This is a genomic window from Arthrobacter wenxiniae, assembly GCF_013376105.1.
In the GTDB taxonomy this organism is placed as follows: Bacteria; Actinomycetota; Actinomycetes; order Actinomycetales; family Micrococcaceae; genus Specibacter; species Specibacter wenxiniae.
This window is the reverse complement of sequence record NZ_JAAMFM010000013.1, coordinates 57672-101955: the sequence shown is the minus strand read 5'-3', so window position 1 is coordinate 101955 and position 44284 is coordinate 57672. Positions and strand designations below refer to the sequence as shown.

At 68.3% G+C, this 44284-nt stretch carries 46 protein-coding genes; 24 read left to right on the top strand and 22 right to left on the bottom strand.

The window, feature by feature from the left end:
• Nucleotides 1-46: 46 nt before the first annotated feature.
• Nucleotides 47-949, bottom strand: coding sequence for a glutamate ABC transporter substrate-binding protein (locus tag G6034_RS10560; protein ID WP_176635070.1), 903 nt, complete (start codon nt 947-949; stop codon nt 47-49).
• Between the two features lie 82 nt (nt 950-1031).
• Nucleotides 1032-1790 carry an amino acid ABC transporter ATP-binding protein gene (locus G6034_RS10555; RefSeq protein ID WP_176635069.1) on the bottom strand — a complete coding sequence of 253 codons (759 nt, stop codon included), beginning with the start codon at nt 1788-1790 and terminating at the stop codon, nt 1032-1034.
• 133 nt (nt 1791-1923) lie between these two features.
• On the opposite strand from G6034_RS10555, the gene G6034_RS10550 reads away from it, so the two are divergent.
• From G6034_RS10550 to G6034_RS10530, 5 genes are all read left to right on the top strand, one after another.
• The gene (locus G6034_RS10550) at nt 1924-2703 is read left to right on the top strand and encodes an LOG family protein (RefSeq protein ID WP_176635068.1); all 780 of its coding nucleotides are present in this window, start codon (nt 1924-1926) and stop codon (nt 2701-2703) included.
• 17 nt (nt 2704-2720) lie between these two features.
• Nucleotides 2721-3164, top strand: a complete 444-nt coding sequence (locus G6034_RS10545; protein ID WP_176635067.1) for a DivIVA domain-containing protein — start codon at nt 2721-2723, stop codon at nt 3162-3164.
• A gap of 2 nt (nt 3165-3166) precedes the next feature.
• On the top strand, nt 3167-3754 hold the full coding sequence (locus tag G6034_RS10540; RefSeq protein ID WP_176635066.1) for a DNA-3-methyladenine glycosylase I: 588 nt from the start codon (nt 3167-3169) through the stop codon (nt 3752-3754).
• A 47-nt stretch (nt 3755-3801) separates the two neighbouring features.
• Nucleotides 3802-5007, top strand: a complete 1206-nt coding sequence (locus tag G6034_RS10535) for a hypothetical protein (RefSeq protein ID WP_343038011.1) — start codon at nt 3802-3804, stop codon at nt 5005-5007.
• Between the two features lie 156 nt (nt 5008-5163).
• Nucleotides 5164-5331, top strand: a complete 168-nt coding sequence (locus G6034_RS10530; protein ID WP_082369385.1) for a DUF3117 domain-containing protein — start codon at nt 5164-5166, stop codon at nt 5329-5331.
• A 103-nt stretch (nt 5332-5434) separates the two neighbouring features.
• Here the strand turns inward: G6034_RS10530 and G6034_RS10525 are convergent, their stop codons facing one another.
• Entirely contained in the window at nt 5435-6067 is a 633-nt protein-coding gene (locus G6034_RS10525; protein ID WP_176635065.1) for an O-methyltransferase, read from the bottom strand.
• 171 nt (nt 6068-6238) lie between these two features.
• On the opposite strand from G6034_RS10525, the gene sigE reads away from it, so the two are divergent.
• Entirely contained in the window at nt 6239-6871 is a 633-nt protein-coding gene (sigE, locus tag G6034_RS10520; RefSeq protein ID WP_176635064.1) for an RNA polymerase sigma factor SigE, read from the top strand.
• Nucleotides 6872-6940: 69 nt separating this feature from the next.
• Nucleotides 6941-7360: a twin-arginine translocase TatA/TatE family subunit gene (locus tag G6034_RS10515; protein WP_176635063.1), complete on the top strand. Its 420-nt coding sequence runs from the start codon at nt 6941-6943 to the stop codon at nt 7358-7360.
• Nucleotides 7361-7405: 45 nt separating this feature from the next.
• Here the strand turns inward: G6034_RS10515 and G6034_RS10510 are convergent, their stop codons facing one another.
• Genes G6034_RS10510 through G6034_RS10500 form a run of 3 tightly spaced genes read right to left on the bottom strand, consistent with a single transcriptional unit; the run spans nt 7406 to nt 10412 of the window.
• Nucleotides 7406-8533, bottom strand: a complete 1128-nt coding sequence (locus tag G6034_RS10510; protein WP_176635062.1) for an Mrp/NBP35 family ATP-binding protein — start codon at nt 8531-8533, stop codon at nt 7406-7408.
• Nucleotides 8534-8545: 12 nt separating this feature from the next.
• Nucleotides 8546-9133: a DUF1003 domain-containing protein gene (locus G6034_RS10505; protein WP_246295630.1), complete on the bottom strand. Its 588-nt coding sequence runs from the start codon at nt 9131-9133 to the stop codon at nt 8546-8548.
• Nucleotides 9126-10412: a magnesium transporter MgtE N-terminal domain-containing protein gene (locus tag G6034_RS10500; RefSeq protein WP_176635061.1), complete on the bottom strand. Its 1287-nt coding sequence runs from the start codon at nt 10410-10412 to the stop codon at nt 9126-9128. The genes G6034_RS10505 and G6034_RS10500 overlap by 8 nt, the downstream gene beginning before the upstream one ends.
• Before the next feature lie 122 nt (nt 10413-10534).
• On the opposite strand from G6034_RS10500, the gene G6034_RS10495 reads away from it, so the two are divergent.
• Entirely contained in the window at nt 10535-11401 is an 867-nt protein-coding gene (locus G6034_RS10495; protein WP_176635060.1) for a YflT domain-containing protein, read from the top strand.
• Nucleotides 11402-11940: 539 nt separating this feature from the next.
• On the opposite strand, the gene G6034_RS10490 is transcribed toward G6034_RS10495, so the two are convergent.
• Nucleotides 11941-13512: an aminopeptidase P family protein gene (locus G6034_RS10490; RefSeq protein WP_176635059.1), complete on the bottom strand. Its 1572-nt coding sequence runs from the start codon at nt 13510-13512 to the stop codon at nt 11941-11943.
• Between the two features lie 81 nt (nt 13513-13593).
• Here G6034_RS10490 and G6034_RS10485 point away from each other — a divergent pair, with 81 nt between their 5' ends.
• Nucleotides 13594-14442 (top strand): PHP domain-containing protein, encoded by an 849-nt coding sequence (locus G6034_RS10485; RefSeq protein WP_176635058.1) that lies wholly within the window; start codon nt 13594-13596, stop codon nt 14440-14442.
• On the opposite strand, the gene G6034_RS10480 is transcribed toward G6034_RS10485, so the two are convergent.
• The 3 genes from G6034_RS10480 to G6034_RS10470 all read right to left on the bottom strand — a co-directional run bounded on the left by G6034_RS10480 (nt 14439) and on the right by G6034_RS10470 (nt 18893).
• On the bottom strand, nt 14439-15365 hold the full coding sequence (locus G6034_RS10480; RefSeq protein ID WP_176635057.1) for a DNA-methyltransferase: 927 nt from the start codon (nt 15363-15365) through the stop codon (nt 14439-14441). The genes G6034_RS10485 and G6034_RS10480 overlap by 4 nt on opposite strands.
• Nucleotides 15366-15377: 12 nt before the next feature.
• Nucleotides 15378-16991: a DEAD/DEAH box helicase gene (locus G6034_RS10475; protein ID WP_425485507.1), complete on the bottom strand. Its 1614-nt coding sequence runs from the start codon at nt 16989-16991 to the stop codon at nt 15378-15380.
• A gap of 315 nt (nt 16992-17306) precedes the next feature.
• Nucleotides 17307-18893, bottom strand: coding sequence for an RNB domain-containing ribonuclease (locus tag G6034_RS10470; protein ID WP_343038010.1), 1587 nt, complete (start codon nt 18891-18893; stop codon nt 17307-17309).
• A gap of 66 nt (nt 18894-18959) precedes the next feature.
• On the opposite strand from G6034_RS10470, the gene G6034_RS10465 reads away from it, so the two are divergent.
• Nucleotides 18960-19664 (top strand): ferritin-like fold-containing protein, encoded by a 705-nt coding sequence (locus G6034_RS10465; protein ID WP_176635055.1) that lies wholly within the window; start codon nt 18960-18962, stop codon nt 19662-19664.
• Between the two features lie 70 nt (nt 19665-19734).
• Here G6034_RS10465 and G6034_RS10460 read toward each other — a convergent pair whose 3' ends face one another.
• Entirely contained in the window at nt 19735-20229 is a 495-nt protein-coding gene (locus tag G6034_RS10460) for an AAA family ATPase (protein WP_176635054.1), read from the bottom strand.
• A gap of 217 nt (nt 20230-20446) precedes the next feature.
• On the opposite strand from G6034_RS10460, the gene G6034_RS10455 reads away from it, so the two are divergent.
• Nucleotides 20447-20653: a hypothetical protein gene (locus tag G6034_RS10455; RefSeq protein ID WP_176635053.1), complete on the top strand. Its 207-nt coding sequence runs from the start codon at nt 20447-20449 to the stop codon at nt 20651-20653.
• Here G6034_RS10455 and G6034_RS10450 read toward each other — a convergent pair.
• The 4 genes from G6034_RS10450 to G6034_RS10435 all read right to left on the bottom strand — a co-directional run bounded on the left by G6034_RS10450 (nt 20650) and on the right by G6034_RS10435 (nt 24480).
• Nucleotides 20650-21003: an iron chaperone gene (locus G6034_RS10450; RefSeq protein WP_176635052.1), complete on the bottom strand. Its 354-nt coding sequence runs from the start codon at nt 21001-21003 to the stop codon at nt 20650-20652. The genes G6034_RS10455 and G6034_RS10450 overlap by 4 nt on opposite strands.
• Before the next feature lie 68 nt (nt 21004-21071).
• Nucleotides 21072-21821, bottom strand: a complete 750-nt coding sequence (locus G6034_RS10445) for a succinate dehydrogenase/fumarate reductase iron-sulfur subunit (RefSeq protein WP_176635051.1) — start codon at nt 21819-21821, stop codon at nt 21072-21074.
• Complete coding sequence (locus G6034_RS10440) at nt 21818-23761, bottom strand: fumarate reductase/succinate dehydrogenase flavoprotein subunit (protein ID WP_176635050.1); 1944 nt, start codon at nt 23759-23761, stop codon at nt 21818-21820. Before G6034_RS10440 ends, G6034_RS10445 begins: the two co-directional genes overlap by 4 nt.
• On the bottom strand, nt 23761-24480 hold the full coding sequence (locus G6034_RS10435; RefSeq protein ID WP_176635049.1) for a succinate dehydrogenase cytochrome b subunit: 720 nt from the start codon (nt 24478-24480) through the stop codon (nt 23761-23763). Before G6034_RS10435 ends, G6034_RS10440 begins: the two co-directional genes overlap by 1 nt.
• Nucleotides 24481-25035: 555 nt before the next feature.
• On the opposite strand from G6034_RS10435, the gene G6034_RS10430 reads away from it, so the two are divergent.
• The 4 genes from G6034_RS10430 (at nt 25036) to G6034_RS10415 (ending at nt 30096) form a co-directional block, all read left to right on the top strand.
• Nucleotides 25036-25293 carry an SHOCT domain-containing protein gene (locus G6034_RS10430; protein ID WP_176635048.1) on the top strand — a complete coding sequence of 86 codons (258 nt, stop codon included), beginning with the start codon at nt 25036-25038 and terminating at the stop codon, nt 25291-25293.
• Between the two features lie 477 nt (nt 25294-25770).
• Nucleotides 25771-26928, top strand: coding sequence for a beta-phosphoglucomutase family hydrolase (locus G6034_RS10425; protein ID WP_176635047.1), 1158 nt, complete (start codon nt 25771-25773; stop codon nt 26926-26928).
• Nucleotides 26925-29285: a glycoside hydrolase family 65 protein gene (locus tag G6034_RS10420; protein WP_176635046.1), complete on the top strand. Its 2361-nt coding sequence runs from the start codon at nt 26925-26927 to the stop codon at nt 29283-29285. Before G6034_RS10425 ends, G6034_RS10420 begins: the two co-directional genes overlap by 4 nt.
• A gap of 673 nt (nt 29286-29958) precedes the next feature.
• The gene (locus G6034_RS10415; protein WP_218063802.1) at nt 29959-30096 is read left to right on the top strand and encodes a hypothetical protein; all 138 of its coding nucleotides are present in this window, start codon (nt 29959-29961) and stop codon (nt 30094-30096) included.
• On the opposite strand, the gene G6034_RS10410 is transcribed toward G6034_RS10415, so the two are convergent.
• Nucleotides 30090-31349: an NAD(P)/FAD-dependent oxidoreductase gene (locus tag G6034_RS10410; RefSeq protein ID WP_176635044.1), complete on the bottom strand. Its 1260-nt coding sequence runs from the start codon at nt 31347-31349 to the stop codon at nt 30090-30092. The two genes, G6034_RS10415 and G6034_RS10410, sit on opposite strands and share 7 nt — an antisense overlap.
• 1048 nt (nt 31350-32397) lie before the next feature.
• On the opposite strand from G6034_RS10410, the gene G6034_RS10405 reads away from it, so the two are divergent.
• The 3 genes from G6034_RS10405 (at nt 32398) to G6034_RS10395 (ending at nt 35165) form a co-directional block, all read left to right on the top strand.
• Entirely contained in the window at nt 32398-33489 is a 1092-nt protein-coding gene (locus G6034_RS10405) for an FAD-dependent oxidoreductase (protein WP_176635043.1), read from the top strand.
• Between the two features lie 158 nt (nt 33490-33647).
• Nucleotides 33648-34625 (top strand): LLM class flavin-dependent oxidoreductase, encoded by a 978-nt coding sequence (locus G6034_RS10400; protein WP_176635042.1) that lies wholly within the window; start codon nt 33648-33650, stop codon nt 34623-34625.
• 180 nt (nt 34626-34805) lie between these two features.
• Nucleotides 34806-35165, top strand: a complete 360-nt coding sequence (locus tag G6034_RS10395) for a VOC family protein (protein WP_176635041.1) — start codon at nt 34806-34808, stop codon at nt 35163-35165.
• Here G6034_RS10395 and G6034_RS10390 read toward each other — a convergent pair.
• Nucleotides 35096-36634 (bottom strand): FUSC family protein, encoded by a 1539-nt coding sequence (locus tag G6034_RS10390; protein ID WP_218063801.1) that lies wholly within the window; start codon nt 36632-36634, stop codon nt 35096-35098. The two genes, G6034_RS10395 and G6034_RS10390, sit on opposite strands and share 70 nt — an antisense overlap.
• Nucleotides 36635-36705: 71 nt before the next feature.
• Here G6034_RS10390 and G6034_RS10385 point away from each other — a divergent pair, with 71 nt between their 5' ends.
• On the top strand, nt 36706-37209 hold the full coding sequence (locus tag G6034_RS10385; protein WP_176635040.1) for a MarR family winged helix-turn-helix transcriptional regulator: 504 nt from the start codon (nt 36706-36708) through the stop codon (nt 37207-37209).
• On the opposite strand, the gene G6034_RS10380 is transcribed toward G6034_RS10385, so the two are convergent.
• Entirely contained in the window at nt 37206-38135 is a 930-nt protein-coding gene (locus tag G6034_RS10380; protein ID WP_176635039.1) for an NAD-dependent epimerase/dehydratase family protein, read from the bottom strand. The genes G6034_RS10385 and G6034_RS10380 overlap by 4 nt on opposite strands.
• A 143-nt stretch (nt 38136-38278) precedes the next feature.
• Here G6034_RS10380 and G6034_RS10375 point away from each other — a divergent pair, with 143 nt between their 5' ends.
• Entirely contained in the window at nt 38279-39001 is a 723-nt protein-coding gene (locus tag G6034_RS10375; protein ID WP_176635038.1) for a TetR/AcrR family transcriptional regulator, read from the top strand.
• Here G6034_RS10375 and thiE read toward each other — a convergent pair.
• Entirely contained in the window at nt 38998-39690 is a 693-nt protein-coding gene (gene thiE / locus G6034_RS10370; RefSeq protein WP_176635037.1) for a thiamine phosphate synthase, read from the bottom strand. The two genes, G6034_RS10375 and thiE, sit on opposite strands and share 4 nt — an antisense overlap.
• Nucleotides 39691-39822: 132 nt before the next feature.
• Between thiE and thiO the strand changes: the two genes are divergently transcribed.
• The 4 genes from thiO to G6034_RS10350 all read left to right on the top strand — a co-directional run bounded on the left by thiO (nt 39823) and on the right by G6034_RS10350 (nt 42930).
• Nucleotides 39823-41118, top strand: a complete 1296-nt coding sequence (gene thiO, locus G6034_RS10365) for a glycine oxidase ThiO (RefSeq protein ID WP_176635036.1) — start codon at nt 39823-39825, stop codon at nt 41116-41118.
• Complete coding sequence (gene thiS, locus G6034_RS10360; RefSeq protein ID WP_176635035.1) at nt 41115-41354, top strand: sulfur carrier protein ThiS; 240 nt, start codon at nt 41115-41117, stop codon at nt 41352-41354. The genes thiO and thiS overlap by 4 nt, the downstream gene beginning before the upstream one ends.
• Before the next feature lie 82 nt (nt 41355-41436).
• Nucleotides 41437-42249: a thiazole synthase gene (locus G6034_RS10355; protein ID WP_176635034.1), complete on the top strand. Its 813-nt coding sequence runs from the start codon at nt 41437-41439 to the stop codon at nt 42247-42249.
• Nucleotides 42250-42273: 24 nt separating this feature from the next.
• Nucleotides 42274-42930 carry a 4a-hydroxytetrahydrobiopterin dehydratase gene (locus tag G6034_RS10350; protein WP_176635033.1) on the top strand — a complete coding sequence of 219 codons (657 nt, stop codon included), beginning with the start codon at nt 42274-42276 and terminating at the stop codon, nt 42928-42930.
• A 40-nt stretch (nt 42931-42970) separates the two neighbouring features.
• On the opposite strand, the gene G6034_RS10345 is transcribed toward G6034_RS10350, so the two are convergent.
• The 3 genes from G6034_RS10345 to G6034_RS10335 all read right to left on the bottom strand — a co-directional run bounded on the left by G6034_RS10345 (nt 42971) and on the right by G6034_RS10335 (nt 44283).
• A complete protein-coding gene (locus tag G6034_RS10345) occupies nt 42971-43276 on the bottom strand; it encodes a hypothetical protein (protein ID WP_176635032.1) in 306 nt (101 codons plus the stop codon).
• An 82-nt stretch (nt 43277-43358) separates the two neighbouring features.
• Nucleotides 43359-43583 (bottom strand): DUF3107 family protein, encoded by a 225-nt coding sequence (locus tag G6034_RS10340; RefSeq protein WP_176635031.1) that lies wholly within the window; start codon nt 43581-43583, stop codon nt 43359-43361.
• A 46-nt stretch (nt 43584-43629) separates the two neighbouring features.
• Nucleotides 43630-44283 (bottom strand): TetR/AcrR family transcriptional regulator, encoded by a 654-nt coding sequence (locus G6034_RS10335; RefSeq protein WP_176635030.1) that lies wholly within the window; start codon nt 44281-44283, stop codon nt 43630-43632.
• Nucleotide 44284 lies beyond the last annotated feature (1 nt).

Here is a 44284-nt window from a genome sequence, read left to right as displayed (position 1 = left end):
GGGCCCCCCCCCCCCCCCCCCCCCCGCCACCTGCAGTCATGGACTGTTAGTACTGGTCAACCTTCGGCTGTTCAACCTTGGTGCCGGACTTGCCCAGCGTGTCGTCGTAGATCTTGGTCCAGGTGGCGCCGCCGTCGGTGAGCGTCTTGTTCAGGAAGGTGCGCAGGGCGGTGTCGCCCTTGGCAACGCCGATGCCGTACTTCTCAACCGTGAACGGCTGGCCCACGACCTTCAGCTTGTCCGGATCCTGCGAAGCAAAGCCGAGCAGGATCGCCTGGTCCGTGGTCACGGCGTCGACCGTGCCGCTCTTGAGGGCCTCCACGCACTTGGAGTACAGGTCAAACTCCTGCGTCTTGACCTTCGGGAAGTTGTCCTTGATGTTCTGGATGGGCGTGGAGCCCGTGGCCGAGCAAACAGTCTTGCCGTCCAGGTCCTTCTCGCTGTTGATGGAGGTGTTGGACTTCTGTACCAGCAGGCCCTGTCCGGTGATGAAGTAGGGGCCGGCGAAGTCCACAATCTTCTTGCGCTTGTCCGTGATGGAGTAGGTGCCCACGTAGAGGTCCACGTCCCCGTTGGCGAGCGCCGTCTCACGGTTGGCGGACGGGATTGCCTTGAATTCGATCTTGTCCTTGGCGATGCCGAGGGAGGCCGCCATCCAGGTGGCAATCTCGATGTCGAAGCCCGTGCGCTCGCCCGTGGCGGCATCGAGGTAGCCAAGGCCGGGCTGGTCTTCCTTGACACCGATGCGGACGGCCCCGGCGGACTTGATCTTGTCATACGTGGGGCTGCCTGTCAGGGCAACGTCCTTGGCCACTTCAAAGTTGGGGCCCGCGGCGTTGTCGCTGGCGGTGCCGGATGTTCCGCCGCCGCCGCAGCCGGAGAGGGCAAGGGCGGCAGCTGCGGCGATCGCCGCAACGCTGAGGCTCTTTCGAATGAAGAGGTTCTTCATGGGGTTCCTTTCATAAACGGCCGGGTGGCCGCTGGTGCGAGTGAAAAAATTTGAGCGTGATGGGACTCAAATATGGTCAAGGCTAGCCGTTGGTCAGGATCTTGGAGAGGAAGTCCTTGGCCCGGGCGCTTTGGGGATTGGTGAAAAATTCGTCCGGGGTCGCTTCCTCCACGATCTGCCCGTCGGCCATGAAAACGACCCTGTCGGCGGCCTTGCGGGCAAATCCCATCTCGTGGGTCACCACCACCATCGTCATGCCGTCCTTGGCCAGTTCCACCATGACGTCCAGGACCTCGTTGATCATTTCCGGGTCCAGGGCGCTGGTGGGCTCGTCAAAGAGCATCACCTTGGGCTTCATGGCCAGGGCGCGGGCAATGGCCACGCGCTGCTGCTGCCCGCCGGAAAGCTGGGCCGGCAGTTTGGCCGCCTGGTGGCCCACGCCAACGCGTTCCAACAGCGCAAGTGCCAGTTTGTCGGCGTCGGCCTTGGAAGCGCCCTTGACCTTGATGGGCCCCAGGGTCACGTTTTCCAGGATGGTCTTGTGGGCAAACAGGTTGAAGGACTGGAAGACCATGCCGACGTCGGCCCGCAACGCTGCGAGGCCCTTGCCTTCCTTGGGCAGGACCTTGCCTTCAATGGTGATGGTCCCGTCGTCGATGGTCTCGAGGCGGTTGATGGTTCGGCAGAGCGTGGACTTTCCCGAGCCGGAGGGCCCGATAACCACCACAACCTCACCCTTTTTGACCTGCAAGTTGATGTCCTGCAAAACGTGGAGGGGGCCGTAATGCTTGTTGACGGCCTTAAGTTCCACGAGGGCAGGTGCCTGTACGGGATTAGTCATGAAGCGAATCTATCCAACAATCCGCGGCCAAGTGAAACTCCTTCACGGTTCCGCGGTGATCGTAACGCGTTCGATACCTCGCCCGCACTTTTCCGGCCCGCGCGCACTGGGGGATTCACGTAGCCTTAGTGGCATGAGTGCACCCACAGGATCCAGCAGGCCCTCCCGTCCCCTGACGAAGCGCTTCGGCAGCTGGACGACAGGTGTGCCGGCAGGGTCCACGGCGGATTCGCGGCTGTTGGACACCCCTCCAAGCAGCGACTTTACGCACACCGATCCGTGGCGCGTGATGCGGATCCAAAGCGAATTTGTCCAGGGCTTCGACTCGCTGGCCGAGATCGGCCCGGCCATCAGCGTGTTCGGCTCCGCCCGCACCAAGCCGGACAGCCCGCACTACCAGACAGGCGTGGACGTGGGCCGGCTTCTGGTGGAGGCCGGCGTCGCCGTGATCACCGGCGGCGGGCCCGGCTCCATGGAGGCCGCCAACCGCGGCGCGAGCGAGGCCGGCGGCCTGTCCATCGGCCTGGGGATCGAGCTGCCGTTCGAGCAGGGCATGAACCAGTGGGTGGCGCTGGGCGTGGGCTTCCGCTACTTCTTTGCCCGCAAGACCATGTTCGTCAAGTACGCGCAGGGCTTCGTGGTGCTCCCCGGCGGCCTGGGCACCCTTGACGAACTGTTTGAGGCCATGGTGCTGGTGCAGACCAGCAAGGTCACCCAATTCCCGATCGTGCTGGTGGACACGGCTTTTTGGTCCCCGCTGCTGGACTGGATCCGGGACACCATGGTGGCGGAAGGCCTGGTCTCCCCGGGCGACATGGACATTGTCCAGCTGGCCGACACCCCGGAGGAGGCCGTGTCCCTGGTCATGGCCGGGGAGGCCGGCACCAAGGTTGGGGCCGTGCCGCGGGCATGATCTGGCACCATTGAGGGGTGAGCTACTTCCTGATCTTCCTCGCCGTCATGCTCGCGGCCGCGGTGGCCGTGTACGTGGTGGGTCTCAGGCGGCCGGACGGCGACGTTTACGCCGACGGGCTCCAGGCGCCAGTCGCCAGCCTGCCGCCCGTGTTGCTGCCTCCGGCCCCGGCGCCGGACGACGTCGACAAGGTACGGTTCGGGCTGGGCCTGCGCGGCTACCGCATGGACCAGGTGGATCAGGTCCTTGACCGGCTCCGTGACGAACTGTCCGCCAGGGACGCGAGGATTGCCGAGCTGGAAGCCCCCGCCGCCGGGCTTAAGCACGACGGCGCCACCCCCGACCGCGGGCACCTTGCCAAGGCGTCTTCCGGTACAGCCGCTGAACGCGGCTGTACCGCCCAGGGCGGCGGGACCGCCCAGGGGGACACGTCCGGCGTCGAACCGGGAAAGGAAGCCTGACCATGGCGGCAGTTGTAGTGGGGGCGGACGGGAAAGCGCGGTGTGCGTGGGCCGGCATTGAATCCGACCAGGCGTACCAGCGCTACCACGACGAGGAATGGGGACGGCCCGTCACCGGCGAACGGGAGCTTTTTGAACGGCTCAGCCTCGAGGCGTTCCAGTCGGGGCTGAGCTGGATCACCATCCTGCGCAAGCGCAGCGCCTTCCGGGCCGCCTTCGCCAACTTTGACCCCGCGGCGGTCGCGGACTTCGGCCAGCCGGACGTTGACCGGCTGATGGCCGACGCCGGCATTGTGCGCAACCTGATGAAGATCAACGCCACCATAGGAAACGCCAGGGCCATTCTGGCGCTCCCGGAAGGCACCACCCTGGGCTCCTTGCTGCAGGCGCACGCACCGGCGGCCCCGCGGCCGGCCGGCGGGCCGATACCCGCGAAGACGGCGGAGTCCGCCGCGCTGGCAAGGGAGCTGAAGAAGCGCGGCTTTTCCTTCGTGGGGCCGACCACCGCCTATGCCATGATGCAGGCGGTGGGCCTGGCCAACGACCACCAGCCCGGATGCTGGGTGGCGGAATCACTGACCCGGCCGTGACGGAAGGCGCCGGGCGGAAGCCGGGGCGGACGCGGGGCCCCGCCACCGTGAACGAACTGATGTACGCCGCGGCGCGCCGGCTGCTGGCACCCCTGCGGCGGGCGCCGTGGTGGGTGAAAGTGTCCCTTGCCTACGGCGCGGCGCGCCTGGTCTCCTTCGCCATTCTGGCGGGGGCGGCCTACCACGCCGCGGAATCGCCCTGGTCCGGTGCGCGGCCGGACTACCTGGCCTTCATTGACCGCTGGGACGCCGGCTGGTACGAGCGCATCTTCGACGGCGGCTACCCGGCCACCATTCCGCGCAACCCGGACGGCACGGCGCAGCCCAACCAATGGGCCTTCTATCCCCTGTTTCCACTGCTCGCGCGGGGCCTGAACGCCGTGACCGGGCTGCCGTGGGCGGTGGCGGGCCCGCTGGTGGCCACCGGGGCCGGCTTTGCGGCGGCACTCGTGATCTACCTCTTGTTTCGGCGCTTCGCCGCGCCCGGCACGGCGCTGTGGGGCGTGGCGTTCTTTGCCACCTTTCCGGCGTCGCCGGTGCTGCAGGTGGCGTACGCGGAGTCGCTGAGCACTCTCCTGCTGGCCGCCGCCCTGTACCTGCTCATCCGCCACCGGTACTGGTCCGCCGTGCCGGTGGTGGTGCTGCTGTGCCTCTCGCGGCCGGCGGGGGTGCCGTTCGCCGCCGTCGTCGGCGTCCACCTGGCGCTGCGCTGGAGGCGGCGCCGCCGCGAGCGGTTCCCGCAGCGGGAGGCGCTCGCGGGGCTGGCCCTGCTGGCCGCCAGCACCGTCATGGCGTTCGCGTGGATGCTGCTCGCGTGGTGGGTCACGGGGGAGCCCGGCGCCTATGCGGACACCGAAACAGCCTGGCGGGGAACGCACCTGGTGCTGTTCAAGCCGTGGTTTGACGCGGGCGTCTCCCTGGCGGGCCCGTGGTTGGGTCCGCTGCTGCCGGTCCTGCTCGTGGCGCTGGCCGCGCTGTACCTGAATTCCGGCTCCGTGCGGCGCATCGGCACGGAACTTCGCCTGTGGTGCGCCGTCTACCTGCTGTACCTGCTGGCCGTCCTGGACCCGCAGTCCAGCACCTTTCGGATGATGCTGCCGCTGTTCCCGCTGGCGCTGGCCGCCGCGTTCATTTCCGCCAGCCGGGCGTACAGGTGGGCTGTGCTGGCCATGTTTGCCGTCCTGCAGCTGGTGTGGGTTGTGTGGCTCTGGCAGCTTTCGGCGGTCAGTACCGGCCAGGCCTGGCCGCCGTGACGACCAATGGCCTTTCCGTCCGGCCGCAAGGCGGCCCCGATTAGCACCCGGCACCGGAAATACGGAATAATGGATTGTGAGGGATACAACACGAACCTGCATGTGGGGAATGCCCCGCAGGCCTGTGGGTTCGAACTATGAAAAGGGGAAGTCCTTATGGCGGCCATGAAACCCAGAACCGGCGACGGTCCAATGGAAGTGACCAAGGAAGGGCGTAGCCTGATCCTGCGGCTGCCACTGGAAGGCGGCGGACGCCTTGTGGTGGAAATGAACGCCGACGAGGCCAGCAGCCTCAAGGAGTGCCTGGTCGGTGTGACCGAGTAGTTCGGGCAACCACCAACGATTGACCTGCGGGGCGGCCAAGCTGCCCCGCTTGGCGTTTAAGGGCCGGACCACGGTCCGATGCCAGGTGCGGGCCGGGCGCAGCTCAGCGCTTGACGGCGAGCAGCAGGCCGTCGCCGGTGGGCAGCATCGCCGAGATCAGCGACTTGTTGTCCCGGACCAGCTTGCCCACCTTGCGCAGCACCACGGTGCTGGCCTCGCGGATGGCGGGATCGGACACCCTGTCCTTGTCCAGGGCGTCGTTGACCACCAGCAGCCCGCCGGACTTCAGCAGCCGGATGCCCTGCTCCACATAGGCGGGAAAGCTGGGCTTGTCGGCGTCGATGAAGACAAGGTCGTAGGCCGCGTCCGTCAGCCGCGGCAGCACGTCCTGGCCGCGGCCCGAGATGGTGCGCGTCCGGTTGGCAGGCGAGCCCGACTCGTTGAACGCCTCGCGCGCCGCCTTCAGGTGGTCCACGTCGGGGTCGATGGTTGTCAGGACCGCACGCGGGCCCAGCCCGCGCAGCAGGGACACACCGGAAACACCGGCCCCCGTGCCGACCTCCACCACGGTCTGGGCCTTCGAGGAGGCAGCCAGCACCGTCAGCGCCGCGGCAACACCGTGCGTGACGGGGAACAGGCCCAGCTCGTGGGAGCGTTCGCGGGCGCGGCGAAGGACGTCATCTTCCACAGGGAGGCCCTCCGCGTAGGACCAGCTGGTGGACTTGTCGGCGCTCATGGGTGGTGTTTCCTAAACTGTTGCGGCGGATTCCTCTAGCCTACTGCCTGCGCCGTGGGCTGAATTTCCCATTTGCACAGCAAAAAGCCAGTTTCTTTTGGCAGAATATGGGAACCCGGCGGCAACTCGCCGGGGAGGTTTGTTTCGAGCCGCAAGAATTGAGGTGCAGCCATGGGTCAGGTTCCCAGCCCAGCAGTTTCGACTGCCGTTTCCGCTGCCGACCCGCAGTGGACGCCCCCGTCGTGGGACGAGGTTGTCACCAACCACTCGGCGAAAGTCTTCCGCCTTGCCTACCGCCTGACCGGCAACAAGTACGACGCCGAGGACCTCACCCAGGAGGTGTTTGTCCGCGCGTTCCGTTCCCTGGCCAAATTCAAGCCCGGCACGCTGGACGGCTGGCTGCACCGCATCACCACCAATCTTTTCCTGGACCAGGCGCGCCGCAAGCAGCGGATCCGCTTCGACCCGCTGGCGGAGGATGCCGAGTCGCGGCTCGCCGGCGCCGACCCCGGCCCCGAACGAACCTTTGAATTCAACAACCTCGACGTCGACATTGCCGCCGCCCTGGAGGCGCTGCCGCCGGACTTCCGGGCCGCCGTGGTCCTGTGCGACATGGAGGGGCTGTCCTACGACGAGGTGGCCCACGCACTGGACATCAAGCTGGGCACCGTCCGCTCCCGCATCCACCGCGGCCGCGCCATGCTGCGCGAGTCGCTGGCGGACCTGGCGCCGGGGCGCGGCAAGGATGTGCGGCCGCCGAAGAAGCCGCTGCTGAAGCTGCCGCGGATTGCCGGTGCCCGCTAGGCATGGGTGCCCGTGTCAAAAGGTGTTCGGAATCGTTGCTTTTAGTCTCGAGAGGGTAATCTTCCTAACGTGTTTGGTATCAATACCCCCGAGCTGGTCCTGATTGTCATTGTGGCGCTCCTGGTGATCGGCCCCGCGCGCCTCCCGGGCTATGTGGAGAAGCTCAAGAACCTGATCCGGGAGGTTCGCAGGATGGCTTCCGGCGCGCGCGAAACCATCAGGGAAGAATCCGGGCTGGACATCGACGAGATCGACTGGAAGAAGCTGGACCCGCGCCAGTATGATCCCCGCCGCATCATCCGCGAAGCCCTCCTGGACGACGACGACGTCGCGGCCCTCAACTCCCTGAAGGCCGCCCCCGGTGCCGCCATTGCCTCCATGATGGGCAAGGACGGCGATGAAACTGCGGTGGAAGCTGCGCCGAAGGCCCCCGTGATGCAGCGTCTGGCCGAGGGCCAGCGCGCCCCGTTCGACCTGGAAGCAACCTGACGCTGCGCGCGTTCGAGACCGTTCGGGACCATTATCTCCAACGGATTAGCGCGGGGTGACGCCCAGCGGCAGGCCGGCCAGCCCGCGGGGGCGGACCGCCAGCTTCCCGGCGATGTCCAGCAGCGCCGCGGCGCCCGGCGACTCCGGGTTCGCCAGCACAATGGGGGCGCCAATGTCCCCGCCCTCGCGCAGCGCAACATCGAGCGGAATCTGGCCCAGCAGCTCCACGGGCGCATTGACGGTCTGGGTCAGCCGCTTGGCCAGGACCTCGCCACCGCCCGAGCCAAACAGCTCCATCGTGCTGCCGTCCGGAAGCGTCAGGAATGACATGTTCTCGATGACCCCGGCCACCTTTTGGCCCGTCTGGACGGCAATGGCCCCTGCGCGCTCGGCGACATCCGCGGCGGCGGCCTGGGGGGTCGTGACCACCAGGATTTCCGCCTTCGGCAGCAGCTGGGCCACTGAGATGGCCACGTCCCCGGTGCCGGGGGGCAGGTCAAGGAACAGGGCGTCCAGGTCGCCAAAGTACACGTCGGTCAGGAACTGCTCCAGGGCCCGGTGCAGCATGGGGCCGCGCCAGGCGACGGGCTGGTTGCCGCTGACGAACATGCCGATGGAAATGACCTTGACGCCATGGGCCACGGGCGGCAGGATCATTTCGTCCACGCGGGTGGGCGCCTGCGTGATCCCCATGAGCGCCGGCACGGAGAAGCCGTAAATGTCCGCGTCCACAATGCCCACGCGCAGCCCCCTGGCCGCCAGGGCACACGCCAGGTTGACCGTCACCGAGGACTTGCCGACCCCGCCCTTGCCGCTGGCCACCGCGTACACCCGCGTCAGCGACGACTCCGCGTTGAACGGGATGCCGCGCTGGGGGTTGGTGCCCTTGAGCCTTTCCTTCAGTTCGGCGCGCTGTTCCGCCGTCATGACGGTCAGGTCCACGTCGACGCCCGTGACGCCGTCCACCTTCATCAGGGCGTTGGTGGCGTCCTTGGTGATGGTGCCCCTCAGGGGGCACCCCGCAATGGTGAGGCGTACGACGGCGCGCACCCGTCCGCCGTCGAACGCCTCCACGGACTCGACCATGCCCAGCTCCGTGATGGGCCGGCGCAGTTCGGGATCGATGACCGTGGCGAGGGCGGCGTGGAGGGATTCGGGGGACGGAGCGGACATGTGGTGCTGGCCTTAGGGGTTGGCGGGGCGTTTTGCGGGGACGGTCTTGAGCGCCTGGGTGGCGGGGTTCCGGGACGTGCGGGGCTCGCGGACGGGCTCGGCGTCGTCGTCGGAGATGTTGATGAGCTCCTCCAGGAGGCTGCGCAGTTCGGAGCGGACGAAGTCGCGGGTGGCCACTTCGCGCAGTGAAATGCGCAGTGCGGCGACCTCGCGGGTCAGGTATTCGGTGTCCGCGAGGTTGCGTTCATTGCGCGTGCGGTCCTGCTCGATCTGGACCCTGTCCCTGTCGTCCTGGCGGTTTTGGGCGAGCAGGATCAGCGGCGCGGCGTAGGAGGCCTGGGTGGAGAAGAACAGGTTGAGCAGGATGAACGGGTACGGGTCCCACTTGAGCCCGAACAGCCCCACGACGTTCAGGGCAATCCAGACGATCACGACGACGGTCATGTACAGCAGGAAGTTCGCCGTGCCCATGTAGCGGGCAAAGCGTTCGGCGAAGCGGCCAAAGAGGTCCGGGTCGCCGGCAAGGTTTGGCAGGAGCCGCGACTTCAGCTCCATTGGCGTGTCGAGGCCGCCGCCCTTGGTGTGGTGCCTTTCAGCCAATGCGGCCTCCCAGCTTTCTGATCGGGGCGCCGTCGTCGTGGGTGCGCCAGTCCTCGGGGAGCAGGTGGTCCAGGAGGTCGTCCACCGTCACCGCGCCGACCAGCCGGCCCTCCTTGCTGACCACCGGCAGGGAGTTGAGGTTGTAGGAAGCCATGGTGTGGCTGACGACGCTGAGGGTGTCCTGGTCGGAGACCGGCTCCAGGTTCTTGTCCACCAGCGTGCCCAGCTGCTCGGGGGGCGCACTGCGCAGCAGCTGCTGGATGTGCACCACGCCCAGGAAGCGTCCCGTGGGCGTTTCCAGCGGCGGGCGGCAGATGAAGATGGCGGAGGCCAGGGCCGGGGAGAGGTCCTCGCTGCGGACGTGGGCCAGCGCCTCGGCAACGGTGGCTTCCGGCGGCAGGATCACCGGCACCGGGGTCATGAGCGCGCCGGCCGTGCCTTCCGCGTACTGGAGCAGGCGCCGCACGTCCTTGGCCTCGTCCGGTTCCATGAGCAGCAGCAGTTCCTCGGCCTTGGCCTGGGGGAGGTCGGCCAGGAGGTCGGCGGCGTCGTCCGGGTCCATCTCCTCCAGGACGTCGGCGGCACGCTCGCTGTCCAGGGCGGAGAGCAGGGTGACCTGGTCCTCCTCGGGCAGTTCGGACATGATGTCCGCCAGGCGTTCGTCCTGGAGCTCGCTGGCAACCTCCACCCGGCGTTTGTCGCTCATTTCCTGCAGGGCGTCGGCAAAGTCGGCCGGCTTGAGGTCCTCGTGGGTGGCCACGAAATGCGTGGCGCCCTGCGGCTGCGCTGCGTCGTCGGTGCGGGCGTCGGCCCAGTCGATGAGCAGCGTGTGGCCGCGCCGCAGGCCGCGCAGGCGCGAGGTGGAGCCGCCCCGGCGCACAAACATCTTGGTCACCAGCCAGTCGCCGTTGCGCTGCTGGTCCATCGCAATGTCCTCGATGACGGCGTCGCCGCTGCCGTCCACCAGGGTCACCTTGCGGTCGAAGATGCCGCCCACCACCAGCTGCTCCGCCCCGCGCTGTTCAAAGCGGCGCAGGTTGACCAGCCCGGTGCAGATGATCTGGGACTGGTCCATGGACGTCAGGCGGGTCATGGGCACGAAGACGCGCTTCTTGCCCGGGACCTCAACGACGATGCCGACGGCGTGGGGCGCCTTGTCCTGCTGGCCGCGGCCCAGCACCACCACGTCCCGCAATTTGCCCAGACGGTCGCCCAGCGGGTCAAAGACGTCCAATCCAAGGAGGCGCGCCACAAAGATGCGCGTGGGTTGTGTGCTCACCCTTACAGGCTACTTCCCAAGGCTGACATTGACGTAACCCGGGGACGCCCTGCAGCGGGGGCGTATTTCACTGCCAGCGATACTTCAGCCAATGCGCAGGATCATGGTGAACAATGGAAGGCATGGCAAACCTCTTTGGACGCACCCGACCAATGGATGAGGCCCGCGTTGTTCCCACCGGGGAAACAATCGGCTCCTACACCTCTTATTTGGACGCCCAAAAAGCGGTTGATTACCTGGCGGATGAAAAATTCCCGGTCCAGCACGTCTCCATTGTGGGCAACGACCTGAAAATGGTGGAACGCGTCACGGGAAAGCTCAGCTACCCGCGCGTGGCCCTTTCCGGGGCCATGACGGGTGCGTGGTTTGGCCTGTTCATCGGCGTCATGCTCTCCTTCTTTGACAGCAATGCCGGGGCCGGGGGCGGCCCGTACCTGAACGTCATGACGGCCGTGCTGATGGGCGCTGCGTTCTGGATGCTGTTCGCCATCATCGGCTATGCGGCCCAGCGCGGCAAGCGGGACTTCACCTCGACAAACCAGGTGCTGGCCAGCAACTACGACGTCATTGTCACCCCGGATGTGGCCATGGACGCCCGCCGGCTGCTCGCCCAGCTGCCCATGAACTCCGCCGCGCCCGGCCCGTACCAGGGACAGGGCCAAAACCAGGCCCACCAGGGGTACCGCCCGCCGGCCCAGCCGCCGGTGTCCGGGCAGCAGCCGCCGGCATCGGGACAGGCCGGGCAGCAGCCGCCCCGGCCCGAAGGCTGGCACGACCCCTACGGGGCGCCGCAGCAGCAGCCGGTCCCGGATGTGCCCCAGACGGAGGAAAGCCATGAGCGTCCGGGCCAGGCGCCGCTGAGCGGACCGCGCCGCGGCCAGTTCCCGGACCTGCCCGACGGCCGCCCGCAGTACGGCGTCCGCGTGGACAACCCGCCGCAGCAGGCGCCCGCGCCCGAGCAGGCTGACGGCGACGTCCGGGAGCCCTGACTTTCCAACTGGCCCACGGCCGTGGTCGAAAAACCGCGTTTCGCGGTGGCCATGCGGACCGGCTTAGTGGCCATTTTGCGGCGTTCGACGCCGGAGCAAGCCTTGCGCCGCCGTCTCGCCGGCTGTCCCAACTGCAGCCACCCGTGGCTTCCGCGGTCTTGGTGCCGCCGCGGAGGCCAATCAACCCATCAGATCCTGCGGTTATGCGCACCACGTCATCAATGACCGGTCAGGTAACGCAGTCATGGGGCGGCCAAAACCCGGTTGCGTGACCGTTGGGTGGTCCTGGAGTGGCGACAACGTGATCATCTGACCTCACAATGGCCGTCCCGTATCCGTTTGGCCCGATGTCCCGACGCGCATCGGGAACAGGCAGCCCGGCTTCCACGGAGTGGGCCACCCGGTTGGCCGCCGTCGTGCCTTTCGCTGCAACCGCCGTGGCGGGCAGGCGCTTCAACGGCGCACTGCAGGCGCAGTTGCGGGCGGCCCCGTGATGACGGCGGGACCTGAGGCCAACGACGTCCTCCACGCCCCGCCGGTCAGGCGGACAGGCGGGCCATCCAGGCCTCAACATCGTCCGGGGTGCGGGGGAGTGCGGCGCTGAGGTTGACGGGGCCGCCGGCGGTGATGAGGATGTCGTCCTCGATGCGCACGCCGTTGCCGCGGTACTCGGCCGGGATGGCCAGGTCCTCGTCCTTGAAGTACAGGCCGGGCTCGATCGTGAAGACCATGCCCTCGGTGATGGTGCCGTCCAGGTACAGTTCGGCGCGGGCCTGGGCACAGTCATGGACGTCAAGGCCCAGGTGGTGGCTGGTGCCGTGCGGCATCCACCGGCGGTGCTGCTGGCCCTCGGGGGAGAGCGCCACGGAGGCGGAGACGGGCAGCAGCCCCCAGTCCTCGAGGCGGGCGGCCAGCACCTCCATGGCGGCGTTGTGCACGTCACGGAACTTGCGCCCGGGGACCGCGACGGCAAACGCGGCGTCGGCGGCATCCAGGACGGCCTGGTAGATCCTGCGCTGCACCTCGGAGTACTTGCCATTGACCGGGATGGTCCGGGTGATGTCCGCCGTGTACAGGGAGTCGGCCTCGACGCCGGCATCCACCAGGAGCATCTCACCCTCGTTCACGGTGCCCGTGTTGCGGGTCCAGTGCAGGATGGTGGCGTTGTTGCCGCCGGCGGCGATGGTGTCGTAACCGAGCTCGTTGCCTTCCTCGCGGGCGCGGGCGAAGAACGCGCCCTCCACCACCCGCTCGCCGCGCTTGTGGCCCACGGCGCGGGGCAGGGACCTGATGATTTCTTCAAATCCGGCGGCCGTGGCGGCGACGGAGATCGTCATCTGCTCGATTTCCCAGGCGTCCTTGAGCAGGCGCAGCTCGGAGAGCGCCTCGGCGAGCTTGGCGTCGAGCTCGTCCAGGGCTGCGAAGTCCATGTTTTCGGGGTCGACGGCGGTGTTGTAGCGGGCCGTGTCCACCAGCGCGTCAATGTTTTCATCAACCTTGCGGACCAGCCGGACGGAAATGCCACCCACGGACGGCTCGCCCACGCTCTTGGTGATGCCCACCTCAAGCTCGGAGATGTCCATGGTGTCCAGGCACAGCAACGCCTTGAACTCGGCCAGGGTTGGCCGCGGGCCAATCCAGAACTCGCCGCTGCGGGAGTCGGCGTAGAACTCCTTCGTGTCGCGGCCGGCCAGCGGGCGGAAGTACAGCGTCGCCCGGTGGTGCCCGCCGTCGTCCCCTTCTCCGTCGGCAACGGGCTCCAGGACCAGCACGGCGTCGGGCTCGTGGTCCACGCCCAGGCCCGTCAGGTGGGCAAAGGCGGAGTGCGGGCGGAAGCGGTAGTCGCAGTCGTTGGAGCGGACCTTCAGGGCGCCTGCCGGGATCACCAGGCGTTCGCCCTTGAACTGCTCGGAGATGGCCCTGCGGCGGCGCGCGGCGTGGTCTGCCACCCCGGCCCGGGCGGGCAATTCGGTGGGCGCCGGCGCCCAGTTGGAGGCCATGAAGGCGCGGAAGGCCTCCGAGTCGGGGCGGTGCGAACGGTTGTTCACCCGCTCCTCGAGCGGCTGCTGGATGGATTCGGGATGCTGGGTGGGCTGTTCCGTCTGGTTCATTCCCCAAGTCTCTCACCGGCGTCGCGCCCGGACAAAGGCGCGGACAGGGGCGCCGGGCCGGGCGGGACGTAGGCTGGGGGAGTGAGGATCGATCTGCATGCGCACTCAAATGTTTCCGACGGCACCCAGGCCCCTGCCGAGCTGGTGGTGGCGGCGGCTGCGGCGGGCCTCGACGTCCTGGCCCTGACCGACCATGACTCCACGGACGGCTGGGCGAAGGCGCTTGGCGCGGCCCGGCACCACGGACTGGGTCTGGTCCCCGGCATGGAGATTTCCTGCAAGACGTCCCGCGGGGTCAGCGTCCACCTGCTCTGCTACCTGCACGACCCCACCCATCCGGGCCTGCTGGAGGAAATCACGAAGGCCAAGGACGCCCGCCTCACCCGCGCCGAACGCATGGTGGAACGCCTGTCGGAAGACTACCCGCTGAACTGGGACGACGTCAGCGCCCATGTGGCACCCGGCGCCACCGTGGGCCGGCCCCACATCGCCGACGCCCTGGTCGCGGCCGGCATCGTCTCCGACCGCAACGAAGCCTTCGCCAGCATCCTCACCTCGCACTCGCGCTATTTTGTCAGCCACTACGCCCCGGACCCCGTGCTCGCCGTTGAACTGGTCCGCGCAGCCGGAGGGGTGCCGGTCTTTGCCCACCCCATGGCCACGGCGCGGGGCCGGGTGGTGGAGCCGGAAATGTTCCATGACATGATCGACGCCGGGCTGCTCGGCCTGGAGGTCGACCACCGGGACAACCCTCCCGAAAACCGCATCTGGCTCCGGAACCTCGCGCGCAGGGAGGGGCTGCTGGTGACGGGCTCGTCGGACTTCCACGGCGCCGGGAAGCCGAACCTGCTGGGGGAAAACACCACGGCGCCGGAGATGCTGGAGCGTCTCATCGCCGCCGGCACGGGGTCCGCGGCGTTCCTGCCCTAAGTTTCGAACAGCGGAAGCTTGCCGGGTACCGGAGTCTCGACAGGCCCGGCCGCCGGCGGCCCGACCACCGTGGCGACGTGCCCAAGCCGTGCCGCCATGACCTCGATGGCCTGCGGATTCGCGTCCACACACACAAACCGCCGCCCCAGCTTCGCCGCGACGGCCCCAAGCGTGCCCGAGCCGGCGAAGAAGTCCAGCACCCAGTCGCCCTCGCGCGAGGACGCGGCCACGGCGCGGCGCACCAGACCCTCGGGCTTCTGCGTCGGGTAGCCGGTCTTTTCCTTGCCCGTGGGCGAGACAATCGTGTGCCACCACACGTCCGTGGGCAGCTTCCCCCGTTCACGCTTTTCCGGCGTCACCAGGCCCGGGGCCATGTACGGCTCCCGGTCCACCTCGGCGCTGTCGAAGTGGTACTTCTTCGGGTCCTTGACATACACGAGGATGTTGTCGTGCTTGGTGGGCCAGCGGTTCTTGGCCCGCGCCCCATAGTCATAGGCCCAGATGATCTCGTTCAGGAAGCATTCCCGGCCAAAGATCGCATCCAGCATGACCTTGGCGTAGTGGACCTCGCGGTAGTCCAGATGCAGGTACAGGGTGCCGTTGCCGGCCAGCAGCCGCCACGCCTCCACCAGCCGCGGCTCCAGGAACTGCCAGTAGTCGGTGAACGCGTCGTCGTAGCTGTGCAGCGCGCCCTTGATGGTGTCGTAGCTGCGCCCGCCAAAGCCCACACGGTCGCCGCCGCCGTCGGCGTTGCGCACCATGGTGGTCTGCCGGCGGCTCTGCACCCGTCCCGTGTTAAAGGGCGGGTCCACGTAAATCATGGTGAAGGAACCGTCCGGGAGTGTGGGCAGGAACTCGGAATTGTCCGCGTGGACCACCAGGTTCGGGCCCGTCCCCTCCGCCTGCCACGCAGTCGTCGTCATGGGTGCCTGTTACTACTCGCCTGCGGCTTCCGGCTGGCCGACAACCTCGCCGTTGCGCCGGCGGGTGCGGGTGCGGGTGCGGCGCGGACGTGCCGCGGCCGCCTCGCCGGCTGTCTCCGCGGGCCCGTTGTCCGGGGCCTCGCTGCGCTCGCTGGGGGACGTACGACGCCGGCTCCGCCCGCCGTCGTTCCTCTCACCCGTGCGCTTCTCACCGTGGCGTGCCCCGGAGCGGTTGCCGCCGCGGTTGGCCCCGTGGCCGCCGTCGTGCCCGGCGTCGTGGCCGCCGGACCGCGGCGCGTTGCGCTTGCCGGTCTCGCCAAGGTCCTCCAGGACCTCGGCGTTGATGCCTGCGTGCGTGCGCTGGCTGCGGGGGAGGCGGCCCTTGGTGCCTTCGGGGATGTCCAGGTCCGTGTACAGGTGGGGTGAGGAGGAGTAGGTTTCAACTGGCTCGGGCACGCTGAGGCCCAGGGCCTTGTTGATCAGGGCCCAGCGGGGCATGTCGTCCCAGTCGACGAACGTGACGGCGGTGCCCTTGTTGCCGGCGCGGCCCGTGCGGCCCACGCGGTGCAGGTAGATCTTCTCGTCCTCGACGCACTGGTAGTTGATCACGTGCGTGACGTCGTCCACGTCGATGCCGCGGGCGGCGACATCGGTGGCCACCAGCACGTCCACCTTGTTGTTGCGAAAGGCGCGCAGGGCCTGCTCGCGCGCGCCCTGGCCGAGGTCGCCGTGGATGGCGGCCGCGGCAAAGCCGCGGTCCACCAGTTCCTCGGAGACCTTGGCGGCGGTGCGTTTGGTCTTGGTGAAGATGATGCTCCGCCCGCGTCCCCGCGCCTGCAGGATCCGGGCCACCACCTCGATCTTGTCCAGGTTGTGGGCGCGGTAGATCAGCTGGCGGATGTCGCGCTTGGTCAGGCCCTCGTCGTCGGGGTCGGCGGCGCGGATGTGGGTGGGCTGGGTCATGTAGCGGCGGGCCATGGCCACCACCGGGCCGGGCATGGTGGCCGAGAACAGCATGGTCTGGCGCACGGCAGGGGTTCCGGCGATCAGGGTTTCGACGTCGGGCAGGAAGCCGAGGTCCAGCATTTCGTCTGCCTCGTCGAGGATGACGATCTTGACGTTCTTGAGGTTCAGGTGGCCCTGGCGCAGCAGGTCGATCAGGCGGCCCGGGGTGCCGACGACCACTTCGACGCCCCTTTGCAGCGATTCGACCTGGGGCTCGTAGGCGCGGCCGCCGTAGATGGTGGCGATGCGCACGCCGAGGTGCTTGGATGCCGTGGTGAGGTCGCCTGCCACCTGGACCGCGAGTTCCCGGGTCGGCACGATGACCATGGCCTGCGGGGCGCCGGGGACGGACAGCTTCTCGAAGCCGTCGTCCTTCGGGCCCACCACGCGCTGCAGGGCCGGAATGCCGAAGCCGAGCGTCTTGCCCGTGCCGGTCTTGGCCTGGCCGATGATGTCGTGGCCGCCCAGGGCGATGGGCAGTGTCATGGCCTGGATGGGGAAGGGGTGGGTGATGCCGGCCTCGTTCAGCGAGCGGACAATGTCCGCGTGCACGCCGAAGCTGGCGAAGGTTGCCTTTTCTTCCTGGCGGGGAGGTTCGTTGCTGACCAGGCTGCCGTCAATTTCAACGTTCTCGCTGCTGTCTTCTGCCTGCAGGAGGGAATCTGCTTCAATGCTCAAATGCTTACCGTTCAATTCGTCTATACGGGTGCGTGCCCTTACGTTGGCTCGACGCCGGCGTTTTAGTGCCGAACGGAGCCTGGCGGGGGCACACAATCTTGGGGAAGCCGATCGCGGGCTAACAAAAACGTGTCCTTCCCTCGCCAGATTGGCGGGCGGGACGGACCATGAAAAAGACTCGCGTAGGGGCGGGCTGGTTGAATCGAAAAACATCAATCAACGACCGGGCATCCATGTCTACCTCTCCAGTCTAGCTGGTCACGACCGTCGGGGATCGAGCTTGTCGAGATCCGGGGCTCCGCTCCCCAGCCGCTCCCGCTGCCCGCCAGCCCGCAGCGGGTCCCCCGCGGCCGTGGCCCCAGGCCCAAGCAACGGGGCCTTGGCGGCGGGGACAAACTGCACCGTGCGCTTGGCAATGTCGGCCGTTACGAGCTTCACCCGGACCACGGTGCCCGGCTCAAGGACCCCCTCGCAGTACCCTGTGACGGCAGGGTCGGCGATCTGGATGGCGCTGCGTGCCGCGCCGGCCTTGGTGGCGTGCCCGTTCTGACGGGGGCCGGCCAGAACGACGGCGTCGAACTCCGTCCCGACCTTGTGGCTCAGCAGGGCCGCCTCCACGATGTCGATGGCGGCCCTGTCCACCTTGCTGGCCAGCTGGTTGGACGCTGACATGATGTCCGGCAGTTCATCCAGTGCCTGGACGGCCCAGGGCGGCGCCTCGGCACCGGAACACAAGGCGGCGCAGATGGCCAGGACAAACCGGTCCACGAGGCGGCGCAGCGGGGCGGTGGCATGCGCGTAGGGCGCGGCGACGGCGGCCTGGGTCACCTCTTCGGGGACCGTGCCGTTAAAGGGCGTGTAGCCGGCACCGCGGAACAAGGTGGAGGCGGCGTGCATCAGTGCCAGCTGTTTCGGGTCCGAGGGGTCCAGGGTGCGCAGGTAGGCGCCGTACTCAACGCCCTCGGCCCACGGCTTGCCCAGGGCCACGGTCTGCATCCGGTAGTCGGCCACGGCGTCCCCGTCCGGCGCGGGCATGGTGCGCAGGATCCCCACCTTGCCCTCCAGCATCACCTGCGCGGCGGCCATTCCTGTCAGCAGGGAGATTTGCGCGTTCCAGTCCTCAATGGGCAGGGCGGGCCGGAACTGGAGCACATACCGGCCGTCCACGAAGTCCACCTCCTGGGACGGGACGTTCAGGCTGGCCCCGCCGCGGGCGCGCTCCAGCTCGATCCGCTTCGTCCCTATCTCCTTTAACAGCGCCAAGGTGCCGGCAAAGGCGGCAGGCGCGTTTCCGGCGTCGAGCATGTCCTGGGCCTCCGCGTAGCTAAGCTTGGCGACGCTTTGGACGGCGGCGCGGCGGACGTGTGCAGAGGATTGCGTGCCGTCCGCGGCGAGTTCAATCTCCCAGACGAAGGCCGACCGGGGATCGTTGGCGAACAGGCTGGCGGCGCCTTCGCTCAGCCGGACCGGGTGGAGCGGGATGCGGTTTCCGGGCGTGTAGATGGTCTGGCCGCGGCGGCGGGTTTCCGAGTCGAGGGGCCCGCCGGCGGGCACAAAGGACGGGACGTCGGCAATGGCGTAATGGACCAGGTAGCCGCTGCCCCTGCGCTCAAGGTACATGGCCTGATCCAGGTCCTGGGACGCGGGCGGGTCAATGGTGATGAAGGGCAGCGCCGTCAGGTCCAGGTCAGGGAGGGTGTGCCCGGCAATGACCTTCTCCACCTCGGCCACCACGTCCGGGCTGAAGCCGTCCGGCAGCTTGAACTCCACCGAAAGGGCCGCCAGGGCCGCGGCCAGTGTCTGCTGCGCGGCGCTGCCCATGACGCCAATGTGAGAGTACGGCACGCAATCAGCGTAAACGATTGGACCCGTCATGCAAGGGGTGGCGCGGCACGGGATACGCTGGAGCCTATGAGTACCCCGCCTTCCTCCGCCGACGAGCCGATCTCCGCAGGAGAGCTCAGTGCCAGGTATGACAAGTTTGTGGTGGACCTGCTCGGTGGCATCGCCTACGGGGAGCTTTCCGGCTTTGAGCGGCTGTCCTCCGACGCCCGCTACTCGCCAACGCTCAACGACCGCTCCGTGCTGGGCAAGATGGCCGTCGCCGAGTTTGGACACTATGAGATGGTGTGCGGCCGGCTGCTGGCCATGGGCATGGACCCGGAACTGGCCATGCTGCCGTTCCAGCGCATGGTGGACGCGTTCCACGAGCGCACGCAGCCCGCCGACTGGCACGAATCGCTCATGAAGGCGTACGTGGTGGACGCGATCACCGAAGACTTTTACGCGGCCATCGCCGAGCGACTGGACGGGGAAACGCGCGGCATCATTGCCAAGGTTCGCACCAGCACGGAACAGACGGCGCTGCTGGAGGGGCTTTTGAAGAAGATGCTCGACGAGGACCCGCGGCTGTCGTCGCGGCTGGCACTTTGGGGCCGGCGGCTCGTGGGCGAGGCGCTGACCCAGGCGCAGCGGATCGGCGCCCGGCACAGCTTCCTGGTGGGGCTGAGCCCGGAGGGGACCCAGGAGGAGTCCGCCGCCGAGGTGGCGGCCATTCTGGCGCAGCTGACCCGCGGCCATTCCAAGCGCATGAGCAGGCTGGGCCTGACCGCCTGAGACGTCGCGTCCTGGAACGTTTCCGTCCCGGGGCGTCCCCGCCCGCGTCATTCGCGCCCCGGACAGGCGGCTAGGCCGGTGCGGCGTCGGCCACGATCCGCCGGACGGTTTCGTCCAGGCCTTCGGCGGCCGTGATGCGTTCCTCGGAAATTCCGGCCAGGGCGTTCCAGCCGTGGTACCAGCCGCGCATTTGCTTTTCCCCGAAGTCGGCCAGCTTGTGGGGCCGGGTCTGGTGGCGGCGCAGCGTTTCCTCCAGCGTGAGGTCCCAGGCGTAAAACAGGCTCGGGCCGGAGTGGCCGTCCCGCAGCCGGCACAAGGGCTCGCTGTACCGTGCAGCGTTGAACATGCCGTCCATGACCACTGTCCGCCCGTGACTGAGTGCCAGCGCCGCCGCGAGTTCAATGAGTTCCACGCTCAGCGGCGAGTAGTTTCCGGTCTCACCGAGGATGCCGCGGCGGAAGTAGTCCTGCTCGATCCACACCGCGCCCAGTTCCTGCTGCAGCGCGCGGGCCACAGTGCTCTTGCCGGAGCCGGAATTGCCTCGCAGCACGATGAGGGTGGACATGCCTCCATCCAAGCACGGAGAGCGCGGTTCCGGGGTGCGCCGCCGTCAGGCCGTTGGGCCGTGGTGCCCCGCTGCCGGTCCCTGGCCTCTGACGTGCGACGCCGTCCCCTCCGTGACGTCGCACCGCACCGGTGCCCGTCCCCGGCACCCGCGTCCAAATCCACAGGCCTCTCGGCCGCGGAGCATGCCCGGCGCTGGTGCCAGGACACGGTCCGGGATGCCCGCCTGGGCCGATGCCGGCGGCAACGTGGTCATCTGCGTCAAGAACTCGGGCAAGTTCACCACCCGCTACCCGACCGTGGAGTTTCAGGAGGCTGCACACCTCGACGAAGGGGGGATCTGGCCGGCGCCCTACGCCCTTCAAGAAGGGAGCCCCGCGGGGGAGGGGAAGGTCGCCGAAGTGGTGAAGGCTGCCGCTTCCTAGCGGGCCCTGGCGTCGATCTCTGCACGCCGGGCCTGGACGATGCGCCGGAGGGCGGCGTCCGGCAGCTGCTGCCCGACGGAAAAGTGGATGCTGCCGGTGGTCGTTTCGAAGTCCGCCAGGACGTCCAGGCTCGAAGCGATGACGGCACCGCTGAACGGGTAGACCGACAGGAACGTTTTGGCCCGCACGGCGGCGATGAGGCCCTTGCCGCGATAGATGAGCGCCGCCATGGCGTAGCTGGTGCCTTCCTCCGCTTCAGGGACCAAGCCGCGTGCGAGTGCATAAACGCGTTCGAGCGCGGCGCGGTCGGGGCCTTCGATGGTGTCGAGATATGTGGTGACCGTTCCCATGATGTGATGGTACGCCCACGACGGCAGGGTGCCTTCGTCTAATTAAGGGCCGGAACCCGGAACGCGGCTCAGATCCCTGAGTCGCCCAGTGCGGAAAGGACGTCGGCGTTCAACCGCGAGATCATGTCCAGGGGGATGCCGACCGGGCACACCGCGGTGCATTCCCCGATTTGCGTGCACCCGCCGAAACCTTCGGCGTCATGGGCGTTGACGAGGGCCAGCGCACGCGCATTGCGTTCGGGCTGGCCTTGGGGCAGGGCCCCCAAGTGGGTGGCCTTGGCTCCCGTAAAAAGCATGGCCGAACCATTGGGACACGCGGCAACACAGGCGCCGCAACCAATGCAGGTGGCCGCGTCGAACGCCCGGTCCGCTGCCTTCTTGGGGACGAGGTTGGCAGCCGCATCGGGGGCTGCACCTGTCGGGGCGCTGATATAGCCGCCCGCTTGGATGATGCGGTCCAACGCGCTGCGGTCCACGATGAGGTCCCTGACAACCGGGAATGACTCGGCATGCCACGGTTCGACGTCGATGATGTCACCGTCGCTGAAGTGGCGCATGTACAGCTGGCAGGTGGTGGTCAGGCCCTCGGGGCCGTGGGCGACGCCGTCGATCGCCAGGGAGCACATGCCGCAGATGCCCTCGCGGCAGTCGTGGTCGAAGGCGACGGGCTCTTCCCCCGTGACGGTGAGCCGCTCGTTGAGCACGTCGAGCATCTCCAAAAACGACATGTCGCCACTGATGCCCTCGACGTCGTAACTGATCATCCGGCCCAGGGACGCACCGTCGTGCTGGCGCCAAATACGCAGGGTGACTTTCATTTGTAGCTCCTCTGCGTCAATTCCACAAAGTCGTACTTAAGGAATTCCTTGTGCAGCCTGGGCGGGGCGTCGTCGCCGTTGAACTCCCAGGCCGCGACGTAGGCGAACCCATCGTCGTCACGCAACGCCTCGCCATCGCCGGTCTGGCTCTCCGTACGGAAATGGCTGCCGCAGGATTCCCCGCGATGCAGCGCATCCAAGCACATCAGTTCGGCCAGGCCAAAGAAGTCGGCCACGCGGCCGGCGCGTTCCAGGGTCTGGTTCAGCTCCTCGTTGCCGCCGGTGACCTTGACGTTGGTCCAGAACTCCTCGCGGAGTGCACGGATGAGCTCGACGGCGTGGGCCAGCCCCTCGGCATTGCGTTCCATCCCGCAGTATTCCCAAAGGATGGCGCCGAGCTCCTTGTGAAAGGAATCAACGGTGCGTTCACCGTTGATTGACAGGAACATGTTGATGCGTTCCCGGACCGCGTCCACCGCCGCAACGACGTCTGGGTGCGATTCATCCACGGCGCCGGCGGACGGGTTCTTGGCCAGATAGTCCCCGATGGTGTTGGGCAGGATGAAGTAGCCGTCCGCCAAGCCCTGCATCAGGGCGCTGGCGCCAAGCCGGTTCGCTCCGTGGTCGGAAAAGTTTGCTTCCCCGATGACGAACAGCCCGGGGATGGAGCTTTCCAGATCGTAGTCAACCCACAGCCCGCCCATGGTGTAATGCACGGCAGGGTAGATGCGCATGGGCACCTGGTAGGGGTCCTCGTCGGTGATTTTCTGGTAGATGTCCAGCAGGTTGCCGTATTTCTCCTCGATCGAAGCACGGCCCAGGCGGGCAATGGCGTCGGTGAGGTCCAGGTACACGCCGCGTCCGCCGGGACCCACGCCCCGCCCGGCGTCGCACTGGTTTTTGGCCGCCCGGGAGGCAACGTCGCGCGGGACCAGATTGCCGAAGGCCGGATATGCGCGCTCCAAATAGTAGTCGCGTTCCGCCTCGGGGATGTCCCTGGGGTTGCGGGCGTCGCCGGCGGTGGCCGGCACCCAGATCCGTCCGTCGTTGCGCAGGGATTCGCTCATGAGCGTCAATTTCGACTGGTGGTCGCCGCTGACCGGAATGCAGGTCGGGTGGATTTGGGTGAAGCACGGGTTCGCGAAGAACGCGCCGCGGCGGTGGGCCCGCCAGATCGCCGTCGTGTTGCATCCCATCGCGTTGGTGGAGAGGTAGTAGACGTTGCCGTAGCCGCCGGAGGCCAGCACGACGGCGTCGGCCAGGTGGGTCTCCAGCGTCCCGGTCACCATGTCCCGGACAACGACTCCACGGGCCTTGCCATCGATGACAATGAGGTCAAGCATTTCATGGCGGGTGTTGACCTGCACCGTGCCGGCGGCGGCTTGGCGTTCCAGCGCCTGATAGGCGCCCAGCAGCAGCTGTTGGCCGGTTTGGCCCCGCGCGTAGAACGTGCGGGAGACCTGGACACCACCAAAGGAGCGCGTATCCAGCAGTCCGCCGTAGTCGCGGGCGAACGGTACGCCTTGGGCCACGCACTGGTCGATGATGGCCGAGCTGACCTCGGCCAGGCGGTAGACGTTCGATTCGCGGGACCGGTAGTCGCCGCCCTTGACGGTGTCGTAAAAGAGGCGGCGGACGCTGTCACCGTCATTGCGATAGTCCTTGGCGGCATTGATGCCGCCCTGAGCCGCAATGCTGTGGGCGCGCCGGGCGCTGTCCTGGTAGCAGAAACTTTTGACCTGGTAGCCGGCCTCGCCGAGCGTCGCCGCCGCCGAGGCGCCGGCCAATCCTGTGCCGACGACGATGACGGAGAGCTTGCGGCGGTTCGCCGGGTTGATCAGCTTGGCGCCGAAACGACGCGCCTCCCATCGCCCCTGGAGGGGACCCTCCGGCGACTTCGTGTCCCTGATGGACTCCCCAACCGTAAACAGTCCTGTCATCACCGAACCCACCCCACCCAGATCACCAGCGGCGGAATCAGGAATCCCACCACGATCAACGCGGCGACGACGGTTGCCGCCCCGTTGAGAACACGCCTGCGCGCAACAGAGGTATTGGCGCCAAGGGAAGCGAACGCGCTCCACACCCCGTGGCGCAGATGGAAGCCGAGCGCGATCAGTGCCACCACGTAGGAGAGCACCACCCACCAGATGGAGAAGCTGTTAATCATCCGCTGATACGGGCTTGACGACGCCCCGCCCGGCGCGATGTAGTCTGCCGTCAGATTCAGGATGTGATAGATAACGAACAGGCCAATGAGAATGCCGCCCCAACGCATCGTAAACGAGGAATAGCTGCGCTGGACGCCGCGACGGTTCTTTGCGCTTTCATAGCGCCACGCGCCCTTGCCGCGCGTCGCCGCCCGCGACCGGTGCCACAGCGTAAACGCCGCATATATATGAACAAAGACGCTCAGGAGCAGCACCACGCGCACAATCCACAGCGCGCCAGAGCGTGGCAGCAATGGCTCTCCAACAACACGCAAGAACGCCGAATAGCCGTCGAAAGCCTGCCGGCCCTCGAAGATCTTCAAATTGCCGTACATGTGGGCCAGCAGGAACAGGACCATGATCAATCCGGAAACTGCCATCCCTGCGTGCAGGACCACGGATGATCGCAGTGCCGCCGTCCGCGCCCCAACACCCTTGTTGATCACCATGACCCCACTGTAGGCATTATCGGAAGAATGCACCATGCGTTGAGACACCTGGGCCGAAAGACCAAAAAGTCAGCATGCCTCACATGAAAGTGCATCCTCAGGCCTTTCAGTGTGCAGTTCGGGATGGATGTTCGGTTTGAGGTCCGCGCCGGGGCCCGGTTGCCGCGGAGGGGGTGGAGGCGACGCCGTCGGACTTCTGAACCCCTTGTGGTTGGGTGTTGCCGGCTCCGTGCCGGCACCCCTGATGGGAGGCATGGCAAAATGAGCATTTCCACAACGCGCTCCGAGACGATATTCCAAGGGAGAGTATTCCGCGTCCATGCCAGGGTACGTCCTCGAAACCCCGCTGTTCGCCGGCGTCCGCCGGGCCACAAAGCTGCCTCTGTGTGCTAGACGAACGCCTCCCCATGCAGCGCCGAAAGTTCGGCCACATCAGGACGTATCGAAATTCTTCCCTCCGCGGTGTCTGGGCCGCTCCCCGGATGGGCGGTCCGGGACCTAAGTCTCTGTTGCGGAAATCTTCCCGGCCCTAGTGTCATGGGAGGAGGTCTGATCATGATGTATGGCTGGGACGGGAACGGCTGGGGTGTTGGCGCGTGGGTGGCCATGGCCGTGTTGATGCTGATTTTCTGGGGCGGGGTGGTCACCGTCGTTGTGCTGCTGGTCCGGCGGACCCGTCCGGGTGAAGGTTCGGCCGCCCTGCAGCCGCCGCACTACGACGCCGAACGAATCCTCACCGAGCGTTTCGCCCGCGGGGAAATCGACGAACAGGAGTTCACAGCCCGGCGCGCAGCGCTCAGGCGCCAGGAATAAGCGCCCCTTCCCTTCGCGGGCAGGTGATCCTCGGGACGGCAGCGGTGATTTTTCTGGCTGCGCTGTCCCTCGTAGTTGTCGCCCTCGTCGGCAGTCTTGTAATTCCCAGGATCCAGGTTTCTGTCCCTGACCCGGTGCACGGCTCCATGCGAATGACGGGCGACCGAAACGCAGAGGCGCACGGACCGGTCTCCTTTCCGGCAACCAGTGGGGACGGCAACCAATGGGGACACTGTCCGCCATGAACTTGCCATCCTTCCCCTCCGATGCGCAAGGATACGGTTCCGTCGGCATCGGAGTCCTGCCCTGACCGGTGGTTGGGGAGCATAATGAACCCATCGGCAAGCGGTCTGCGACGGATCCAACTCCTTCACGCGCCACAGTGGCAGGGCCGGTATCTGAACAGGGGCGTACATCAGCCGGTAGCAACCCAAACATGCCGCGGCACGAGAAGGACTCTTTGGAAGGAACCGATCAATGACTGGGCACGGGAACACACCGGAGACGGCCGAAACTGCCCGGGGCCGGAAGATGATTTCCCCTCGCCGCGGGGAAAGGATTGTGGTGGGGGTCGACGGCTCGGACGGGTCGCAGGCTTCCGTGCATTGGTCCGTGACTGAAGCAGGGCTGCGCGGTGTCGGCGTCCACCTCGTGATGGCCTGGCAGCAACCACAGCCTTACGGTGCCGCCAACGATCTGGTCCTCGGAATGGACCCGTCCGGTGATACGGGAAGGATCCTTGCCGATGCTGCCGAGATCGAACTCTCCCAGTTTGGGGCCGAAGCGGAACAGGGGCAGCGTTCAGTGATCTCCCGGGAAGCCGTCGAGGGCCACCCCGCAGACGTTCTCGTTCAGGCAGGCCGGGACGCAGCCATGCTGGCAGATCCCGCCTCCGTGGGTTTGGACAGGGGCCTGCGGGCAGTCCTGTTTGACCTGGACGGTGTGCTCACCAGGACAGCCAGGGTCCACGCCGCGGCGTGGAAGGAAATGTTCGACGCCTACCTGCGAAAAACCGCCCGGCGCACCGGCACACCCTTCGTGGCCTTTGACGCCGGCACCGACTATGACCGCTATGTTGACGGCAAATCCCGGGACGACGGCACCCGCTCCTTTCTGGCCGCCCGGGACATCATCCTGCCGGAGGGCAGTCCGCAGGACCGTGCCGGCCTGGGGACCGTGCAGGGGCTCGGCAAGGCAAAGAACGAGATTGTGCTCCGGCGCATGCGCGAGGACGGCGTTGAGGTTTTTGAAGGATCGGTCCGGTATGTGCAGGCGGTGCGCCAGGCAGGTCTGCGCTGCGCGGTCGTGTCCTCCAGCACCAACTGCCAGGCCGTCCTGGCCGCCGCCCATATTGAGGACCTCTTTGACCGGCGCATCGACGGGCTCACAGCCCGTGATGAAAAGCTGCCGGGCAAGCCTGCCCCGGACATGTTTCTGGCCGCCGCCCATGCACTGGGAATGACACCGGGCCAATGCGCCGTCGTTGAGGATGCGTTGGCCGGTGTGGAGGCGGGCCGGGCCGGCGGCTTTGGCCAGGTCATCGGCGTCGACCGGGCCGGGCAGGCGCAGGCCCTGCTGGACCGCGGCGCCGACATCGTCGTCTCCGACTTGGCGGAATTGCTGGCACAACCGTGATCGGGCATCCGGACTTTGAGACCGAACCGTGGTGCCTGCGCGAAACCGGACTGGACTTGGCGGTGTTGGCCCAAACGGAATCGTTGTTCGCGCTCTCCAACGGAAATATTGGCTGGCGGGGCAACCTGGACGAGGGTGAGCCCCACGTCCTGCCAGGCTCCTACCTCAATGGGGTGTTCGAGCTGCGGACCCTGCCCTACGCGGAGGCCGGCTATGGATACCCGGAATCCGGGCAGCTCGTCCTCAACGTCACCAACGGCAAGCCGATCAGGTTGCTCGTCGACGACGAACCCTTCGATGTCCGTTACGGTGAACTGCGCGCCCATGAGCGCTGCCTGGACTTCCGATCCGGGGTGTTGACCCGCCAGGCCGACTGGGTCTCACCGGCCGGCCTGGCCGTACGGGTCACCTCCACCCGGCTGGTGTCCTTTGTCCAGCGGTCCATCGCGGCGATCTGCTATGAGGTCCAGGCCCTGGACGATCCGGTCCGGATCGTCGTGCAATCGGAAATCATCGCCAACGAACAACTCCCCGCACCCAGCGGCGATCCACGTGCCAGTGCGGCGCTGGACGCCGTGCTGGTGCACGAGAAGAATGCCTCACACGTGGCGCGCGCCGGGCTGGTGCATTCCACCCGGGGCAGCGCCCTGACCGTCGCGGCCGTGATGGACCACGTCGTCGACGGCCCTGACGGAACCCGGGTTGCGGCGGAAAGCTTTCCGGACCTGGGACGCACGACCGTCGTGGCAACCCTGGAGCCCGGGCAGCGCCTGAGGCTGGTCAAGACCGTTGCTTACGGGTGGTCCGGGTCCCGGTCCGTGCCGGCGGTGTGGGATCAGGCCGACGCGGCCCTCGCGGGGGCCATGGAGACCGGGTGGGAGGGCCTGTGTGCCGAGCAGCGGGCCTACTTGGATGATTTTTGGGCACGCGCGGATGTCGAACTCGACGGCGACACCTCCATCCAGCAGGCCGTCCGCTTCGCCCTGTTCCAGGTCCTGCAGGCCGGTGCCCGCGCCGAGGGCAGGGCAATCCCGGCCAAGGGGCTCTCCGGGCCCGGCTACGGCGGGCACACGTTTTGGGACGCGGAAACCTTCGTGCTGCCGGTGCTGAGCTATACGGCCCCGGAGGCGGCCGCCCAGGCCCTGCGGTGGCGGCACAGTACGTTGCCGATGGCGATCGCCCGCGCGGCACAGTTGGGACTGGAAGGAGCGGCCTTCCCCTGGCGGACCATTCACGGCGAGGAGTGCTCCTCGTACTGGCCCGCCGGCACGGCAGCCTTCCACATCAACGCGGACATTGCCGCCGCCGTCGTCCGGTATGTCTGTGCCACCGGGGACATGGCGTTTGAGCGCACCATCGGTCTGGACCTGCTGGTGCACACGGCCCGGCTGTGGCGGTCGCTCGGCCACCACGACGGGCAGGGAGGGTTTCGTATAGACGGGGTGACCGGGCCGGATGAATACAGTGCCGTCGCGGATAACAACGTCTACACCAATCTGATGGCGCAACGGAACCTGGCGGCGGCCGCGGACGCAGCGGCCCGGTACCCCGGCCGTGCCGGGGAGCTTGGGGTCGACGCCGAAGAAATGGCCACCTGGCGCGATGCGGCCGCCGACATGTTCATCCCCTACGACGAGGCGCTGCGGGTCCACCCCCAGTCCGAGGGGTACACCGGCCACCAGGTCTGGGACTTCGCCGCCACCACTCCCGGGCAGTATCCGCTGCTGTTGCACTTCCCCTACTTCGACCTGTACCGCAAGCAGGTCGTCAAACAGGCGGACCTGGTCCTGGCCATGCAGCTGTGCCCGGACACGTTCACCCAGGAGCAAAAGGCCCGCAACTTCGCCTACTACGAACGGTTGACCGTCCGCGACTCCTCGCTCTCCGCCTGCGTCCAAGCGGTCATCGCCGCCGAGGTTGGACAGCTGGAGCTGGCCGAGGACTACCTCGCCGAGAGTGCCCTGATGGACCTTGATGACCTAGAACACAACACCGCCGACGGCCTGCATGTGGCATCCCTGGCAGGGGTCTGGACCGCCCTGGTCGCCGGATACGGCGGGATGCGCGACAGCGGGGCCATGCTGCGCTTCGCACCGCGGCTGCCACCGGGTCTGACCCGGCTGGCATTTGGCCTGGTCGTGGCAGGGCGCACGCTCCGGGTCGAAATCACCCGCACAGCCGCGACGTACACCCTGGCCGGCGACAAACCGTTGCAGATCCTCCACCACGGCCAGCCCGTCACAGTCCCTGCCGGGGGTCCGCTCACCCGCCCCATTCCGGACCCTCAGCCGGCGGGACCCAGGCCCACCCAGCCGGCCGGGCGCGCACCTACTCCGCACCGCCGCTCCGGAGCGTGAATCCGCACAGCCGCGGGCGCGCAGCGTGGGAACGGAGCACAGCCGGGCAGGCACCTGGTCGCGGCTTCCCTGCCGGTTTCCGCTGTCGGGAACCACTGAGGGTTCCGTCTGCAATCATGGCGCGGCGGTCGCGCCTGTCGTCGGCGTCCAGGCTGCCATCCGTCAATTCTCTGCGGGATTTCGTGCCGCGGGGCCTGCCCAGGCCCCGGACAGGTCACCATCACCGGCACATGGTCGGGACCGTGTCCTTCGATCAGGCTGAAACCGTCCTCCGTTTGGCGGGTGACCCGCCTGGAGTATTTCCGGAGCACCTCCTCGCATCGATTCAGATCCTCCTCGTTCAGGGCCGTCCAGGCGAGGCCTTGGACAGCGATGTTCCCCACCGGGTGCCGCGGCCGCCGCCCCCGGGGTGCGCAGGTGCAACTGATACCCGTCCGGGCTGACCGGCAGGGCCACTGACTCGTTGTGGACCGTGACATCCCGATTCAGGAATACCCGGTAGCAGGCTACAGAGCGGTCGAGCTCAGCCACAAACATCACGGCCGAGGCCGGTTCCAGAGGCTGGCCGGGTCCCTGACCGGACGGTGTCCCCTCTCCGGAAACTGAAGGCCCCCTGGACGCCTTCGGAGCCGAACCACTGCCACCGGAGAGCGCGCTCCGGTCGATGCCCAACGTGCCCATCAGCCCGCACACCGCCGCCGTGTCCGCGCGCCGGAACGAACGACTCCCCGCCGTGTTCACCGCGGACCTGCGCCGCTACGTGGACGGGGACGAACTTTCCGGCCTGGTGGGGGCCGTCCCGCACTACTGAGCGGTCCGGGTCCCGGCGGCAGCCAGGACGTCCGCCAGCGGGGTGCCGGTGTCCGCCAGGGCCGCGGTGTCTACCGGTTGGCCGGAGCGCACCAGGGCCTTGATGGTGTCGGTCTGGTCCCACACGTTGACGTTCATCCCGGCCAGCACCCGTTGGTCCTTGAGCCAGAACACGATGCACTCCAGCGCGTCCTTGTCCCCACGGAAAACCACCTCGTCGCAGCCGCCCGGTGCCACATGGCCGGAGTACTCCATCCCCAGCTCATACTGGTCGCTGTAAAAGTACGGCACCTCGTCATAGGCCGCGTCCACCCCAAGCATGGACCGGGCGGCGACGGCCGGCTGGCTCAGGGCGTTAAACCAGTGCTCGATGCGGTTGTGTTCACCCAGCATGAGGTGGAAGGCGTTGGCGACGTCCCCGGCAGCGTAAATGTCCGGATCCGAGGACCGCAGGTGCTCATCGACCACGACCCCGTTGTCCACGACCAGGCCCGCCGCCTCGGCCAATGCTGTGTTGGGCACGGCACCGACACCGACCACCACCAGGTCCGCCTCGATGCGGGACCCGTCCTCGAGCTGCACACCGGTGGCCTGGCGGGGGTCATCGCCGGTGATTTTCGCGACCCGCGCGCCCAGGCGCAGGTCCACGCCATGGTTGCGGTGCAGGCGGGCGAACAGTTCGGCTGCTTCCCGGCCCAGCACGTGCAGCAGCGGCAGCTCACCGCGCTCCAGCACAATTACCTCAAGACCCGCCGCCCTGGCGGCCGCGGCGACCTCCAGCCCGATCCACCCGGCGCCGACGATCACGACACGTGAGGCGGTCGTGAACGCGAACTTCAGCTGCTCGCAATCCTCTATCCGCCGCAGATGGTACACGCGGTGCCGGTCGGCACCCGGCACGGACAGCTGCCGCGGTGACGCGCCGGTGGCCAGCAGCAGCTTGTCGTAGGTGACCGGGTCCCCGACGGCCAGGGTGACCCGGTGGGTGGACGGGTCAATCGCGGTGACCGTGGTGCTGGTGCGCAGGTCGACACCGTGGTCGGCATACCAAGACTTGGGGTGGACGTAGATCGTCCCCCGTTCCGATTTGCCCTGCAAATAGTCCTTGGACAGTGGGGGGCGCTCATAGGGACGCTCCGGCTCCTGGCCGAGCAGCACTATCCGTCCGGGGAAGCCCTCGGTCCGCAGCGCTTCGGCCGCTTTTGCACCGGCCAGCCCGGCCCCCACTATGACAAATGTTTGCTCGGTATCCATGGTTCCACTCCCTTGACAGCCAGGCCCGTTACGGCCGTACCCCGGCCGTCGCATCGAATCGGCGTGCCTGATGCTTCCGTGCCCGATCCGGTGGCCGCAGTCTATGCCCTGGCGGCCGGGACAGTCCCGGCCCGCGGTCACTGGGATCACGGCCAGTGGCCGGCCCCCAGGACTCCGCGCGCGCGGTGGCGCTGGCAAACGACTTGTGCCAACTCCTTTGGGGACGCAGGAGGCCATCCTCGCTGAGCCACAATGAAAGCGGCTCCAACCCGCCACCGGGTCGGGTGAAGAGCAGCGCCCCTTGCTGCGGCGGGAGATTAGTGACGTTGACTGATGATGACATGCCGTCGGACCGGGCCACCCCCAGCCGACCTCCGTCTCCGCCGCGGCCAACAATGCCGAGGTCACGCAGTCGGACATAGCCTTTCGGCGCTTTGGTGCGTCGAACGGCCTCATCCCGGCCGGTCTCGATGTAGTCATGGACGCTGCTGAGCGCTTCGAGTTTCACCCAGCAGCTGTCCCCCTGCCCGCCCTTGGCGCAGCCCTCCGCGAGTTGCCATGTGGCGCAGCGATTTGTTCTGGTGGCCGGCGTGTCCATAACCAGAAGCTACGGACAAGTCGCTACTAGCCATTGGCAACTCGCGGGAGAGGGGGCGGCAATGCACTTCATCGACGAATCCTCCATGGAACTGATGCGGGACACGGCGCAGCCGCAGGGAACGGGAATGCTGGACCCATTCGCGGCCGGCCTGGTCCATGAAGCGCGGGCACTCCCCGCGCCGGCCAACCAACGAATGGACGGAGCTGCCTGTGGTGCCCGCGTAGGACAAATCCTTGTGGACCCGGGCCCATGCCCCGACCGAAACGGCCGCCGCGCCCGCCACCAAGTGCCGCCACCAAGTGGCGCCGCCCCGCCCTCCCCGCGGCCGGTGTCGCTGGCGTTCCGCGCCGCCATCCCGGCCCGGGCGCGCACGTGGGGTCGCTCACAACCGGAATAGCCGCCCGCATCGGGACCGTTCCCACGCTTAAGACACCTTGGAGGAATCGAATGCTGGACGTGGTGATCATTGGGGCCGGACAGGCGGGGCTTTCCGCGGCGTACTACCTGGCCCGGCACGGGCTCATCCCCGAACGCGACTTCGTGGTGCTGGACGCCAACAATGGCCCCGGTGGGGCCTGGCGCCACCGCTGGCCCTCCCTGACCTTGGGCGCCGCACACTCGATCCACGATCTCCCCGGCATGAAAATGGGGCCCGCAGACACGGACGAGCCGGCGTCTGCAGTCGTCGGACGCTACTACGGCCGCTACGAAAAGACCTTTGGGCTGCCCATCCACCGGCCCGTCAACGTCCTCGCCGTCCAGCCCCACGACACGAACGACGGCGGCGTTCCCGGCCACACGCCCGGTTCGCCGCTGATGGTGGCGACCGACCGTGGGGAGTACCTTGCGCGCCTGGTCATCAACGCCACCGGCACCTGGGACAAGCCGCACTGGCCGCACTACCCGGGCCAGGAAACCTTCAGCGGGCGCCAGCTGCACACCCACGACTTCCGCTCCGCCGCCGACTTCGCCGGGCAGCGCGTGCTGGTGGTGGGCGCCGGCACCTCGGCCGTGCAGATCCTGCTCCAGCTGGCGGCCGAGGGAGTGGAAACGGCATGGTCCACCCGCCGCCCGCCGGCATTCACCACGCGCGAATTTGACCCCGACTGGGGCCGTGATGTGGAACGCCGCGTCAATGAGCGCACGGCCGCGGGGCTGCCACCGCTCAGCGTGGTGGGCGTCACCGGACTTCCCCTGATACAGCTGTACCAAAACGGGATCGCCGCCGGCACGCTGGTCTCCCGGGGTCCGCTGCGGCGCATCACCCCGACGGCCGCCGTTTTTGAGGACGGGTCCGGGTTCCCGGCGGACACCATCCTGTGGGCCACCGGATTCCGCGCCGCCTTGGACCACCTGGCCCCGCTGAAGCTGCGCGAGCCCGGTGGCGGCCTCGTCATGGACGGGGTGAAGGTCGTCCGCGAACCGCGCCTGCTGCTGGTGGGCTACGGCGCGTCCGCGTCAACGCTGGGCGCCAACAGGGCCGGCCGGTCCGCCGCGCTCGCGGCCATCGACCAGCTGAGCGTTCCCGCCCCCGCCTGAACCGGCCCGTCGGGACGCGCGCAGCCGGGCGCGGGCTGGAGCTTGGCGCCGATGCCGGGCGCCGCCGTCGTGCTTCCAGCGCCACAATGCCCGCTGGCGGAAATATACCGGGCCCCTGCGCGGTTGCCGCAAGCGAGACCTCCCGAAAGGCAGCACCCATGACGATTCCCCTGTCCATTCTTGACCTGGCCCACATCGGCGACGGCGGGATCGCGGCAAGCCTGGCCGCCTCCGTGGAGCTGGCGCAAAAGGCCGAGGGGTGGGACTACCGGCGGATCTGGTACGCGGAGCACCACAACATGCCCTCCATAGCGTCGTCCGCCACGAGCGTGTTGATTGCGCACGTGGCCGCGCACACGTCCACGATCCGTCTCGGCGCCGGCGGGATCATGCTGCCCAACCACTCGCCCCTGCAGATCGCCGAGCAGTTCGGCACGCTGGAAACCCTGCATCCGGGCCGCATCGACCTGGGGCTGGGACGCGCGCCGGGCAGCGACCAAAACACCATGCGGGCCCTGCGCCGCGACCCGTCCGCCGCGGACACCTTTCCGCAGGACGTGCAGGAGCTGCAGGCCTACTTTGCCGGGCAGACGCGCATTCCCGGCGTGAACGCCTACCCGGGCAAGGATACGCACGTGCCGCTGTACATTCTCGGGTCCTCCCTGTTCGGGGCCAGGCTGGCCGCGGCACTGGGCCTGCCGTACTCCTTTGCGTCGCACTTTGCCCCGCAGGCGCTCGAGGACGCCGTGCGGATCTACCGCCGGGAGTTCCAGCCGTCGGATGCGCTGGCCGGGCCCTACGTCATCGCCGGCGTCAACGCCATCGTGGCGGACACGCAGGAAGAGGCCGACGCCCTGTTCCTGACGGCCAAGCGGCGCCGCGTCGCCTCGATGGTGGGCCGGGGCCAAACCTTCACCGACGACGAGATGGACCTGCTGCTGGACTCCCCGGCGGGCCAGCAGGTCCTGTCCATGATGCGCTACTCTGCCGTCGGAACCCCCGCCGTGGCCCGCGAATACCTGGAGGCGTTTGCCGCGAAGGCCGGGGCCGACGAATTGATCGTCGCCACGCAGGTCACCGACCGCGCCGCCTGGATCCGCAGCTTTGAACTGCTGGCCCACGCCATGCACCCCTGAGACATGCAACCCTGGGACACGCAGCCCTGAGACACGCAACCCTGGGACACGCAGGCTGGACCCGACTGGCCGCTTCACGTGGATGTCAGCGCTGGACATCAACATTAAGTGCACGTTCGAGGGAACCGGACCGGGCTGGCCGGGGTTATGGAACCGGTGTGCCTCGGGTAGCCTGCAGGCATGGCGATTGCACGGTTTCCCGGATTGGTCATTGACTGCCCCGACGCGGGCCGGCTGGCGGAGTTTTACGGCACGCTCCTCGGCTGGAAGTCCACGGTGCAGCCGGACTGGGTTGACATCCGGCCCGAGGACGGCAGCAACTGCATCTCTTTCCAGCAGGTCGGGGGCTACCGGGCGCCGGCCTGGCCCGGGCAGGGGTCCCCGCAGCAGATGCACCTGGACGTGGTGGTGGAGGACCTCGACGTCGGCGAGGCCGCGGTGCTGGCGCTCGGCGCCACCAAGCCGGATTTTCAGCCGGGAACAACCTTCCGGGTCTTTTTGGATCCGGCCGTGCACCCCTTCTGCCTCTGCCTCTCCTGAACCGCCGCAGGGTCAGCCGGCGGGGTCAAATGCGCCCGGTCCGCGTGTGAGATGCTCACGGCCGCGACCAGCACGCCGGCCACCACGCCCACCAGCGTGTCCCCCACGCGGCTGAAGGCGGCGTCCGGCGCCAGGTGCGCTCCGAGGCCCGTCATGAGCAGCGCCATCGGCGTCACCGCGATGGTGGTCAGGGTGTAGTTCTTGAGCACCAGGAGCTCGGCCAGGACCTGGAATGCCACCACCAGCGCCACGGACGGCCAGAACCCCGGCGACAGGGACAGCAAGGCGATGGCCAGGGCGGCGCCGGCCACATTTCCCAGCAAACGCTGGATGCTGCGCTGGACGGTGGTGCTGTAGTCCAGTCCCTGCAGGGCCGCCACGGCGCCCATCGACGCCCACAGCGGGTGTTCCAGCCCCAGCCCGACGGCGGCCCAGCCGGACAGCGCGGAAGCCGCGGCCATGCGCACTGCGCGGCCGACGCCGGCACGCGAGGCCAGGCCCGGGCGGGCCGCGGCGAGAAGGCCGGTGGGCGCGGGCCATGCGACGCCGGCAGCCGCGGTGGGCACTTCGGCGGTTCCGCGGGCGGCGCGCGTTTGGGCGGAGGAGGCGCGCCACGTCCTGCGCAGCGCGGCCTCGTGCCGGGCAAGGCGCCCAAGGGCCGCGGCACGGGCGGCGCCGTGCCGCGACAACGCCGCGCCGGCCTCATCCAGCAACCCGTGCAGCGCGGCAGCCTCGCCCTGCAGGCGGAGCAAACGCCGGCCGCCTTGCCCCGCACGCCCGGCGCTGAGCGCCACCGATTCCCGGGCACGGCGCAAGGGGGCGGCCGCATCGCCCCAGCGGGTGCCGGCGTCGTCGGTGCCCAGGCGGACGACGGCGGCCATGGCCCGCGCGACCGCCAGCCGGGCCGGGCCCATCGGCACCACAAGCACCGGGGCCATGGCCACGAGCCAGCCGGCGGCGGCACCGCTGGCGACGGCCGCCAGGACGGGGGGAACGGCGTCGGCGGTGTGTGCGTACGCGGAACCTGCGGAGGCCGCAAAGACCAGGATGACGGCGCCCGGACCGGTGATGCCCACGGCGGCGAACAGTTGCGCGGCGAGGCCCGCGATCACGGAAAGCACCGCTATCTGGGGTCCAAGCGGCACCCCGGCGGCTCCCATGAGGGCACCGGCGCCGGCGGCAATGAGGAGGGAGGCGGCGACCACGGCCAGCATCCGCCGCAGCCTCGGGTAGGGCTGGTGGCGGCCAAAGGCGGCCACCAGGGCGCCCAACGAGGCAATTCCCGCGAGCTGTTCCTGCCCCAGCAGGCCGCCCGCCACGAGGACCAGCGACGTCGCGATGCCGACCTTGACGGCAGGCGCGAAGATGGCGTCGGCCGGACGCATCGCCAGGGACCTCCGCCAGGCGGCGGGTGAAACTGCATGGGCCAGGGCGGCGTGGGACTGGCGTGCGCGGGTCAGGGTGGGCACGGTTCCATGCTACCAAATAGTTTACTAGTAAAATAGATATGAAGTGTGGGGTTGCTCTCTAGGATGAAGGCATGGACTTCGAATCGGCGGGCGACTTTGTGGACCGGGCCCGGGCCGGCTGGGAAAGGGCGCGGCCGGCCCTGGATGTCTCCGGCATTGAGGTCATGGGGCGCATTTCCCGGATCGGGGCGCTGGCCTCCCAGCGGGTGGAGCGCGACCTGGCGGCCGCGGCCGTGTCACGCGCGGAATTCGACGTGTTGTGCACGCTGGCCCGCAGCGACCGGCCCCTGCGGGCCAGCGAGGTCACCGCGGCCACCATGCTCAGCGGCGCCTCGACCACCAAGAATGTGGACCGCCTGGCCCGCCGCGGGCTGGTGGAGCGGCTGCCCTGGGAGCGTGACGGCCGCGTGGTCCTGATGCGTCTCACTCCCCTGGGGGTGGAGCTGGTCAACCGCGAGTTTCCGCATTTTCTGGACCGCGAGAGGGAACTGCTCGCCGGGCTGGACGCGGGGGAAAAGGCGCAGCTGGCGGCCCTGCTGCGCAAGGTGTCCGCACGGGTGGAACCTGCCGGCTAGGCCTGGCCGCGCCACCACTCCACGGTTTCCTTCGCGGCGGTGTCCAGGGGAGTGGGCGCGAGCCCGAGCCTGCCCTGGCTGGCCGTGGAGTCCATGACGAACGGGTGCTGAAACTGGTAGAGCGTCTCGGCCACGTCCCGCAGCTCGGCGGAAAACAGGCCCGCCGCGCGCAGCACCCAGGCCGGGATGGCTGCCACCTTCGGTGCCGGGAGGCCGGCGGCAGAGGCGAATGCCGTGGCGAGTTCGCGCTGGGTCAGGGCAGGGAGGGTGGGGGCGTGCAGCACCGAATCCCACCATTGCGGCGACGCCGCGGCGGCGATCATGGCCGCCGCCAGGTCCGCGATGTACGTGAACGAGTGGGGCACGTCCGCCCGTGCGATGACGGCTGCGCGCCTGCCCTGGAGGATGAGCGGAACCATGCGTTCGCCGGCGTGGGCGTTGCGTACCCGGGGTCCAAAGAAGTCGGAGGCGACCACGCTGACGGTCGGAGTGGGGGAGGCTGCGCGGGCGGCGAGCAGTTCGGTGCGGACGCCCCGCTTGCCCGTGCCTGCCCTGCGAGGGCCATCCTCCGTCATGACGGCGCCGGGGCGGCTGTAGGAGTAGAGGCTTTCCGGAAAGACGACGACGGCGCCAGCCTCGCCCGCGGCGCGGAGGACGGCTCGCTCCGCCCCGGGAAGCTCGTGGCGCCATGCTTCGGCACTGTACGTGGAGCCGTGGATGCAGTGAAACACGGCGTCGGCGCCGGCCATGGCCGCCGTGAGCGCGTCCGGCTGGCTGGCGTCCACACGGCGCCGCTCCACCAGCTCATGTTCCGGGCCCGAGCCGGAGCGGGTCAGGACCCTGACGCGCTGGCCGGAAGCGGCAAGTTGTGAGGCGACGGTCCAGCCGACGGGCCCTGCGCCGGTGACGACCTTGACGGCGTCCATGGTGTTCTCGATTCCCTGAAGTGGCAAATGAACTAATAGAGAGCGGTGCTCTCAGGAATTAAGTGTGGAACCCCGGCCGGGCAAAGTCAAGAGCACTGATCACTAAAGTTGACGGCGCTCTCCTCATGGCCCAAAATCAAGGCATGGCACAAACACCGCGGGAGCGTGCCCGCCTCCAGACCATGGATGAGATCCTCCTCATCGGGCGCCGCCACCTTGTCCTCCACGGGGCGGCCGGGCTGTCGCTGCGCGCGGTGGCCCGGGACCTGGGCGTGGTCTCTTCCGCCGTCTACCGGTACGTGAAAAGCCGTGACGAGCTGCTGACGCTGCTGCTGGTGGACGGCTACAACGCGCTGGGGGATGCCGTGGACCTGGCCGTGGGCAGAGTTCCCGCCGACGATTTTCCCGGACAGTTCCGGGCACTGGGCCGGGCCGTCCGGGAGTGGGCGCTCGCGGAACCGGCCCGCTACGGACTGCTGTTTGGTTCACCCGTGCCAGGCTACGACGCTCCCGCGGAGCAGACCACGGGGCCGGGCACCCGCGTCATCGCCAGGCTGGTGGGCATCCTGGAGGGCGCCTACATTGTCCGCCACGGGGCGGGAGCCCCGGCGGGCGGAGCTGCCGACGCGGGCGTGGTTCCGGCCCCGGGGCACATCCTGGCCGCCGACTTCCGGGCCATCCGTGCCGAATGGGCCATCACGGCGGACGACGAGGCACTGGCCCGCGGCGTCCTGGCGTGGGCGGCGATATTTGGCGCCGTCAGCTTCGAGGTGTTCGGCCAGTACGGGAAGGCCACGTTCCGCGACCCCGCCGCGCTGTTCGAGGTCCAGCTCGACATCCTGGCCGGGACGGCGGGGCTCAGCTAGCGCGGCCGCTGCCCCAGCGCAGGCAGCCGGGACAGCAGTTCCCGGGCAGCCGCCGTCGGATCGTCCGCATCAGTGACTGCGCGGACTACCACAATCCGGGACGCGCCCGCCTCCACCACGGCGTCCACGTTGGAGAGGTCCACCCCGCCGATGGCAAACCATGGCTTGTCCGTCCCCAGGGAGGCTGCGTGCTCCACCAGGCCAAGTCCGACGGCGGCCCGGCCCGGCTTGGTGGGGGTGGCCCACAGCGGGCCGACGCAGAAGTAGTCGGTTCCCGGATCGGCGGCGGCGGCCGCGGCCTGCGCGGGGTCGTGGCTCGAGAGCCCGATGGCCACCGACGGCCCGACCAGGGACCGCGCGGCCCGCAGCGGCAGGTCCTTTTGGCCCACATGGAACACCGGCGCCCCGGACAGCACGGCGATGTCCGCCCGGTCATTCACCGCCCACGGTTTGCCAAACTCCTCCGCCACCGTGCGCAGCACGGCCAGCAGCTCCAGCTCCTCCGCGGCCTCGAGCGACTTGTCGCGCAGCTGGATGATGTCCACCCCGCCGGCGTAGGCGGCACGCAGGAAGTCCTCAAAGTCCCCGCGTTCCCGGCGCGAATCGGTGCACACGTACAGCCGGGCGTCGGCGGCCGGGGAGGCAGGTGTTGCGGGCGCGGCGTCATGGATGGCGGAAGGCAGGCTCATGTCTCATAGACTAGTTCAGTACCGCGGGAGCCGGGAAAGCCGGCTGAGAGGGCACGTGCACGTGCCGACCGATTGGCGCCCCAGGGCGCGGAACCTGATCCGGGTCATACCGGCGTAGGGAAGGAGACAGCGATGGCGCGCACTGTGCCACCTCAGAACACCGTGCCGGATGCCGGCAAGCCCCATCCCGGCAAGCCCTGCACGATCACCACCGACGTGGCCGTGATCGGCGGCGGAATCGTGGGACTGGGCATCGCATGGGAAGCCCAGCGCAGCGGCCGCAACGTCACCGTCATCGACCCGACGCCGGCCACCGGCGCCACCTTCGCGGCCGCGGGCATGCTGGCACCCGTCAGTGAACTCCACTACCAGGAGGATGACCTGCTGGAGCTGACCCTGGCCTCCGCTGCGCGCTGGCCGGAGTTTGTGGCCCCGCTCGTGGCTGCCGGCCATGCCGACACCGGATTCCGCACGACGCCGACGCTCGTCATGGGTGCCGACGCTGCGGACCGCGCGGCGCTGGCCGACCTCCGGGACGTCCAGCTCGCGCACGGCCTGGACGTGGAACAGCTGACCATCCGCGAGGCGCGGGCCGCCGAGCCGCTGGTGGGCCCGCACATTTCCTGCGCCTACCGCATCGTCCAGGATCACCAGGTGGACCCGCGCGGCGTGGCAACCGCCATCCGGGTGCAGCTCAACGTGGTGGCGGCCGCGCGGGGGCGCCTGCGCGAGGAGGAGACCTCCATCCGCCGCAACGCCGTCCGCCTGCTTCACGCGGAGCCGGGAAACACGCACTCCCGGGTCACCGGCGTCGTCCTGGAGGATGGCCGCGAAGTCCTTGCCCGCGAGGTGGTCGTGGCCAACGGGCTCGGCGCCCCCCTCCTGCACGGGCTGCCGGAGGGGCTGGTGCTGCCCGTGCGGCCCGTCTACGGCGACATCCTGCGCCTCCGCGTGCCCGCGCACCTGCAGCCGCTGGTGACGGCGACGGTTCGCGGCCTGGTGCGCGGGCTGCCGGTCTACCTGGTGCCCCGGAACGACAACACGGTGGTCGTCGGCGCCACGAGCCGCGAGGACGGTTCGGCGGCTGTCAGCGCCGGGGGAGTGCACCAGCTGCTGCGCGACGCCCAGGTGCTGGTCCCCGCCGTCGCCGAACTCGAACTGCTGGAAACCACTGCCCGCGCCCGCCCCGGCACCCCGGACAACGCCCCCCTGCTGGGCCGGGTCGGGGACGGCGCCGGCCGCGACATCCCCGGGCTCATCGTCGCCACCGGCTTCTTCCGCCACGGCGTGCTGCTGACGGCCATTGCCGCCCACATCACCCGCCAGCTGCTGGGCGACATCACCGACCTCGCCTGGGAGCGCTTCCGCCCGGACAGGTTTTCACCCGCACTCGCCACATCCGCCCCCGCCACACAGGAGACACCATGAGCACCATCCACCTCAACGGCGCCCCCGCGCCCCTGGCCGCCGGCACCACCGTCGCCGACCTTGTCGCCGCCGTCACGGGCCGGGCCATCCTGCCCACCGGGCAGCCGGCCGACGGACGCCGCCTGGGAGTGGCCGTGGCCCGCAACGCGGACATCGTGCCGCGCAGCCGGTGGTCCCAGACAGCGGTGGAAACCGACGACGACGTCGAGATCGTCACCGCCGTCCAGGGCGGCTAGGCACCCCCGGGCAGGCCCTCACCCCGGCCTCCCCGGGCACGCCGGCCCCGGAACCTGAGAACCTTGAAAGAAAGCGAACACCATGACGCAAGCACTGACAGACAAACTGAGCCAAGCCGACCCGTTCACCGTCGCCGGCGTCGCGCTCGGCTCCCGCCTGATCATGGGCACGGGAGGGGCGCCCAGCCTGGACGGCCTCGGCGCCGCGCTCGTGGCCTCCGGCACGGAGCTGACCACCGTGGCGATGCGCCGATACGCCACCGGCGGCGGGCCGGGCGCCGGCACCAACCTTTTCGAGCTGCTGCTGGAGAACAACATCCGCGTCCTGCCCAACACGGCCGGCTGCTTCACGGCCCGCGAAGCCGTCATGACCGCCGAGCTGGCCCGCGAGGCGCTGGAAACGGACTGGGTCAAGCTGGAGGTCATCGCCGACGAGCACACCCTGCTGCCGGACGCCGTGGAACTGGTCGACGCCACCGAGCAGTTGGTCAACCGCGGCTTCAAGGTCTTCGCCTACACCAACGACGACCCTGTCGTGGCACTGCGCCTGGAGCAGCTGGGCGCAGCCGCCGTCATGCCGCTGGGCGCCCCCATCGGCACCGGTCTGGGCATCCTGAACCCGCACAACATTGAGCTGATCGTCTCCCGCGCCAGCGTCCCCGTGGTGCTCGACGCCGGCATTGGCACGGCGTCCGACGCCGCCCTGGCCATGGAACTGGGCTGCGACGCCGTGCTCCTGGCCACGGCCGTGACCCGCGCCCAGGACCCGGTGCGCATGGCGGAGGCCTTCAAACACGCCGTGATCGGTGGCAGACTGGCATCACGGGCGGGTCGCATCCCCAAGCGGGCGCATGCCTTGGCATCCTCCGCCATGGAGGGCCGTCCGGACCTCTAAACCGGAAACGTGAAGGAGCCTGCCATGGCTGCGAACGATGTTTTGACCAGGGACCAGATCGACGCGGAACTGGCGGCGCTGCCGGACTGGAGGTTCCGCCTGGGCGGGCTGGCAGCGGCACTGAAATGCCCGACGTCGGCCGCGGCACTGGAGCTCTTCGCCGCCGTTGGCGCCTTGGCACAGGAGGCAAACCACCACCCGGACGTGGACTGGCGGTACGACACCCTTTTCGTGGCGCTGACCTCGCACGACGCCGGCTCCAAAGTGACGGCGCGGGACGCGGCCCTGGCAAAGGCCATCTCGGCGGCGGCGCGGGAGGCGGGCGCGGCGGCGCATCCGGAGCTGCTGCGGTCCGTCGAAATTGCCATGGACTCGGCGGATTTCACGGCCGTGGCACCCGTGTGGGCGGCGGCGCTGGGGTTCAAGGCGGGGGAGCCGGACGAATTAAAGGATCCGTCGGGCCGGCTGCCCACGATGTGGTTCCAGCAGACCCAGACGCCCAACGCGAACCGCTTCCACTTTGACATCCACGTGCCGGCCAGCGAGGCGCAGGGCGTCCTCGCGGCCGTGGAGGCGGCCGGTGCCACCCTTGACCGGTCCAACGCGCCCGAATTTGTGATCGCCACGGACGTGCAGGGCAACCGGCTGTGCATCTGCACCGAGGAAGGCCGCGACGCCTGAACCGGCGGCTGGACCCGCCGTGGCGGACCGACTTCCGGGTCTAGCGGATTGCGAGGATCTGGTTGGTCCGCTCCACGAGGTGGTGGTGGCGGCTGCGGCCCACGAAGCCGGCCACGGACCAGGCCACCGCTCCGCCCACGGCCATGGGCAGGATCCAGGGAATCCAGGCGGTGGCGGAAGAGCCGCCCAGTCCCGCGGCCATCGTGACCATCCACAGAATTTCCGCCGCAACCACGGCCGCGCCCGCTGGAAGCAGCGCGCCAAAGGTGGCGCGGTACCTGTCCACGCCCCACGCGATGGCCCCGAAGCCGCCCGCCACCAGGGCAATAATGACGAGTGCAACCATGGAACTTCCTCTTCCTTCGGGGCCGCCGCAGGGGGAACGGCCGTGTTTTTTCCGGGAAACCGGAGCGGGTGGCGCCGGCCGGCTAGAGCGCGCCGAAGCCCACCCGGCGGGCCTCTTCGGCACCCAGTTCAACGTATCCCAGCGCCTTGCCGGGAACAATCACGATGCGGCCCTTCTCGTCCTTGAGGCGCAGCTCGGTTCCCTTGGCCAGCGCCTCGGAGACCTGCGCCGCGACGTCGTCCGCGGACTGCTCGGACTCAAAGACGATTTCGCGGGTGATGTTCTGGATGCCGATCTTGATTTCCACAGGTGTCTCCTCGATGCGTGCGGGCAAAATGTTCGTACGGCCAACTCTATGCGGAAGGGCCCTGCTGCTCCTTCGGGAACCGGCTAATTCCGCGCCAAGCTAAACGGTACACAAGATCGCTGGCCACCTCGAGGTCCAGGTCCCCGTTGGCCTCGAGCCAGTAGCGGGCGCTTACCTGGGCCATGCCCGACAGCGCCCGTCCCAGCAGGACGGCCTCCAGCCGGCCCAGCAGGGTGTCCTCGGCAATGACGGCACCGAGTGCATCGGCGAATTCCGAGTTGAACTTCTCCAGCCGCACGGCGACGTCATGGTCATTGACCAGGTCGGATTCAAAAACGAGCCGGTACGCCTGGTCGTCGTTGGCCACAAACTGGAAATAGGCCTTCATCGTCGCCTGGACGCGCAATTTGTTGTCCGTGGTGGAATTCAGGGCCGTGATCAGCATCTGCTTCAGGTTCGAGAGGTGGCTCTCCAACAGCGCCACATACAGTTCCCGCTTGCTGGGGAAGTGCTGGTACAGCACCGGCTTGCTGACCTTGGCGGCCTCGGCGATCTCATCCATGGCCGCACCGTGGTAGCCGTTGTTCACAAACACTTCCAACGCGGCCACGAGCAGCTGGGCGCGGCGTTCATCGCGGGGCAGGCGGGCCAGCGGGGCGCGCCGTTCGGCCCCTTCCCCGGTGCGGGCTTCGGAAGTCATG

What these genes read in the sequence shown, in the direction of transcription:
- G6034_RS10560 (WP_176635070.1), bottom strand. Translation starts at nt 949, where the DNA reads ATGAAGAACCTCTTCATTCGAAAGAGCCTCAGCGTTGCGGCGATCGCC.
- G6034_RS10555 (WP_176635069.1), bottom strand. Translation starts at nt 1,790, where the DNA reads ATGACTAATCCCGTACAGGCACCTGCCCTCGTGGAACTTAAGGCCGTC.
- G6034_RS10550 (WP_176635068.1), top strand. Translation starts at nt 1,924, where the DNA reads ATGAGTGCACCCACAGGATCCAGCAGGCCCTCCCGTCCCCTGACGAAG.
- G6034_RS10540 (WP_176635066.1), top strand. Translation starts at nt 3,167, where the DNA reads ATGGCGGCAGTTGTAGTGGGGGCGGACGGGAAAGCGCGGTGTGCGTGG.
- G6034_RS10530 (WP_082369385.1), top strand. Translation starts at nt 5,164, where the DNA reads ATGGCGGCCATGAAACCCAGAACCGGCGACGGTCCAATGGAAGTGACC.
- G6034_RS10525 (WP_176635065.1), bottom strand. Translation starts at nt 6,067, where the DNA reads ATGAGCGCCGACAAGTCCACCAGCTGGTCCTACGCGGAGGGCCTCCCT.
- sigE (WP_176635064.1), top strand. Translation starts at nt 6,239, where the DNA reads ATGGGTCAGGTTCCCAGCCCAGCAGTTTCGACTGCCGTTTCCGCTGCC.
- G6034_RS10510 (WP_176635062.1), bottom strand. Translation starts at nt 8,533, where the DNA reads ATGTCCGCTCCGTCCCCCGAATCCCTCCACGCCGCCCTCGCCACGGTC.
- G6034_RS10495 (WP_176635060.1), top strand. Translation starts at nt 10,535, where the DNA reads ATGGCAAACCTCTTTGGACGCACCCGACCAATGGATGAGGCCCGCGTT.
- G6034_RS10490 (WP_176635059.1), bottom strand. Translation starts at nt 13,512, where the DNA reads ATGAACCAGACGGAACAGCCCACCCAGCATCCCGAATCCATCCAGCAG.
- G6034_RS10480 (WP_176635057.1), bottom strand. Translation starts at nt 15,365, where the DNA reads ATGACGACGACTGCGTGGCAGGCGGAGGGGACGGGCCCGAACCTGGTG.
- G6034_RS10465 (WP_176635055.1), top strand. Translation starts at nt 18,960, where the DNA reads ATGAGTACCCCGCCTTCCTCCGCCGACGAGCCGATCTCCGCAGGAGAG.
- G6034_RS10460 (WP_176635054.1), bottom strand. Translation starts at nt 20,229, where the DNA reads ATGTCCACCCTCATCGTGCTGCGAGGCAATTCCGGCTCCGGCAAGAGC.
- G6034_RS10455 (WP_176635053.1), top strand. Translation starts at nt 20,447, where the DNA reads ATGCCCGCCTGGGCCGATGCCGGCGGCAACGTGGTCATCTGCGTCAAG.
- G6034_RS10450 (WP_176635052.1), bottom strand. Translation starts at nt 21,003, where the DNA reads ATGGGAACGGTCACCACATATCTCGACACCATCGAAGGCCCCGACCGC.
- G6034_RS10445 (WP_176635051.1), bottom strand. Translation starts at nt 21,821, where the DNA reads ATGAAAGTCACCCTGCGTATTTGGCGCCAGCACGACGGTGCGTCCCTG.
- G6034_RS10440 (WP_176635050.1), bottom strand. Translation starts at nt 23,761, where the DNA reads ATGACAGGACTGTTTACGGTTGGGGAGTCCATCAGGGACACGAAGTCG.
- G6034_RS10435 (WP_176635049.1), bottom strand. Translation starts at nt 24,480, where the DNA reads ATGGTGATCAACAAGGGTGTTGGGGCGCGGACGGCGGCACTGCGATCA.
- G6034_RS10430 (WP_176635048.1), top strand. Translation starts at nt 25,036, where the DNA reads ATGATGTATGGCTGGGACGGGAACGGCTGGGGTGTTGGCGCGTGGGTG.
- G6034_RS10425 (WP_176635047.1), top strand. Translation starts at nt 25,771, where the DNA reads ATGACTGGGCACGGGAACACACCGGAGACGGCCGAAACTGCCCGGGGC.
- G6034_RS10410 (WP_176635044.1), bottom strand. Translation starts at nt 31,349, where the DNA reads ATGGATACCGAGCAAACATTTGTCATAGTGGGGGCCGGGCTGGCCGGT.
- G6034_RS10405 (WP_176635043.1), top strand. Translation starts at nt 32,398, where the DNA reads ATGCTGGACGTGGTGATCATTGGGGCCGGACAGGCGGGGCTTTCCGCG.
- G6034_RS10400 (WP_176635042.1), top strand. Translation starts at nt 33,648, where the DNA reads ATGACGATTCCCCTGTCCATTCTTGACCTGGCCCACATCGGCGACGGC.
- G6034_RS10395 (WP_176635041.1), top strand. Translation starts at nt 34,806, where the DNA reads ATGGCGATTGCACGGTTTCCCGGATTGGTCATTGACTGCCCCGACGCG.
- G6034_RS10385 (WP_176635040.1), top strand. Translation starts at nt 36,706, where the DNA reads ATGGACTTCGAATCGGCGGGCGACTTTGTGGACCGGGCCCGGGCCGGC.
- G6034_RS10380 (WP_176635039.1), bottom strand. Translation starts at nt 38,135, where the DNA reads ATGGACGCCGTCAAGGTCGTCACCGGCGCAGGGCCCGTCGGCTGGACC.
- G6034_RS10375 (WP_176635038.1), top strand. Translation starts at nt 38,279, where the DNA reads ATGGCACAAACACCGCGGGAGCGTGCCCGCCTCCAGACCATGGATGAG.
- thiE (WP_176635037.1), bottom strand. Translation starts at nt 39,690, where the DNA reads ATGAGCCTGCCTTCCGCCATCCATGACGCCGCGCCCGCAACACCTGCC.
- thiO (WP_176635036.1), top strand. Translation starts at nt 39,823, where the DNA reads ATGGCGCGCACTGTGCCACCTCAGAACACCGTGCCGGATGCCGGCAAG.
- thiS (WP_176635035.1), top strand. Translation starts at nt 41,115, where the DNA reads ATGAGCACCATCCACCTCAACGGCGCCCCCGCGCCCCTGGCCGCCGGC.
- G6034_RS10355 (WP_176635034.1), top strand. Translation starts at nt 41,437, where the DNA reads ATGACGCAAGCACTGACAGACAAACTGAGCCAAGCCGACCCGTTCACC.
- G6034_RS10350 (WP_176635033.1), top strand. Translation starts at nt 42,274, where the DNA reads ATGGCTGCGAACGATGTTTTGACCAGGGACCAGATCGACGCGGAACTG.
- G6034_RS10345 (WP_176635032.1), bottom strand. Translation starts at nt 43,276, where the DNA reads ATGGTTGCACTCGTCATTATTGCCCTGGTGGCGGGCGGCTTCGGGGCC.
- G6034_RS10335 (WP_176635030.1), bottom strand. Translation starts at nt 44,283, where the DNA reads ATGACTTCCGAAGCCCGCACCGGGGAAGGGGCCGAACGGCGCGCCCCG.